This window comes from Streptomyces mutabilis, from assembly GCF_046628145.1.
In the GTDB taxonomy this organism is placed as follows: domain Bacteria; phylum Actinomycetota; class Actinomycetes; order Streptomycetales; family Streptomycetaceae; genus Streptomyces; species Streptomyces mutabilis.
In genome coordinates this window covers 7360368-7418038 of the sequence record NZ_CP176874.1, presented here as the reverse complement: position 1 = coordinate 7418038, position 57671 = coordinate 7360368, and the positions used below count along the sequence as shown (strand labels likewise).

Sequence of the window (57671 nt, the reverse complement as noted above, 5' to 3'; positions counted from 1 at the left end):
GTAAGCGGTATGTGACGAGCGCTCGGTTCCATCATCGAAGACTCAACGCCCCTTCCAAGGAATGAAGGCAGGCTAACCTAACTTAGGAAGACCTAACTAGGCCGCCTGGCTGCCCTCCCGCCAGGCCCGCCACAGCCGTGCGTACCGCCCGCCCAGGGCGACCAGTTCCTCGTGCGTGCCTTCCTCCACGACCCGTCCCGCGTCCAGCACGGCGATCCGGTCGGCCGCCATCGCCTGGGTCAGCCGGTGTGCGACGAAGAGGGTGGTGCGGCCCGCGCAGGCGGCCAGCACGGCTCGTTCCAGCTCGGCGGCGCCCTCGCTGCCCGCCTCCGCCGTCGATTCGTCCAGCACCACCACCGGCGACCGGCTCAGCACCAGCCGGGCCAGGGCGATCTGGGCGACCTTGGTGACGTCGAGGCGTTCGCCGCCCTCGCCGACCACGGTGCGCAGCCCCTCGGGCAGGTCGTCGACCCACGCGTCGGCGCCCACGGTGCGCAGGGCGGCCGTGAGTTCCGCGTCGGTCGCCTCCGGCGCGGCCAGCCGCAGGTCGTCGGCGAGCGGACCGGAGAACACGTGCGTCTCCTGGGTCAGGATGCTCACCAGGGCACGCGCCCCGGCCTCGTCGAGCGAGGCCAGGTCGGTCGTCCCGACCCGCACCGACCCCGTCTCGGGAGTCCCGATGCCCGCGATCAGCGCGGCCAGCGTGGTCTTGCCCGCGCCCGTCGCCCCGACCAGGGCGAGGGAGCCGCCGGCCGGGATGGTCAGGGAGACGTCCCGCAGGACGGGTTCCTCGGTGCCGGGGTAGCGGAACGTCAGCCCCTTCACCGTCACCGGGTGCGGCCCGGTGTCCGCCGCGGTGACCGACGTGTCGCCCACCAGCCGGTCCGCCGCCTCCTCCCCCAGCACGCCGACCAGTCGGGTCAGGCTCGCGCCCGACTTCTGCGCCTCGTCGAAGGTGAACATGATGGCGCCCAGCGGGGTGAAGAGCCGGTGGAACAGCAGCGGGGCCGCCGACACCTCGCCCAGGGTCGCGGCATCTGCCTCCAGCAGGGCGTAGCCCACCACGATGATCAGGGACAGACCGATGAACTCGGCGCGGTTCTCCCGGCCGACGAACCGGCCGAAGAAGCGGAACACCTCGATACCGAGGTCGCGCACCCGCCACGACTCACGGGTGACCTGCTCGCGGAACGCCTCCTCGAGCCGGTACGCGCGGACCGTGTCGATGCCGTTGAGCCCGCTGATCAGGGCCTGCGCGCGGTCGGCCTGCGCCCTGCGCTGCTTGCGGTAGAGCGGCGCGGACCTGGGCAGGTACCAGCGCAGGGCCAGCGCGTACGCGGGCAGCGCGCCGGCGCCCGCGAGACCGAGCCGCCAGTCCAGCCCGAACATGCCGGCCGTGGCGATGGCGACGAGGACTCCCGCCGAGAACACCGTGGGGACGGCGGTGCGGATGCCCTTGGAGATGACGGCCACGTCGTCGCCGACCCGGGACAGCACGTCGCCCCGGCCGACCTGCTCGATCCGTGCGCTGGGCATGCCCAGCACCGCCCGCACGGCGCCTTCCCGCAGCCGGGCGAGCAGGTCGGCGCCGAGCCGTCCGATCAGGTACGTCGACGCCGCGGTGGCCGCCGCGCCGAGCAGCGCGGCGGCCACCAGCAAGGCCCCGATCGTGACCAGGACGGACTGCGACTCGCCCTCGACCACGGCGTCCACCACCCGGCCGAGCAGCAGCACCGGGAGCACCTGGAGCGCCGCCCCCGCCACCGTGGTGAGCACGGTGGCGGTCGTCAGCCACGGCGCCTCGCGGCAGTGCGTCCCGACCCATCGGGCGGCCTCGCGTCCGGTCGCCGTACGGAGGATCGCCGGGGCGACGCGTGTGTCGGTGCGGCTCACCCCTGCCCGGCCGCCTTGACGAGTTCGTCGATGGCGTACGGCATCGACAGCAGGGTGCCCTGGGAGATGGCCGCGCCGACCGCCGGGCCCTCGCTGTCCAGCAGGTACGACACCTTGCCGTTCTTCACCGCGTCCAGGTTGGCGAACAGCTCGAACTCCTTCAACGCGTCCTGGTCCGCCTGGTCGTTGATGACGAAGACGCGGTCGACGTCGACCAGGTCGACCCGCTCCGGGGAGAGCGTCGTGTAGAAGTCGCCGCCCGCCACCTTGTCGATCTCCGTCTGGTACTTGAACCCGAGCCCCGTCACGAGGCGTCCGCGCACGTCGGTGGAGGTGAAGGGCGCCACCGACTTCTCGTACCAGGACAGCACCACCGCGGTCCGGTCCGCGAACTCGGGGTGCTCCTTCTTGGCGGTGTCGAGCTTGGCCTGGATGTCGGCCACCATCTTCTCGCCCTCCTCGGCCTTGCCGAGTGCCTTGGCGATGTGGAGCGCGTTGTCCTGCCAGGGCGCGCTGAAGGGCTCCTTCTCGGTCTTGGTGCGGGCGACCGTCGGGGCGATCTTGGACAGCTTGTCGTAGCCGGCCTGGTCGATCTCGGAGTAGACCGCGACGATCAGGTCGGGGCGCAGGGCGGCGATCTTCTCGTAGTTGGGGCCGTCGTCGCCGTTCTTCATGACGACCTCGGGCTCGGTGTCGCCCCACTTGTCCTTCACCCAGGGCCACTGGGTGTTGATGTCGGGGCTCTGACCCGCCGGGTTCGGGTACTGGTCGACCATGCCGACCGGCTTGATGCCGAAGGCCAGGACGGTCTGGTCGTCCGTGTAGCCGACGGAGACGACCCTCTTGGGAGCCTCGGTGACCTTCGTGGTGCCGAACGCGTGCTCCACGGTGACCGGGAAGGTGCCGCCGGCGCCGGCGGGGGCGTCGCCGCCCGCCTTGTCCGCCGGGTCGTCGGAGTCGGAACCGCATCCTGCGAGGAGGCCGACGCCGAGAGCGGCGGCCGACAGTGCCGCCGCCAGTCGTCGCCAGGGCCTCATACGCGTCGTTCTCTGGAAGAGCATCCGGGGATCCCTTGCTGTCGCGCTGTCCACTGCGCCCCCGTCTAAGGGCAGCAAACCTTATCGCGCCTGAGTGAGGTTAGCCTACCCTCACTACCGCAACTCCGGCTCGAGACGGTCGAGTTCGACGTGGGCCCGCCCTATCGGCACGATGAGCGGCCGGTCGCCGACCGGGTCGTCGATCACCTTGGCGCGCAGCCCGAAGGCCTCGTGCAGCAGTTCGGCGGTGATCACGTCACGGGGGTGCCCCTGCGCGAGGATCGCCCCGTCCCGCATCACGACCAGGTTGTCGCTGTAGCGCGTGGCCAGGTTGAGGTCGTGCAGCACCATGACCACCGTGCACCCGGACTCGTGCAGGTCGTCCACCAGGTCCAGGACGTCGATCGCGTGCGCGAGGTCCAGGTAGGTGGTCGGCTCGTCGAGCAGCAGCAGGTCGGTGCCCTGGGCCAGGGTCATCGAGATCCAGACGCGCTGCCGCTGACCGCCGGAGAGGGAGTCGACCGGGCGGTCGGCGAGGTCGGACACGCCGGTCATGGCCAGCGCGCGCGCCACGACGTCGGCATCGTCCGACGACCACTGGCGCAGCCAGCTCTGGTGCGGATGGCGGCCCCTGGCGACCAGGTCGGACACCGTCAGCCCTTCCGGCGCCACCGGTGCCTGCGGCAGCAGGCCGAGCTTCTTCGCCACGTCCCTGGTGCGGAGGGTGGCGATGTCCTCGCCGTCCAGTACGACCCTTCCGCCGGCCGGCTTCAGCAGCCGCGACAGGGTGCGCAACAGGGTGGACTTCCCGCAGCCGTTGGGACCGATGATCGTGGTGACGACGCCGGGCGGGACGGTCACGTCGAGCTCGTCGATGACGGTCCGGGCGCCGTACCCGACCGTGACGCCCCTGGCTGCCAGCCGCGAGGCGCCGTCGACGCCGGGTTTCACTCCCGAGATGGACTGAACGACCACAAGGCCCCCTTGTTTAGGCTCGCCTTACTTTGTACCAGCTGTCGGCGTACCAGCGATCCGCGTACGGCTATCGGCGGTTCGCCCGCACCAGCAGATAGACGAGGAAGGGGCCACCGATCGCTGCGGTGACGACACCGACCGGCAGGGAGACCGGCAGCACCGCGCGGGCGACCAGGTCCGAGCCGGTCAGCAGCAGCGCCCCCACCATGCCGGAGGCCGCCATGGGCGGCGTGGGATGCCTGCCGAGGCGCATCGCCACCTGCGGCGCGACCAGCGCGACGAACGGGACCGGTCCCGCCGCGCTCACCGCCGCGCCGGCCAGCAGCACCGCGCACAGCAGCAGCACGGCCCGCACCCTCGCGTACCGCACGCCGAGGCCGGCGGCGATGTCGTCGCCGAAGTGCAGGGGCTTGAACTGGAAGGCGACGCACGACACGACGGCCAGCAGGACGAGCGTGCACCACAGGGCGAGCGAGACCTCGTCCCAGGACCGGTTGTCCAGCGAGCCGACCAGCCACGCCTGGGCCCGGGCCACGTCCCTGATGTCGGCGGTGACGAGCAGCCAGGTCGTGACCGCCTGCATCATGGCGGTCACCGAGATGCCGATGAGGATCAGCCGGAAGCCGTCGATGCCCCTGCGCCAGGCCAGGAAGTACACCAGCAGACCGGTGCCGAGACCGCCCGCGAGCGCCGCGGCCGACAGTCCCACGGAGTCGGTGATCGCCGCGGCGGTGCCGCCCGACACGGTCACCAGGAACACGGCGACCGCGCTCGCGCCGCTGGTGATGCCGAGTACGTCGGGGCTGGCCAGCGGATTGCGCGCGATGGACTGGGTGATCGCCCCGGACACCCCGAGCGCGGTCCCGACGACGAGGCCCGCCAGGGCACGCGGCATCCGCAGGTCCATGATGACGAACTCGTCGACCTGTTCGCCGCCGCCGAAGATCGTGGCGACCACGCGGGGCAGGGCGATCGGGAAGTCACCCACACCGATCGACACGCAGAACAGCAGGAAGGCCCCCGCCGCCAGCAGGAGCGTGACGCAGGCCAGCCAGGGCCGCCAGACGAACGACACACTGCCGAGCCGCACGCCCGGTGTCAGGGACGGCCTCGCGTCCGTCTGCTGCGTCTTCACGTCCGCCCCGTTCACGCGCTCTTGAACTTTCCACGCCACACCAGGACCGCGAAGAACGGTGCGCCCAGGAGAGAGACGACGATTCCCGCGTCCAGCTCGCCCGGCCGCACCACCAGGCGTCCCGCGATGTCGCAGACCAGCAGCACCACGGCCCCGAGCAGCCCCGCGTACGGCACCAGCCAGCGGTAGTCCGGCCCCGTCAGGTACCGGGCCACGTGGGCCACCATCAGCCCGAGGAAGGCGATGGGGCCGCAGGCCGCCGTCGCCGCGCCCGCCAGCAGGGTGACGGCGACGATGCCGACGGTCCGGCTCCGTGCGATGTTCAGCCCCAGGCCCCGGGCCACGTCGTCGCCCAGGTTCAGCAGGTTGATCGCGGGCAGCGTGGACAGGGCCAGCAGCAGGCCGACCCCGATGAACGCGGCCACGGGCCAGATGACGTCGAACCGTACACCGGCCACCGAGCCCGCGTTCCAGAACCGCAGGGCGTTCAGCGACTCCTTGTCGGACAGGGCGACCGCCGTGGTCATCGCCGCGAGGAACACGGTGACGCCCTGCCCGGCCAGGGCGAGCGTCAGCGGATTGCCGGCGCCCCGGCCGATGCTCGCCAGTCCGAACACCACGACACCGGCGACCGCCGCGCCCAGGAAGCCGAACCAGACGTACTGCAACGGGCTGGTGAACCCGAACAGGGCGATCCCCGACACCACGGCGAACGACGCTCCGGCGTTGACGCCCAGCAGACCGGTGTCGGCGATCGGGTTGCGCGTGTACCCCTGGATCAGCGCGCCGCCGACGCCCAGCGCGATGCCCGCCACGACCGCGAGCACCGTGCGGGGCACCCGCACGGTCTGCACGATGAGCCGGATCTCGGTGAGCCGCTGGTCGGAGCCGGGCTCCGCGAGCAGCCCGTGCCACACGTCGGCCGGACTCAACGCGCGCGCGCCGACGGCCAGGGACGCCGCCGCCGCGACCACGACGAGCACCCCGAGCACGCCCAGTCCCGCAACCCGCTTTCGGCGGGCCTGAGTTGTCTCCCCGGGGGGCGCGGGGCGCCGGGCCGCAGTCGTGGTCATGGCGACGTACACTAACGCGCCGTACTGCCGGTCCCGTCGGCGACCGTTCGGGCAGCGCCGGAAGCGGGCTCGACGCCGCGGTCGAGGAGCGACTGCAGGATCTCCCCGACCCTGATGGCGGTGTTGGACAGCAGGGACGACGTGATGCCGTGGGTGTGTTCGGTGCCGCCCTGGAGGTAGATCCCGCAGCGCAGGCCGGGATCCGTCGCGATGCGGTAGTCGCGCTCGACCCGGACCAGGCCCTCGTCGTCCCGCAGGCAGCGGTCCGCGACCTCGCCGAGCAGGCCGAGGGGGTCGGCGGGGCTGTAGCCGGTGGCGAACACCACGACGTCCGCGTCCAGCGGGGTCTCCTCCCCGGTGACGAGCGAGGTCACGGTGGCACGTACCTTCTCCGGGGTCTCCTTGACGTCGGTCAGCCGGGAGACGTTGAGGAACCGCAGCCGCTCGGTGCCGAGCACCTTCTCCCGGTACATCTGCCGGTACAGGTCGTCGATCAGGTCGATGTCCACGACGGAGTAGTTGGTGTTGCCGTGGTAGTCCATCAGCCGGCGTTTGACGCCGGCGGGCGCGGTGAAGTACTCGTCGACCGCCGCGGGGTCGAAGATCCGGTTGGCGAAGCCGCTGTCGTCGGCGGGGCTGTAGCCGTAGCGGGCGAAGACCGCGCACACCTCGGCATCGGGGAAGCGGCGGTGCAGGTAGGCGACGTTCTCCGCGGCGCTCTGCCCGGCGCCGACGACGACGAACCGGGAGGGCGAGGTGCCCTCCAACGCGTCGACTTTGGCGAGCAGTTCGGAGTTGTGCCAGACGCGGTCGCCGCGCTCGACGCCCTCGGGCACGAGGGGGCGCAGCCCGGTGCCGATGACGAGGTTGCGGGCCCGGTGGACCTCCAGCCCCTCCCCCGAACGGACCGTCACCTCCAGGTGCCGCACGGTCCCGTCCCGCTCGACGGGCGCCACGCCGACGACCTCGTGGCCGTAGGAGACCAGGTCGTCGACCTTGGCGGCGGCCCACTCGAAGTAGTCGTGGAACTCCACCCGCAGCGGGAAGAGGTTCTTGTGGTTGATGAAGTCGATCAGCCGTCCCCTGCTCTGGAGGTAGCAGAGGAAGCTGAACTCGCTCGCCGGGTTCCGGAGCGTCACCAGGTCCTTGAGGAAGGACACCTGCATGGTCGCGTCGTCGATCAGCATGCCGCGGTGCCAGCCGAAGCGCGGCTGCTGCTCGAAGAAGCGGGCGGTGATCGTCTCCTGCCCGTCGGCCCGTGCGTTGTGCTCGGTCAGTGCGATCGCCATGGCGACATTGGACGGCCCGAAGCCGATGCCAATGAGGTCGTGGACCAGTGTTGCGTCATCAGGAAGAACCTGTGACATGTCACTCCCATCCTGCGGCCGCCGAAAACTTAGGTGAGCCTAAGCTAATTCAACCGAGGCTGTCGATAGGGCGAACCTCAAGCTTCTGTATCCAACTGGGGTGCCACACAAGGTCGTTCTGGACTAAGGTAAGCCTTGCTTTACTGCCCGGGCCGTCCCCTGTCTGAAGGAGGAACCCCATGCGGGTCGTCATGTTCGGCTACCAGACCTGGGGGCACCGCACCCTGCGAGCGCTCCTGGACTCCGAACACGACGTGGTGCTGGTCGTGACGCATCCCAGGAGCGAGCACGCGTACGAGAAGATCTGGAGCGACTCCGTCGCCGATCTCGCCGAGGAACACGGCGTCCCGGTGCTGATCCGCAACCGCCCTGACGACGACGAGCTGTTCGAGCGCCTCAAGGAGGCCGATCCCGACATCATCGTGGCGAACAACTGGCGGACGTGGATCCCCCCGCGCATCTTCGGCCTGCCGCGCCACGGGACGCTGAACGTGCACGACTCGCTGCTGCCGAAGTACGCCGGCTTCTCCCCGCTGATCTGGGCGCTGATCAACGGGGAGTCCGAAGTGGGCGTCACCGCGCACATGATGAACGACGAGCTCGACGCCGGGGACATCGTCCGGCAGGAGGCGGTGCCGGTCGGCCCGAGGGACACGGCGACCGACCTCTTCCACAAGACCGTCGACCTCATCGCCCCGGTCACCATCGGCGCACTGGATCTCATCGCCGCCGGGCAGACCGAGTTCACCAAGCAGGACCGGTCCCTGGCGAGCTTCTTCCACAAACGGTCCGCCGAGGACATCCGCATCGACTGGGGCTGGCCGGCCGAGGACCTGGAGCGCCTCGTCCGCGCCCAGTCCGAGCCCTACCCCAGCGCCTTCACCTTTCACCGGGGCAGGCGACTTGAAGTACTCGCCGCGGTGGTGTCCCAGGGCCGCTACGGCGGTACTCCCGGCCGCATCTTCTACCGCGAGGGCGACGGCGTGGTGATCGTCGCCGGCGCCGACGCGCGGACCGGCCGCAACCACGGTCTGGCCATCACGCGGGTCCGGACGGAGGACGGGCGCGAGCTGTCCGCGACGGAGTACTTCACCTCCATGGGCGGCTACCTGACCAGCCGTCCCTGAGACGCAGCAGCATCTCCAGGGTGGTGCCGTGATCACGTCGGCCTCCACCCTGCTCCCGGCGAACCCCCTCCTCGGCGCCGCACTCGCCCTGCTCCTCGTGGTCGGCGCGGCCGTCGCCGCGCTGGCCCGGCTCGGGCACACCCGGGCGATCGTCACCGCCGGGCTCCGGGCCACCGTCCAGCTGGCCGCCGTCGCGGTCGTCGTCCGCTGGGCGTTCGGTTCCCGCGCACTGCTCCTCGCGTTCGTCGGCGTGATGTTCGCGGTGGCGACCTGGACGGCCGGACGCCGCATCACCGGCAACGGCGCCTGGTGGTGGGCCGCCGTGCCGATCGGCGTCGCGGTGTTCCCGGTCGTCCTGCTGCTGGTGGCCATCGGACTGCTGCCGGTCGAGGGCATCGCGCTGATCCCCGTCACCGGCATCTTCATCGGCGGTGCGCTCACCGCGACGGTGCTCGCGGGGCGGCGCGCCCTGGAGGAGCTGGAGACACGCCACGGTGAGGTGGAGGCTGCGCTGTCGCTGGGGTTCCCGGAGCGGGAGGCCCGGCTGGAGATCGCCCGGCAGGCCGCTGCGGGCGCGCTGATCCCGGCGCTCGACCAGACCAGGACGGTCGGACTGGTCACCCTCCCCGGCGCGTTCATCGGCATGCTCCTCGGCGGCGCCTCTCCGCTGCAGGCCGGCGCGGTGCAACTGTTCGTTCTGGTCGCACTGTTGGCGGTCGAGGCCGTCGCGATCGCCGTCGTGCTGGAGCTGATGGCCCGCGGCCGGATGCGCAGGCCGGCACGCGGCGCGTGACGCGCCGGAGGGCGGGCCCCACTGATGCGTCACGCGCCGTCCGTCCCGGCGGCGCGGACGACGGTCGCCGGGAGCGGGGCCGGACCGGGCCGCCGCGACGGTCACGGCGGCCCGGCTGCGCGCTTCCCCGGACTACCCGGGTCCGGAGCCGGTCACAGGCGACCGCCCGGGACCACGGTGAACGTCCCCGGGCCGGCCGGCAGTTCCACCGTGTACTGGCGCAGGTACGTGTCGAGGAACGGGGAACGGTCGCCGGGGGTGGCGATGTCGTCGGCCGGGTCGTCCAGGGCCAGCCGGAGCCTGGCGCCCCGGACCTCGACGGTCTCGCCGGAGGGCGTGTCCCGCCAGGAGCCGGTCTGGATCGAGCCGATCTCCACGGCGAGGACGTGTCCCGCCGCCAGCGTCCAGTCGGTCGCCTTCAGGTCGACGGTCAGCCGGCCCGAGTGCAGCAGGGAGACCTGCTCGTCGAACATGACGGCGGTGCCGTCCGGGGCGACGTCGTACAGCTTGAGCATGACGTTGCCCTCGCCCTTGGCGGTCAGGGAGACCTGCGGGGTGCCGGTGACGCGCACCGGCTTCTCGAGCGGCTTCGACCACACGAAGAAGCTGGAGCCGACCTCACCGTCCCGCTGCCGCTTCGCCGACTCCTCGGCGAGTCCCCGGGGGGCGACGTGCTCGGTCGCCGGTGCGTTCTCCATGTCCCACCGGCCGGCCGGCGGCGCGGGGGGCCGCGGTGCCGGCCGGCCGGACGCGGTCAGCGCCGCCCGGGCGGACGCGCCGCCGTCGTCCACGTACGAGCCGCCGCCGAGCGGCAGGGTGACCGACCGCTCGGTGACCGGCCAGGTGCGCTGGGCGCGCCAGGCGCCGGTGGAGTCCTCGACGGCGTAGGCCGGGTAGCGGACGTCCGGCCTGATGCCCTTGAGGTACCGGTCGTAGAAGGACAGGGTCTCCTCGTACCAGCCCTCGCGGCCCATCGCGAGGCGTCCGTCGGGGGTGCGGTCACCGCCGCGGACGTGGTCCCACTGCCCCAGCCAGCCGCGCTCGGGGCCCTCGTGGTTGTCGAGGTACTCCTGCATCTCCTCGGGTTTGGTGTTGTTCTCGATGAAGCCCTGTGTGACGAACAGGGGGGTGTCGCTGCCCTTGGCCATCCGGGCCAGGTCGCGGGAGGTCCAGTGGTCGTCCCGCTGGTCGGATATTCGGTACCCGGCGGAGTTCTCCGTCAGGCACTCCGGGTGGTCCTCCTCGTAGCGGGCGTTCGCCCGGTAGCGCGGGTCGTCGTCCGCCATCGGGGGCATGGTGGCGATGGAGTTGTACGCGCCGGCGGTGCCGGTCACGTTCGGGCGGGGAACGCCGTTGGAGTAGATGTACTGGTACATGTCCCACAGGGGTTCCTGGGCGACGACGGCCTTGAGCGCGCGCTGGTCCAGGTTGTTGCCGATCAGGCCGGTGACGGCGTCGTAGGACTTGCCGTACATGCCCACCGCTCCGGTGGACCACGGCTGCTTCGCGGCCCAGTCGATCGCGGCCCTGACGTCGGCCTGTTCGCCGGGTCCTCCCCAGTCGAGGCAGCCGGTGGAGCCGCCGAAACCGCGCAGGTCCACCATGACGAAGGCGTAGCGCTCGTCGAACAGGTCGGTGCCCTCGATGAAGTCGTTGAAGCGGGCCGAGGGGCCGGTGTGGGCCCAGCCCTCGGGGCCCGTCTGCCCCGCGTGGGCGAAGTACGGGCCGACCGAGAGGATGACCGGCACCTTCTCCTTCCGGGACAGTCCCTCGGGAAGCAGGACGTCGGCGTGCAGTTGAGTGCCGGAGCGGTCGGAGGACGGGAAGTAGTGCTGCGTCCAGACCGAGCCCTCCGGCACGCGGTCGTTCTCCTCGTGCGTCACGGGGTCGGTCGCGGTGGCGACCGGCGGGGCCTCGGCCTCCCGCGCCGCGACGGCGGGGCCGGCCAGGCCGGCGGTCAGGGCGAGGGTGGCGATGAGCGCGGAGGCGCTTCGGACGGCCGCGCGACGTGCTCTCACATGCTCCTCCTTGGGCGGTGGGTGGAGGTGGTGCATGTGACGCAGGTGTATCAGCGTTGCCCTCGTACGTCGACGGGGCGTACAAGTTCCCTGCCCGGGCGGGGGGCCTTGGGGTGCGGTCGCCGGCTCCTCGTGCGGTCGTGGTGAACAGGCGTCAGCCGCGCAGCTCCTCGAGGCGTTCGAGGTCCTCGCGGACCGACTCCCGTTCCCCGGCGGTGAGACGGACGGCGTCCGCGTCGGCGAGCGCGGACGCCCTGGTCCGCTCGTCGCCGAGTCGCCCCGCGACGTCCGCGCGCAGCACGAGGAGCCGCAGGAGTTGCACGGGCGTGGGCCGCTCGTCGTCGAGGTGCAGCACCCGGTCGACGACCTTCGCGGCGCCCGCCGGGTCCTCCTTGGAGTCCGCGAGGAGAGCGGCGTGGTGCAGGGCGCGGGCGAAGGTCTCCTCGGGGGCGCGTCGGTGGTGCCGGTCGTCGCTCGTGGGCTGTCCGACCCGGACGCAGTTGCCGCCCGGATCGGACATGAGGAACTGCCGCACCCCGTACGACATGTCCCTGAGCGGGCCGATGCGCGGCAGTCCGCGCGTGGGGATCCTGCCGTACGCCTGCTTGAGCCCGGCCCGGAAGGCGGCGTGCAGTCCGTCCACGTCGTCGGTCAGGACGTAGCAGGTACTCAGCGACGCGGCCGGCTCGTAGTCCTTCACTCCGAAGAACTGCAGCTCGATGCCGCCGCGCTCCACGACGGCGTACGGGTTGGGACTCTTCTGCCGGTACGTCACCTCGAATCCGAGGGCGGTGTAGAAGTCGAGAACGGGCTGGAGGGTCCGGCACGGCAGGATCGGGATCGTCTTCTCGGCCATGCGCCCCCAGTCTAGTCAAATTTGACCAGCATGGGTCACCCGCCCACCGTCCAGCCCGTCACGGCCACCACCTCGCGGGCGATGTCCACAACGCGGCGCCCGTCGGTGGCCACCCGCATCGTGTCCGCCGGCGACCGCTCGTCCAGGAGCCGCGCCTTGCGGGCGCTTCCGGCCACTTCCCGCTCCAGTTCCGAGCCGAGTTCCCGTCCCGTCAGGCGCGCGAGCGCGGTGTCGTCGGAAGCGGTGAGCAGGACCCGGACGATCCGCACCTGCGCCCCCATGGCGCGCCGGAACATGTCCGCCGCCTCGGGCAGCACGCTCAGGGTGTTGGTGTAGATCAGGCGGCGATGGCCGAGGCGGGCGTAGTTCGCCCATACGGCCGTCAGGTTGCTCTCGGTGATCCCCGACCGGTGAGGATCGCCCTCCGGGGCAGGATGCACCTGGCCCATGAAGTCCCCTTCGACGACCGCGTGGGGGACGGACGCGGCCCGCAGCAGCACCGAAACCTCCCACGCCACCGTCGTCTTGCCGACACCCGCGCGCCCTCCGATGAGCAGCACTTCCGCATTGTCCATGAGGGCACCCTGCCAGCCGGGCGGAATCGCCCGCGCCCGGATCCGTGCCTAAGGTTGACCGGACCCGGGAATCGGAACTCCTGCCGCACGCGGGGAGGTGCGCGAGATGGCTCGCAGCGTCGAGACGATCCGGCGAGCCGCCCTCGGCACCCTGGGTGCCGTACTGGTGGCCGTCGGGGTCGCCCTGCTGGTACTGCCCGGGCCGGGCCTGCTGCTCGTGTTCGCCGGGATGGTGCTGCTGTCGCGCGCCGTCCCGGCGCTGGACCGGTTCGTCGGCCCCGTCCGCAGACAGGCGATGCGCGCGGCCGAGGAGAGCGTCTCCTCCCCCTGGCGCATCGCCGGCTCGGTCACGGCGGGGCTGCTCCTCCTCGGCGCGGGCGTGGCCTGGGGGCTCCTGCCCCAGGTGCCGTACTCCGGATGGACCACCGGCGTGAGCCTGATCGTCTCCGGTCTCATCCTCTTCGCCCTGCTGGCCTGGAGCCACCGCCGCGTCCGCGCGGGCCGTCGCGGCTGAGCGCCGGCGCCGGGGGCCGCCGAGCCGTACGGCCCGCCCCCCGGACACATCACCGTTGACCAAACGGAACACCGTTCCGTATATTTAAACGGAACAGTGTCCCGCTTCGAGGGCGGAGACACCGCGATCACCGACCCCTTCTCCCTCCGCCGCCCGGACGATTCCGTCCGACAGCGGCCGTCGAACGGACAGACACCCCATGAGCACACCGCTGCCCACCGGCGACCTCGCCGCCTCCCCCACACCCGTCGTCTCCGTCGCCCCGGTCGTCCTGCCCGCGCCCGGCCGGGCCGTGGACCTGGAGGTCCGGGTCTCCGCACCCGTGACCGGGAGCGACCTGCCGGTCGTCCTCCTCTCGCACGGCCAGGGCTACTCGAACCACCTCTCCTCACTGAACGGCTACGCTCCCCTCGCCGACCACTGGGCGGCGCGCGGCTTCGTCGTCATCCAGCCCACCCACCTGAGTTCCAGGTCCCTGCGGCCGGCCCCGGACATTCCGGGGGCGCCGCTGCACTGGCGGTCGCGGGCCGAGGACATGACGCGCATCCTCGACGGGCTCGACGTACTGGAAGCCGCCGTCCCCCAGCTTGCCGGGCGGCTGGACCGCGGCAGGGTCGCCGTCGCCGGGCACTCCATGGGCGGACACACGGCGAGCCTCCTGCTGGGCGCCCGGCTCACCGATCCCCAGGACGGAGCGGAGGTGGACCTGTCCGACCCCCGGATCAAGGCGGGCGTCCTGCTCGCCGCGCCCGGCCGGGGCGGTGACGCCCTCAGCGAGGCCGCGGCGGAAATGCTCTCGTTCCTCGACACCATGGACTTCTCCGGCATGACGACGCCCACGCTCGTGGTCGCCGGGGACAAGGACGACTCCGCGCACCTGACGGTCCGCGGGCCGGGATGGCACGCCGATCCCTACTCCCTGTCACCGGGCCCCAAGTCGCTGCTCACCCTGTTCGACGCGGAACACGGACTCGGCGGGGTCGCCGGATACGACGTCGCGGAGACCACGGACGAGAACCCCGAGCGCGTGTCCGCGGTCCAACGGCTCACCTGGGCCTATCTGCGCAGCGCGCTGTACCCCGGGGACGGCGCCTGGCAGGCGGCGTGCGACGAGCTGACGGCCGGGCCGAACCCGTTCGGACGCGTCGAGAACAAGTAGGTCCGCCGGGAGTCGCCGCCTCCGGTGAGGCATGCGAAGAGGCGGCGACTTTGAACACGTCGATGACAAAGTATGGACATGTCAAGCAGAAGTCTCCTACCTTGGCGGCGGAACCGCAGTCGTACCGCACGAAGACCGGAGCGATTTCCGGCACGGTCCGGTCCCCACACCCCGGAGGACCAATGCGCCCACGCCTGTTCCGGCGTGCCCGAAGACACCTCACACTCCTGCTGGCGTCGGCCGTCTCGGCAGGCGGCCTGCTGGCCGTCCCGGCGACCGCCGCGTCCGCCGCCGCGGACGTCCCGCCGCAGGAGCCCGGAGTCACCCTGCGCGTGTTCGACGTGCAGACACCCCTGAGCAAGATCTGCACCCTCAAACCCGGCCAGACCCCCAACCACGACAAGCTGATGCCGACCGTCGACTGGTCGAGCACCGCCGACTTCGGCGGCATCGCCGACAACTTCGTCTCGGAGGCGACCGGTTACCTGGTCGCTCCGCGCGACGGCACCTACGCCTTCCGCCTCACCAGCGACGACGGCTCACGGCTGACCCTCGACGGCACCACGGTGATCGACCACGACGGACTGCACGGCGCCGAGCCGAAGGACGGCGCGCTGGACCTCACCGCGGGATCCCACCCGTTGCGCATCGAGCACTTCGACCGGGGCGGCGGGCAGCAGCTCACGCTCTCCTGGCGCCCCCCGGGCGAGACCGAGTTCACCGTCGTACCCAACTCGGCACTGACCACCGACGCCGGGGTCGTCCGCGTGACGGCGCCGGGCCGCAAGGAGTGCGAGGCCGGCACCGACACGCCCGGCGACGGGCTGCCGCTGACCTCGGTACGCCCCGACCTCACCCTCACCGACCTGCGCCCCGAAGGATTCGAACCGCAGGTCACCGGCATGGACTGGCTGCCCGACGGACGCCTCGCGCTCAGCACCTGGGGCGGCTCCGACAACGTTGCCGGTGAGGTGTACCTGCTCGACAACGTCACTGGCGCGACCAGCCGGGACAAGGTCACCGTGAAGAAGGTGGCCGAAGGGCTCCGCGAGCCCATGGGCATCAAGTACGTCGACGGGTCGCTCTACGTCTCCCAGAAGCACGAACTGACCCGGCTGGTCGACGAGAACGACGACGACGTGACCGACGACTACCGCACGGTCGCCACCTGGCCCTACGGAGGCAACTTCCACGAGTTCGCGTTCGGCCTGCTCTACCGCGACGGCCACTTCTACGTGAACCTGTCCGTCGCCATCGACCTCGGCGGCGCGACCACCACCCCGCAGCCCGCGCCGAACCGCGGAACGACGTACAAGATCAGCAAGAAGACGGGGAAGATCACGCCGATCGCGGGCGGGCTGCGCACCCCCAACGGCATCGGCTGGGGCCCCGGCGGCGGTCTCTTCGTCACCGACAACCAGGGCGGATGGCTGCCGTCCTCGAAGCTCGTCCAGATCAAGCAGGACCGCTTCTTCAACCACTACACCGAGCCCGCCGGCCCCTTCGAGGACTCCCCCGTCACCGAGCCGGTGCTGTGGCTGCCGCAGAACGAGATCGGCAACTCGCCCTCGACCCCGCTGTATCTGAACAAGGGCACCTTCGCCGGCCAGATGCTGATCGGTGACGTCACCTACGGCGGTCTGCAACGCGCCTACCTGGAGAAGGTGAAGGGCCAGTACCAGGGCGCCGTCTTCCGCTACACGCAGGGCCTGGAGGCCGGCGTCAACCGCATCACCATGGGCCCCGACGGAGCGATCTACGCCGGCGGCCTGGGCGCCGACGGCAACTGGGGCCAGGCGGGCAAGCTGAAGTTCGGTCTGCAGAAGCTGACGCCCAACGGCGGCGACACCTTCGACATCCAGAAGATGCGGGCCGTGCCCGGCGGCTTCGACCTGACGTACACCCAGCCGGTGTCCGACGCGACCGCCGCGGAGCTGGCCGCCCGCTACGACGTCCAGCAGTGGCACTACACCCCGACCGCCGACTACGGCGGCCCGAAGATCGCCGAGGAGGAGCTGTCCGTACGCTCGGCGACCCTCTCGGAGGACGGCCGGACCGTGCGGCTGCGGCTGGACGGGCTGAAGCCGGACCGCGTGGTGCACGTACGCTCGCCGCGGCCCTTCACCTCGGCGTCCGGTGAGTCGCTGTGGAGCACCGAGGCCTGGTACACGCTCAACGAGATGCCCGGCAAGCAGCCGCCGCCCGCCACCCTCTACGAGGCCGAGGAGGCGCGGCTCACCGGCAAGGCCGGCATCAACACCGACCACGTCGGCTACTCCGGCAGCGGCTTCGTCGACCGCTACGCCACCGAGGGCAAGGTCGCCACGACCTTCGACGTGAAGGTCCCCAAGTCCGGCACGTACGACGTGGGCCTGCGCTACTCCAACGGCCCGAACCCATTCGAGGGCACCAAGTCCCTCTCCCTGTACGCCAACGGGAAGAAGGTGCGGCAGACACATCTCCCGTCCACCGGGGACTGGGACACCTGGTCCACACGGACCGAGCCCCTGCGCCTGCGGGCCGGCCACAACACCGTGTCCTACCGCTACGACCCCGGTGACACCGGTCATGTCAACCTCGACCTGATCACCGTGCACCCGCGGGGCGCACGCGTCGACCTCTTCGACGGCACGGCCGCCTCGCAGGCCCAGTGGCAGCACACGGACGGGCGGCCCGTGGCATGGCCGCTGGCCGAGGAGGAGTCGATGGAGGTGTGCTGCGGCGACATCCGCACCAAGGACGCCTACCAGGACTTCAAGCTGCACGTGGAGTTCCGCGTCCCGCAGCTGCCGCCCGACGTGACCGGACAGGACCGCGGCAACAGCGGCATCTACCTCCAGGACCGCTACGAGCTGCAGATCCTCGACTCGTACGGGGACACCACCCCGGCGACCAATGAGGCCGGTGCCTTCTACCTGAAGAAGGCACCCGACATCAACGCCGCGACCGCGCCGGAGACGTGGCAGACGTACGACATCGTCTTCCGCGCGGCCCGCTACGACGACAGCGGCCGCAAGACCGCCGACGCGCGGGTGACGGTGGTGTGGAACGGCGAGAAGGTCCACGACGACGTGGTCCTCGACGGTCCGACCGCGGGCGGACGGACCGAGACACCGGCGGCCGGGGCGATCCGGTTGCAGGACCACGGGAACAAGGTGCGGTTCCGCGACATCCGGGTGCAGCCGCTGAGCTGACCCCGGCGGTCCGCGGGGGTGGGGGGGGGGGGCGCCGGCCCCCCCGCACGTCGTACCGCGCCCACCACTCGGCCCGTATCCCCCGGACGCCACTGGGTACGCTGAGTGAGGAGTCCCCGCACATCGAACAAGGAGCGGAATTGAGCGAGCCGGCGTCCATCGCCCTGCAACTGGAGATCGCCCGGGAGCTGGAGGTCGCGGAGACCTTCGACGCCGAGCGGGAGATCGAGCGCCGGGTGGCCTTCCTGGCCGAGCGGCTGACCTCCACCGGCCTGCGCTGCCTGGTCCTCGGAATCAGCGGCGGTGTCGACTCGACCACCGCCGGGCGGCTGTGCCAGCTCGCCGTGGAGCGGGCACGGGCCGAGGGGCACGAGGCGACCTTCTACGCGATGCGGCTGCCGCACGGGGTCCAGGCCGACGAGCACGACGCCCAGCTCGCGCTCTCCTTCATCAAGCCCGACCAGGTACTGACGGTGGACGTCAAGCCCGCGAGCGACGCCATGCTCGACGCGCTGCTCGCCGCCGACGTGGCCTTCCGCGACGCCCACCACCAGGACTTCGTGCACGGCAACATCAAGGCCAGGCAGCGCATGATCGCCCAGTACGCGGTGGCCGGCGCCCACAACGGGCTGGTCGTGGGCACCGACCACGCCGCCGAGGCGGTCTCCGGCTTCTTCACCAAGTTCGGCGACGGCGCCGCCGACCTGGTCCCGCTGACCGGCCTCACCAAGCGCCGGGTGCGTGCCGTCGCCGAGGCGCTCGGCGCGCCCGACGAGCTGGTGGGGAAGGTCCCGACGGCCGACCTGGAGTCCCTCGCCCCCGGCAAGGCCGACGAGGAAGCCCTCGGCGTCACCTACGACGACATCGACGACTTCCTGGAGGGCAAGCCGGTGAAGGAGGACGCCTTCGAGAAGATCGTCACCCGTTACCGGGCGACGGACCACAAGCGCCGCATGCCCATCGGCCCCTGACGCTCCACCCGCGCCCGTCAAGCCGCACTCTATGTGCGGCTTGTCGCATATCGCCTTAATGTGTCGACTGAGAGACGCGGACAGTCGACGCCGGTCCAGCCGGCGGAAGGTGAGCTTCCATGGCTGAACGGCTCAAGAGGTCAGGTCTGCTCGGTGAACTGTCGGCGGAATTCGCCGGCACGATGATCCTCATCCTCTTCGGGTGCGGAGTGGTGGCGCAGGTGGCCGCGGGCGGGGCCCTCACCGATCCCGAGGGCGGGCTCGGGGACCACGACAGCATCTCGTGGGCGTGGGGACTCGGTGTCACCCTCGGCGTCTACGTGGCCGCGCGACTGAGCGGCGCCCACCTCAACCCCGCGGTCACCCTCGCCCTCGCGTCGTTCAAGGGCTTCCCGTGGCGGAAGGTGGCTCCCTACGCACTCGCCCAGACGGCCGGCGCCTTCGTGGCCGCGCTCCTGGTCCGCTGGAACTACACCGAGGCACTGGCGAAGGCCGACCCCGGCCACACCGTCAAGACGCAGACCGTGTTCTCCACCCTCCCCGCCAACGGGAACACCGCGCTGCCGGTCCACGAGTGGGGCGCCTTCCGGGACCAGGTCATCGGCACCGCCATCCTGCTGCTGCTGATCATGGCCATCACGGACATGCTCAACACACCGCCGGGCGCCAACCTCGCCCCGTTCGTCATCGGCCTGGTGGTGGTCGCCATCGGCATGGCCTTCGGCACCAACGCCGGTTACGCCATCAACCCGGCCCGTGACTTCGGCCCGCGGCTGGCCAGCTTCCTCACCGGATACGGCGGGGCCTGGCGGGATCAGTACGGGAATCTCTACTTCTGGGTGCCGATCCTCGGGCCGCTGATCGGCGGCGTCCTCGGAGCGGGACTGTACAAGGTCTTCGTCGGCCGGTTCCTGCCGACCGCGGAGCCCGAGCCGACAGGGCGCGTACCGGCGCCGGAGGACTGACACCGGCCGGAGAGGCGGCACATCATGGCGGACTTCATCGGCGCGGTGGACCAGGGGACCACCAGCACCCGATTCATGATCTTCGACCACGGCGGCAACGAGGTGGCGAAGCACCAGCTGGAACACGAACAGATCCTCCCCCGCTCGGGGTGGGTGGAACACGATCCCGTGGAGATCTGGGAGCGCACCAACTCGGTGATGCAGAACGGGCTGCGTCACAGTGGCCTGTCCGGGGCCGACCTGGCGGCGATCGGCATCACCAACCAGCGCGAGACCACGGTCGTCTGGGACCCGCGCACCGGCCGCCCCTACTACAACGCCATCGTCTGGCAGGACACCCGCACCGACACCATCGCGGCCGAACTCGAGCGTTCGGGCCGGGGCGACGTCATCCGCCGCAAGGCCGGACTGCCCCCGGCGACCTACTTCTCGGCCGGCAAGATCCAGTGGATCCTCGAGAACGTCGACGGCGTCCGCGAAGCGGCGGAAGCGGGGCACGCCGTGTTCGGCAACACGGACGCCTGGGTGCTGTGGAACCTGACCGGCGGCCCCGACGGCGGCATCCACGCCACCGACGTGACCAACGCGAGCCGCACCATGCTCATGGACCTGGAGACGCTCGACTGGGACGACGAACTGCTGGGCTTCTTCGGCATCCCCCGGTCGATGCTCCCCACCATCAACCCCTCCTCCCATCCGGAGGCCTACGGCACGACCCGCACCTCCCGGCCGCTGCGCGCCGCCGTCCCCATCGGCGGGGTGCTGGGCGACCAGCAGGCGGCCACCGTCGGCCAGGTCTGCTTCGCGCCCGGCGAGGCCAAGAACACGTACGGCACCGGGAACTTCCTGCTGCTCAACACCGGTACGGAACTGGTCCGTTCCCGGCACGGGCTCCTGACCACCGTGGCCTACCGGTTCGGCGACAGCCCGGCGGTCTACGCGCTGGAGGGCTCCATCGCGGTGACGGGGTCCGCCGTGCAGTGGCTGCGCGACCAGATGAGGATCATCAAGACCGCGGCCGAGAGCGAGGAACTCGCCCGCGGCGTCGAGGACAACGGCGGCATGTACTTCGTCCCCGCCTTCTCGGGCCTGTTCGCCCCGTACTGGCGCTCCGACGCCAGGGGCGCGATCGTCGGCCTCGCCCGCTACAACGACAACGCCCATCTGGCGCGGGCGACCCTGGAAGCCATCTGCTACCAGAGCCGTGACGTCGTCGAGGCCATGGAACAGGACTCCGGAGTCCACCTGGACGTGCTCAAGGTCGACGGCGGTGTGACCGCCAACGACCTCTGCATGCAGATCCAGGCCGATGTCCTCGGCGTCCCGGTCAGCCGTCCCGTCGTCGCGGAGACCACCGCGCTCGGTGCGGCCTACGCGGCGGGACTGGCCACGGGATTCTGGCGGGACACCGACGAACTGCGCACGCACTGGCACGAGTCCAGGCGCTGGGAGCCACAGTGGTCCGAGGACCGGCGGGCACAGGGTTACGCCGGCTGGAAGGCTGCGGTCCAGCGCACGCTCGACTGGGTCAAGGTCGAGTGACACCGGCCTGAGGGACGCGGGCCCGCCTGGCGTCCCTTTCGCCGACGCGGGTACCGCGCCGGGCGGGCAACGGGCGTCCCCATAAGGTGATCCCCATGTCTGCCAGATTGAGTTCCGCGAGGACGCGCGCCGCGATGCGCACCACCGCCCGCGTCTCTGCCGAGTTGCTGCTGATACTCGCCATGCTCGCGGTTGCCCTGTGGGTCCTCGGCCGCATGTGGCCCATCGTGTGGCCGCTGATAGTCGGTCTGCTCCTGACCACGCTGACCTGGCCCGCGGCCCGCTTCCTGCGGCGTCACGGATGGCCTCCCGCGCTCGCCGCCGCCGTGGTGACCGTGGCGTTCCTGCTGGCCGTCACGGGCATCGTGGCGCTGATCGCGGTGCCGATGTCCTCGCAGACCGACGAGTTGACCGACGGCGTGGTGGAGGGCATCGAGCGGCTGCGCGAGTGGGCCGCGGGTCCGCCGCTGAACATCGACGACGCCCAGGTCACCGGAGCCCTCGACTCGGCGATGGCCCGCATCCAGGACAGCGTCGGCAGCATGGTCACCGCGGTGGCCTCCGGAGTGGGCACGGTGGTCAACGGTGTCGTCACCGCGGTCCTGGGCGTCTTCCTGATGTTCTTCTTCCTCAAGGACGGGCCGCGTTTCCTGCCGTGGCTCGGCCGCCAGCTGCCCGGCCGCCTCGCCACGGACGTCCCGACCGTCGCCCTGCGCAGCTGGGAGACGCTGGGCTCCTTCGTCCGCTCGCAGGCGCTCGTCGGACTGCTCGACGCGGTCTTCATCGGCCTCGGGCTGTGGATTCTGGACGTGCCCCTGGTGCTGCCGCTGGCGGTGCTGACGTTCGTGTCCGCGTTCGTGCCCATCGTGGGCGCCCTGTTCGCGGGCTTCGTCGCCGTCCTCATCGCCCTGGTGTCGAACGGCCTGACGGACGCGCTGATCGTGCTGGCGATCATCGTCGTGGTGCAGCAACTGGAGGGCAACGTGTTCCAGCCCATCATCCAGAGCCGAGGCCTCGGACTGCACGCGGCGGTGATCCTGCTGGCGGTGACGCTGGGCGGCAGCCTGGCCGGGATCGTGGGCAGCCTGCTCGCCGTACCGGTCGCCGCGCTGATCGCGGTGGTCTGGAACTACGTCCGCGAGCAGCTCGTCGACCCGCCGGAGGAACCGGCCCCGGCGGAGGTGTGAGGTCGGGCGGTGCGGTGCCGGTCGGTGGCCGGGGTCCGTGAACCGCCCTCGTGGCACGGCCGCTTGCTGCTAGCTTGCGGCCGTGGATCTCTTCTCCAGCTCCTGGTCGGCGCTGCTCGACGCGGTCGCCGGCCTGCGTGACGAGGACTTCGCCCGGCCGTCCGGGTGCGCCGGCTGGCTCGTACGGGACCTGGTGTGCCACCTCGTCATCGACGCCCAGGACGTCCTGATCACACTGGCCACCCCCGCCACCGGGGAGCCGACTCGGGACGAGGTGACGTACTGGAACGTCGTCGACGCTCCGACCGGCGACGACCCGCTCGACGCGCTGATCGTCCGTCTGGCCGCCGCTTACCGGGAGCCCTGGCTGCTCAAGTTCCATCTGGACGACGTCGGTTCCGCCGCCGGCCGGGCCGCCGGGCTCGCGGACCCCGAGGCCCGGGTCAGCACGCGGGACGAGGTGCTCACGGCGGGCGACTACCTCCGCGCGTACGTCCTGGAGTGGACACTGCACCACCTCGACCTGGTCGCGCACCTGCCGGACGTGCCCGGCCCGTCCGCCGAAGGCCTCGCCCGGTCGCGCAGGACGCTGGAGCGGATCGCCGGGACGGCGTTCCCGCCGTCGTTCACCGACCGGGACGCCCTCCTGGTCGGCACCGGCCGACGGGCGCCGACCGAGGCGGAGCGGGCCGCACTGGGCGAGAAGGCCGCGAGGCTTCCCTTCCCGGTCGGCTGACCGGGACGGCCGCACCGGCCGGGCCGGGCTCCTGAGCGACCTGCACGCGCGTCGGGGCAGACCGCTGGAGCGAGACGTCGGCCGGGGTTACGTTGAGTCCCATCCTGATCATCTCGCTGAGAGGACACCATGTCCGCCGACGGCCCGTACGAGACCCTGGACGACCGCTTCCGCACCGGACACTGCGCGAACGGAGACAGCAGGCTGGAGGTCCTGCACGACGGCTGCCGCTGGGCCGAGGGCCCGCTCTACGTACCCGCCTGGCGTCAGCTCGTCTGGAGCGACATCCCCAACGACCGCATCATGCGCTGGGACGAGGCCACCGGCACGGTCGGCGTCTTCCGCACCCCGGCCGGCCACAGCAACGGCAACACCCTCGACCGGCAGGGCCGCCTGGTCACCTGTGAGCAGGGCAACCGGAGGGTCACCCGCACGGAGCCCGACGGGACCGTGACCGTCCTCGCCGAGCGCTACGACGGCAAGCGCCTCAACAGCCCCAACGACTCCGTCGTGCGTTCGGACGGCACCGTCTGGTTCTCCGACCCCGACTTCGGCATCATCAGCGACTACGAGGGCCACCGCGCGGAGTCCGAGATCGGCGCGTGCAACGTCTACCGGATCGACCCGGTGTCGGGTCGGGTGCACCTCGCCGCCGACGGCTTCGACGGCCCCAACGGTGTCATCCTCTCCCCCGACGAGAAGCGGCTGTACGTCTCGGACTCCCGGGCCGCCCGGATCCACGTCTACGACGTCCACGACGACGGCACACTGTCCGGCGGCAAGGTCTTCGCCGAGGCCCGGGGCGACGTGCGCTTCGACAACATCCGTTTCGACGACGAGGGCCGCCTGTGGGCCGCCGCGCTGGCCGACGGCGTCCACTGCTACGACCCGGACGGCACCCTCATCGGACGGCTGCGGGTCCCCGAACCCGTGTCCAACATCGCCTTCGGCGGCCCCAGGAACAACCGCCTGTTCATCACGGCCACCACCTCCCTGTACTCGCTGGTGATGTCGGTGACGGGCGCACCGCGCCTCTAGAGGGCCGGCAGAGGCCGAACCGGTGTGCGAGGCAAGGCCGTTGCGGCGTAGGTTGTGACGAAGCACCCATGACTCGGCGGAAAGACGGACCGTACCCATGAGCGATCCCGTGACGAACCCCGGCCCCGCAGCACACCAGAAGATCGACACCTCGGTGCCGCACTCGGCCCGGATCTGGAACTACTGGCTGGGCGGGAAGGACAACTACCCGGTCGACGAGGAGGCCGGTGACGCGTACACCGCCGTCTTCCCCGGCATCGTCACCATCGCCCGCGGCAGCCGCGCCTTCCTGCGCCGCAACATCACGTACCTGGTCGCCGAGGCGGGGGTCCGGCAGTTCCTCGACATCGGGACCGGTCTGCCGACCGCCGACAACACCCACGAGGTCGCCCAGCGCATCGCCCCCGAGTCCCGGATCGTGTACGTGGACAACGACCCGATGGTCCTCGCGCACGCCCGGGCGCTGCTCTACTCCACCCCTGAGGGGGCGACCGCGTACATCGACTCCGATGTGCTCGACCCGGACAGCGTCCTGCGGGACGCCGCCAGGACGCTGGACTTCGATCGGCCGATCGCCCTCATCCTCAGCAACATCCTGGGCCACGTCGCCGACTACGACCAGGCGCGTTCCATAGTCACCCGGTTGATGGACGCACTGCCGTCCGGCAGCTACCTCTCCGTCAACGACGGCTCGCGGGGCGTCGACCCGGGCTTCGAGGAGGCCCAGGACGCCTACAACGAGAGCGGCGCCGTTCCGTACAACCTGCGTACCGTCGACGAGATCACGGCGTACTTCGACGGGCTCGAGCTGGTGGAGCCCGGAGTCGTCTCCGTCCCCCTCTGGCGTCCGGACGCCGACTCCCCGGCCCCGGAGCCCGTCGCCGAGCACGGCGGCCTCGCCCGCAAGCCGTAAGGACCCCACCGCAGTACAGAGGTGCCCCCCGCCCCGCCCCGTGAGGAGCGCACGCAGATGGCCGACTGGACGTTGCCCGAAACCTTCGCCGGCAGCACCGGAACCGTCCGGTGGAACCGGCTGGGCGGGGCGGACCGGCCGCCGCTGGTCCTGTTGCACGGCACGCCGTTCTCCTCGTACGTCTGGCGCGCGGTGGCCGGTTCGCTGGCGCGGGACCACCAGGTGTTCGTGTGGGACATGCCGGGCTACGGGATGTCGGAGAAGTGCGCCGGCCAGGACGTATCCCTGGCCGCGCAGGGCCGGGTCTTCACCGAGCTGCTGGCCCACTGGGGTCTGGCGGAGCCCGTCGTGGTCGCCCACGACTTCGGCGGCGCGGTGGCGCTGCGCGCCCATCTGCTGCACGGCGCCGACTACCGGGCCCTGGCCCTGGTCGACCCGGTGGCACTGGCTCCTTGGGGGTCGCCGTTCTTCCGGCTGGTACGCGACCACGCCGACGTCTTCGAGAAGCTGCCGTCGGCGCTGCACGGCGCTCTGGTCCGCGAGTACGTGGGGTCCGCCAGCAGCCCGGGGCTGCATCCGGCGGTGCTGGACCGGCTGGTGCGGCCGTGGCTCGGCGAACCGGGCCAGTCCGCCTTCTACCGGCAGATCGCCCAGGCCGACCAGCGCCACACCGACGAGATCCAGGACCGCTACCCGGCCATCCGTGTACCGACGCTGGTCTGCTGGGGCGAGGACGATGCCTGGATCCCGGTGGACAAGGGACGCGAACTCGCGACCGCCGTCCCCGGCGCCCGGTGGGAGCCGGTCGCCGGTGCGGGCCACCTCGTCCAGGAGGACGCGCCCGCGCAGCTCACCGCAGCACTGATCGCGTTCCTGCGAGGCCTTCGCTGACGGCGGTGTGACCGCGTTCGTGTGACCGCGTGTCGGCATGGGTGCGCCGACGGCACGGTGCCCGGGAACCGAGCGGTTCCCGGGCACCGTGTTTCGTACTCCGGTCTCCCGGTCAGGCGGGGGTGATGTTCTCCGCCTGCGGGCCCTTCTGGCCCTGGGTGATGTCGAAGGTGACGGCCTGGCCTTCCTGCAGCTCGCGGTAGCCCTGGGCGTTGATGTTGGAGTAGTGCGCGAAGACGTCGGGGCCGCCGCCGTCCTGCGCGATGAAGCCGAAGCCCTTTTCAGAGTTGAACCACTTGACAGTTCCGCTGGCCATGCCTTTTGCCTTTCAGCCGTTATCGAGTTCGCACCGCGCGAACCCGGAGGTGGTCGTCCTGGTCCTCCGGCATTGCACAGCAAACCGCCCGCACTCCTGGGCGGGCGGTCTGGGCGAACCACGACATCTGCTGCTGACGCTACACGGCATGTCCGGGCCCCACCAGTGAGTAAGGGGTCCGAGCGGGAACGATGTTGCGCCAAGGAGGCGGTGACGGCGTGGCGGACCGGTGTCTCCGGGGCTTTCTGCGGGCGGTCGCGCGGGGGGGGGCTCCTGCGCCATACGGGGGAGAGGGCGAAGCGGCCGCACAACCCGGTTCCGTTAGTGGTGAAGCAATGAGTAGTCCACTCACGGAGTCGGAGAACGATATGACCGTCAGAAGAGCGCCGGCCCTGTTGATCGGTGCCGTCGTGTGCGCCGGCGTGCTGGGGAGCGGGTGCGCCCAGCAGCCGTCGGGGGGCTCCTCCCGGGACTCGCAGCCGCCCGGCGCGTCCGCCTCGCCTCCGGCGTCGGCGCAGGCCGGTGCCCCGCGCTCGTTCCCCCGCCCGCTGCCCGGGGTCGGACCGGCAGTGCGCGCCCGGCTCCCCGACGCCTCACGGCAGGCGCTGGTGGTCACCGGGGCGACGGAGAGCTCGAACCGGGCGAAGGCGGTCGTGTACGAGCGGTACCCCGCGCGGGGCTGGCGTGCCGTCGCGGGTCCGTGGCCCGCGCACAACGGACTGCGCGGCTGGACCGAGGACCACGAGGCGGGCGACCTGCGCACTCCCGTCGGCGTGTTCCGCCTGAGCGACGCCGGGGGCAGGCTGCCCGACCCGGGGACCCGGCTCCCCTACGACCAGGACCCGGAGTTCGCCGTGTCGGGCACGGGACATCTCGGCGAGCCGCTGGAGGGTTCGTTCGACTATGTGATCGCCATCGACTACAACCGGGTGCCCGGCACCACCCCGCTGGACAAGACCCGCCCGCTGGGTGAGGACAAGGGCGGCGGTGTCTGGATCCACGTGGATCACCAGGGGCCGACCAACGCGTGCGTGTCGCTGAGCGAGGAGCACATGCGCGCGCTGCTCAACGTCCTGGACCCGGACAAGGAGCCGGTCGTCGTGATGGGACCGGCGTCGGTCCTGGCTCGGTAGGGCGCCCCACGGCGGGCGTCCACGCGCACTGGACACCCGGTGCGAGACCGAACCGGAGCACTGCGTCCGTCGGGGCGAGCCCCGCGTACCGGTTCGTGTCACCCGGGCTTGACGGGGCTGGTCGCCCCCGGCCTACTGGAAGAAGGACTGGGTGTATTCGGGGGACTGGTCCGGTGTCGGCCAGTATGTCAGCCCCCGCCGGATCGGCAGTCAGGAGCCCGACTGTGCGGCGTCGATGGGCAGCGGCCGCGGTTCTGCTGGCACTGGCACTGCTCCACCTCGTCGCCCCGCAGCCAGCGGGGTCCGTGGAGCCGCTGCCGGACCGGGGCACGGCGGCGTCGTCCTCGGTGGCCGAGCGGGCCGGGGCACCGGGCCCGTGGGAAGAGGACCCCGTGCTCCGGCCGGCCGCCGCCCGGTCGCCGAGGAGCACGGGAACGGCCGGTCCAGGGGGACGACGTCCCGGCGGGCGCCCCCGCGCGGGCCCGATCAGCGGGGCAGGACGGCACGACCGACCGACCGCCGGGGCGGGCCCGCGCCGCGGGAGCCGACGAAGCCGTCCGGGGCGTGCCCGCGTTGCAGACGTTCCGCTGCTGAGCAACGGCAGTACCGACGAGGCCTGTGCCGCGCGGGCCGGGTACTGCCCCGTGCCGCGGTGTCCAGCAGGCCTTCGCGTGTCCGCAGTCAGACGACGCAGGAGGCAGGCGAGTGTCCAGCAAGCGCATAGACGTGGTCGCGCCGGGAGAGCTCGGCGCGGACGACCGGAAGATCTGGCGGGAGATCAGGGCGGCCTCGGGAGCCCCGGCGAATCCCTTCATGGATGCCGCGTTCACCGCGGCCGTCGGGGCGGTCAGGGCACAGGCCCGCGTGGCGGTGCTGCGGGAGGACGGGTTACCGGTCGGGTACTTCCCGCACGAGCGGGGCCTGGCGGGGCGCGGGCGGGCCATCGGGCTGGGGGTGTCGGACAGCCAGGGTGCCGTGCTGGGCCCGGGCATCCGTCTCGACGCCCGCGCGCTGCTGCGGGCCTGCGGCCTGTCGTCCTTCGAGTTCGACAATCTGGAAGCGGGCCAGGACCTGTTCTCGGCGCACTCGGCCGAGGAGCTGGCCTCCCCCGTCGTCGACCTCGGCGGCGGCTTCGAACGGTACGCGCAGGAACTGCGGCGCCGCTCACCGGGCTTCTGCAAACAGACCCTGGCCAAGGAGCGGAGGCTGTCCCGTCAGGTCGGCCCGGTCCGCTTCGTGTACGACGACCCGGATCCCGGTGCGTTGCGGACGCTCATGGGATGGAAGTCCGCGCAGTACCGGCGGACGGGCCGGCGGGACCGGTTCGCGCAGGCGTGGATCATCCGGCTGGTGGACCTGCTGGCGAGAGGCGAGGATCCCGAGTGCCGCGGTGTGCTGTCCGTGCTCTACGCCGCCGACCGGCCGGTGGCGGCCCACTTCGGGCTGCGTTCGTCCACGTTCCTGTCCTGGTGGTTCCCGGCGTACGACCCGGCGTTCGGCAAGTACTCCCCCGGGGTCCTGCTCCAGTGGCGGATGCTGGAGGCGGCGGCCGCCGAGGGGATCGGGACGGTGGACCTGGGCAGCGGGCCGGCGCGCTACAAGGAGTCGTTCAAGACGGGTGAACTCAGGGTGTACGAGGGCGCCGTGGTACGCCCGGGTCCGGGCGGTGCCCTCCAGCGGCTGGGGCGGGAGCCGGTGCGTGCCGCTCGCCGTTTCGTACGGGACCGGCCGCGTCTGGCCCGTACCGCCGCGCGCACGCTGGAAGGGCTGGGCCGGTTGCGCGAACGCTGAGGCGGCGTCCGGTGCGACGGAGCACAGCTCCCGTGGGGCAGCCGTGGCGGGAGCTGTGCTCCGTCCCGGGGTCAGCCGACGGGCGGCATGTCGGTGGGCTCCGAGTCGAGGCCGGGCCTGCGCTCACGCCAGGCGCCCCTGGTGAAATCGGGGATCTCCACCGGACGGCCGCCCCTGGCCAGCGACTTCACGCTCAGGGGGACGGGCGAGCACCAGGCCGCCGAGTCGTAGACGTCGATGTCCGGCACCAGCCCCGCGCGCATCGACTGGACGATGCGCCACTGCAGCACGTAGTCCATGCCGCCGTGGCCGCCGTTGTTGGCCGCGTCGTCGCCGACCTTCTGCCAGAGCCAGTGGTCGTACTCCTTGCGGTATCCCTCGAAATCGCGCCAGGTGTGGCCGCTGTGGTCCGGTTCGACGTAGATCCGGGCGCCGGTCGGGGCGGGTCCGGCGTAGTCCTCGACGATGCCGCGGCTGCCGGCGAGGGTGTTGATCCGGCTGTAGGGGCGGGGCGAGCTCACGTCGTGCTCGGCGCGGATCGTCCTGCCCTTCGCCGTTTCGATCATGCAGGTGACCAGGTCGCCGTTGATGTACTTCTCCTTCCAGGACGGGTGGTCCCTCGGGACGAAGCGTGCGCGGTAGTCGGCCAGGCCCTTCGGGGCGGTCGAGGTGGCGCTCAGGGTGGTCATGCGGTCGCCGCGGTTGACGTCCATGGCGGCCGCGATGGGGGCCAGGCCGTGCATGGGGTAGAAGGACGCGGTGCTGCGGGTGTGCCACAGGCGTCGCCAGGAGTCGGTGTAGTAGGTGTCGGAGAAGAGGAGTCCGCGCAGGTCGTGCAGGTAGCCGCCGTGGCCGTTGGTGATGTCCCCGAACAGGCCGTCGTGCGCGGCCTTGAGCATGGCCAGTTCGTTGCGGCCGTAGTTGCAGTTCTCGGACAGGATCAGGTGCCTGCGGGTGCGCTCCGAGGTGTCGACCAGGTCCCACAGTTCGCGCAGTTCCGTCGCGACGGGGAGTTCCACGACGGCGTGCCTGCCGCTGAGCAGCGCAGCCCTGCCCTGCTCGTAGTGGAACTCCCAGGGCGTGGCGATGTAGACGAGGTCGATGTCGTCGCGCCCGAGCATCCGGGCGTAGGAGTCCGCGGAGCCGCCGTACTCGGCGGGGCGCGGGTGGCCCTTGCTCTCCAGGCGGTCGGCGGCGCGCTTGGCCCGGTCGGCGCGGATGTCGCAGACGGCGGTCACGGTGCAGCCGGGTACGGCCGCCCAGCCGGTGATCATGCCGCTGCCCCGGTTGCCGAGGCCGATGACGCCGACGCGGACGGTTCTGTGGGCGGCGAACGGGACGCCGATCATCGATTTCTGGCCGTGTCCGCGGCGGGGGGCGGGCTCTGCCGCGGCCACGGACGGGGCCGAAGCGGTCATCCCGGCCGCGAGTGCGCCGGTGGCGACGGCACCGCCCAGGAGGAGTCGGCGTGAGACAGCGGGCGTTTCGGACATGACGGCAACACTCCTCGTGGGCGGTCGGCATCACGGTCGGGGCACTGTCGGGCGTTGTCGAGCGCGGTCGAGCACGGACGGACGGTCGCGGCACCGGGTCGTCGCGGACCGTCGAACGCTTTCGGGGCATGACTCTGCGGCCTCAGCCGTTACATGTCAATACGTGCTCGATGCAAAGCCGTTCCGAGCAGTTCCGCGCACCGAGGGGCGCTACATTCCGTCCTGGACGACACCGCGCGTCGAGAGCGTGACGGGGTCCCCGTTCGTGAAGTCGCCCGGCGGAATGCCCGGATGGTGACCGTCACCCGGAGGCGGGGCCTGGTCCCGCGGCCCCAGGGTGAGCCGGGAGACGATGCGGTAGCGGTCGCCGCGGTAGAGGGAGTGCACGTACTCGACCGGACGCCCGCGGGTGTCCGAGGTCAGGCGCTCGAAGAGCAGAGCCGGGGACAGCTCCGGCACGTCGAGCAGGTCGGCCTCGGCACGGGTGACCACGGTGGGCTCGATCGACTGCACGGCCTCGCTGACCCGGACGCCGTGCCGCCCGCTCAGGTGTTCGTACAGGTCCCCCTCCTCCAGTTCCTCACTGGTCAGGTCGGCCACCAGGTCGGCCGGCACGTGCAGGTACTCGATGGCCATGGGCGAGCCGTCGACCAGTCGCAACCGCGCCACGTAGTGGATCCGGGCGGCCGGTGACATGCGCAGCTTGCGGCCCACCCGGGCGCCCGCGGGCAGCGTCCGGACCTCCAGGAGTCTGCTGGTCCAGGCGCCCGCGGCCTGCGGGAGGCTGAAGGCCCGCCGGTCCGAGACCAGTTCCTGGGTGATCTTCTCGGCGGCGACGAACATGCCCCGGCCGTGCTCGCGCACGAGCAGCCCGGCGACCACCAGTTCGTCCACCGCGGCGCGCAGGGTGGGGCGCGACACCCCGAGCCGGGCGCACAGGGTGCGCTCGGAGGGGATCGCGTCCCCCGGGTTCCGTTCCTCGATGAGCTCCCGGATCGCGTCGCGTACGCGTTCGCGCTTGAGCACCGCACCGGAGGCGGCGGCGTCGATCTCCATGCAGTACTCCCGTAACTGGTCTGCTGGTCAACTGAGTTTACCTGTGCACTTCGGTCACGAACCAGCCACACCGACCACAGTTCGGCCGAAACCCCGCCCGTACGCGAGGGGTTGACGGCCTCATTGGTCCATGCCACCTTCGACCAACACCGACTGGTCAACCACTGGTACCTCTACTGGTCAAGCGCGGGTACGTCGTTCCTCCCAGCTCGTCCCTCCAGCCCTCCCAGAGGTGAACCGTGAAGTACCGCTCGCTCGCCCTGCTCTCCGCGCTGGTGCTCAGCGCCTCGCTCGCCGCCTGCTCGTCGTCAAACGACTCGGACGACGCCGGCGGCGGCGGGACCGTGCTCGACGTGTGGCTCATGCGCGACAGCGTCTCGGCCGAATTCCAGAAGGAGTTCGAGACCGGTTTCGAGAAGTCCCATCCCGGGATCGACCTCGAGATACAGATCCAGGAGTGGGAGGGCATCGGCGAGAAGGTCACCGCCGCCCTGGCCAGCAACGACGCCCCCGACGTCATCGAGGTCGGCAACACCCAGGTCGCCCAGTACGCGCAGAGCGGCGGCCTCACCGACTTCTCGGACCGGGTGGACGAGCTCGGCGGGAGCGACTGGCTCGAGGGGCTCGCGGAGCCCGGTTCGTACGACGGCAAGCAGTACGGCATCCCGTACTACGCCGCGAACCGGGTGGTCATCCACCGCACCGACCTGTTCGAGAAGGCCGGCGTGGACCCGGCCGATATCAAAACCCGTGAGCAGTGGATCGCCGCCACCCGCAAGCTCGACCGGGGCGGCACGCAGGGCATCTACCTCCCCGGGCAGAACTGGTACGTCCTCGCCGGCTTCGTCTGGGACGAGGGCGGTGACCTCGCGGTGGAGTCCGGCGGCAAGTGGAAGGGCGGCCTCGACAGTCCCGAGGCGCTGCGGGCGATGGACTTCTACCGGCGCCTCCAGGCGCTCGGCAAGGGTCCCAAGGACTCGGACGAGGCCCGGCCGCCGCAGGCCGAGGTGATGGCGAAGGGGCAGGTCGCCCAGCTCATCGCCGTCCCCGGCGGAGCCGAGGTCATCGAGGAGCAGAACCCGGAACTCAAGGGGAAGCTGGGCTTCTTCCCGATCCCCGGCAAGACCGCCGGGGAACCGGGCGCCGTCTTCACCGGCGGCAGCGACCTGGTCGTCCCGGCCGTCGCCGCGCACCAGGAGGAGGCGTTCACCTTCATCCGGGAACTGACCGGGGACGCCTGGCAGAAGAGGCTCGCCGTCGCCATGAGCTACGTACCGAACAAGACCACCCTAGCGGGTGCCGTCTCCGCCGACCCCGGCACCGCGGCCATGGCGGGCGGCGCCGCGAACGGGCACGCCACGCCCAACACCCCGCAGTGGGCGGCCGTCGAGGCGAAGAATCCGATCAAGGAGTACATGACGGCGGTACTGACCGGCGGGGACGCCGAGTCGGAGGCGGCCGAGGCGTCCCGCGCGATCACCGACACCCTCAACAGCGGCTCCTGACCGCGACCGGCCCCGACACACCGAGGAGGTGACATCGTGTCGACCGTCCGCGACAGGAGCGTGCCGCGCAACGGCCGGCGCCAGGCACCGGCCGCCCCCGGGCGCGCCGTTCGGCGCGGCGGGACCGGGCGGGGAGCCCTCTGGCCCTACCTGCTGATCGCGCCCGCCGTGCTGGGCATGCTCTACCTGCTGCTCTACCCGCTGGCCCGTGCCGTGCTCATCTCCTTCCAGGACTTCCGGCTGCGCCAACTGATCCTGGGCGACGCGGAGTTCGTGGGCTTGCGCAACTACCGCACCCTGCTGGGCGACCCGCAGTTCTGGGAGGTGGTGCGCCGCACCTTCGTGTTCATGGCCGTCAACGTGGTCGCGATCATGGTGCTGTCCACGCTGGTCGCGCTGATGACCGAGCGATTGGGCAGGGTGGCCAGGACCGTGGTCCTCAGCTCGCTGGTGCTGGTCTGGGCGGTGCCCGTGGTGGCGGCCACGACCGTCTTCCAGTGGCTGTTCCACTCCGAGTTCGGCATCGTCAACGAGACGCTGACCGGCCTCGGCCTCGACTCCTACGAGAGCTACCCGTGGCTGGCGCACGGCGGGACCGCGTTCGCCATCATCGTGGTCCTGATCGTCTGGCAGTCCGTGCCCTTCGCCGCGATCACGCTGTACTCGGCCCTGGTCACGGTGCCGGCCGAACTCTACGAGTCGGCACGGATCGACGGGGCGGGCGGCGTGCGCGTCTTCCGCTCGGTGACGTTCCCGCTGATCCGGCCGATCTTCATGCTGGTGCTGTCGCTGGAGGTGATCTGGACGTTCAAGGCGTTCGTGCAGATCTGGGTGATGACCCGCGGCGGACCGGGCGAGGCCACCACGATCCTGCCGGTGTACGCCGTGCAGACGGCGCTCGCGGGGCAGCGCTACGACCTGGGATCGGCCGCCTCGATGCTGACGGTGCTGCTGATGAGCGGCGTCCTCGTCCTCTACTTCCGCCAACTGTTCCGCCAGGAGGGTGAGCAGCTGTGAGGACCTCGCGCACCACGACGCGCCGCGCCGTCCGACGCCTCCCGCTCAACGCCGCCGCCGCGCTCACCGTACTGATCTGCCTGTTCCCCGTGTACTGGATGGTCACGACGGCGTTCAAACCGTCCCCCGACATCCAGTCGTACGACCCCCGGCTGCTCCCCCGCGCCTGGACGCTCGACCACTTCAGGACGGCGGTCGCCGCCGACGGCTTCGTGCTGTTCTGGCGCAACAGCATCCTGGTCACCCTCAGCGCGGTGCTGCTCGCCCTGCTGGTCGCCCTCGGCGCCGCCTACGCCGTGGCCCGGATGCGGTGGCGCGGGCGCCGGCAGTTCGTGCTGGCGGTGTTCATCGCCCAGACGGCGCCCTGGGAGTCCCTGATCATCCCGGTCTACATCATCTCCCGGGACACCGGCATGCTCGACCGGCTGCCGACGCTGACGCTGATCTACTTCATGATCACGCTGCCGTTCACGGTCGTGGTGCTGCGCGGTTTCATCGCCGGCATCCCTCCCGAACTGGAGGAGGCCGCGCAGGTCGACGGCTGCACCCGGGCCGGCGCCTTCCGCAGGGTCGCCTTCCCGCTGCTGGCGCCCGGTCTCATGGCGACCTCGCTGTTCGGCTTCATCACCGCCTGGAACGAGTTCACCTACGCCAACTTCCTCATCATCAAGCAGCAGGACAGCCGCACACTCCCGGTCTGGCTCTCGTCCTTCCAGTCGACGTTCGGCACCGACTGGGGAGCCACCATGGCGGCCTCCACCCTCTTCGCCCTGCCCGCGCTGGTCGTCTTCCTCGTGCTGCAGCGCCAGGTGACCGCCGGGCTCGCCTCGGGAGGCGTCAAGGGCTGACCGCGTACGCCGCTCCCCCGCCCGCCGTGCACCGCCCCGACCAACGGAGCCGTCCCGTGGACCTGCCACGCCCCGAACTCACCCTGGTTCCCCGTCCCCGCCGCCTCTCCACCCGTGCCGGACGCTTCCGGCTGGACGACACGACCCGCCTGCGGGTGACCCCGGGAGCCGAACCGGCCGCGGCCCTGCTGCGCACGCTCCTCGCCCCCGCGACAGGGCTGCGGCTGGACACCGCACCGGACGGCGCCTTCGTCCTCGCCCTCGACCCCGCCCTGACCGGCCTCGGCGACGAGGGCTACGGCCTGACCGTCAGCCCGCGGGGCGCCCTGCTGCGCGCCGCCCGCCCCGCCGGGCTGCTGCGCGGCGTGCAGACACTGCGGCAACTGCTGCCCTACGAGGCCCTGTCCGGGCGTCCGGTGCGCGGCGTGCCGTGGGACCTGCCCGCCGTGGAGATCACCGACGTTCCCCGCCACCCCTGGCGCGGCTCCATGCTCGACGTGGCCCGGCACTTCCAGCCGGTGTCCTACCTGCGGCGCTACGTCGACCTGCTGGCGCTGCACAAGCTGAACGTCTTCCACCTCCACCTCACGGACGACCAGGGCTGGCGGATGCCGGTGGCCGCCCACCCGCGGCTCACCGAGGTCGGCGGACGGCGGGCGCAGTCGATGGCCGGCCCGGCCGGCAGCGACCGGTTCGACGGTGTGCCGCACGGCGGGGCGTACACCCGTGCCGAGCTGCGGGAGCTGGTCGCGTACGCGGCCGAACGCGGGGTGACGGTCCTTCCGGAGACCGGCGTGCCCGGGCACGTGCGCGCGGCCCTCGCGGCCCATCCCGAGCTGGGCACGGACCCCACGCGCCGGCTGGACGTGTGGACGCACTGGGGCGTGTGCGAGAACGTCCTCGGCACCGACGACCACGTCCTGGACTTCTTCCGCACCGTGCTGGACGAGGTGATGGACGTCTTCCCCTCACCGTACGTCCACCTCGGGGGCGACGAGTGCCCCACCGTCGAGTGGGAGCGGAGCCCGGCGGCACGGGCCCGCGCCGCCCGCGAAGGGCTGCCCGGCCCGCGTGCGCTGCACCCCTGGTTCATCGCGCGCATGGCCGAGCACGTGGTGCGTGCGGGCCGCCGGCCGGTCGTGTGGGCCGAGGACGGCGTCACCCTTCCCCTGGAGTGCACGGTGATGAGCTGGCGCGAACCGGGGCACGCCCGCGCGGCGGCGGAGCGCGGTCACCGGGTCGTCCAGGCCGACCACCGGGCCACCTACTTCGACTACGCGCGCGGCGACGGACCGGAGGAACCGCCCGCCCAGCCCGGTGGGATCGTCGATCTGCGCGCGGTGTACGACGTGGACCTCGCGCCGCCGACGCCGGACCCGGAGGTCGCGGCGCGGGTGCTGGGCGCGCAGGGCCAGCTGTGGACGGAGTTCGTGCCGACGTCCGAGCACATCGAGTACCTGACCTATCCCCGGCTGTGCGCGCTGGCCGAGCGGGTCTGGGACGGCACGTCCGGCTGGGGGGACTTCAGCTCCCGGCTGGCCGGCCACCGGGCCCGGCTGGACGCGCTGGAGGTCCCGCACGCCCGCCCGCCGGCCGGCCTCCCCGTGCCGCCGCGGGTGGGCGGCATCCGATGAGCACCGGCCTCCCTCCCCCGACGCCCCCGTACGAACGGGAGCCCGACCGAAAGGACCCCGCATGAGTATCCGACCCCCCACCGGCCGCGCCCGCCCGGCGCTCGCCCTCGCGGCTCTCCTGGGCGGCGGTGCCCTGGCCGCCCTCCCCGCCCAGGCCGCTCCCACGGCCGACGGCCTCACCGTCCAGTACCGCACCAGCGCGGGCGGCGCCACCGCCGACCAGACGGAGCCCTGGCTCAAGGTCCGCAACTCCGGCTCCTCCGCGGTGCGGCTCAGTCAGGTGAAGATCCGCTACTACTTCAAGTCGGACTCACCGAACGCCTCCTACCGCTTCGCCTGTTCCTGGGCGGTGCGTGGCTGTTCCGTCGTCACCGGCACATTCGGCACCCTGAGCAGCCCCACCGCGAACGCCGACCGCTACCTGGAGATCGGATTCACTCCGGCGGCCGGAACACTGGCGCCCGGCGCCGACACGGGTGACATGCAACTGCGCTTCCACCAGAGCAGCTGGCAACCGGTCCGGCAGAGCGACGACTACTCGTTCGACGGCACGCGGACCTCGTACGCCGACTGGGACAAGGTCACCGCCCGGCTCGCCGGCACCACGGTGTGGGGGACGGCACCGGAAGGCAACGACCCGACCGATCCGCCCGACCCGACGGACCCGCCCGGCGAGGGGCAGGCCCTCTTCGACGACTTCGACTACGGCTCGCACACCGACCCCGACATCGCCGCGCACGGCTGGAGCGTCCGCGCCAACTCCGGCGGGCCGGGTGTCCCCGGGGCCACCTGGGACCCGTCCAAGGTCACCTTCGTCTCCGACGGGGGCAACTCGGTGATGAACCTGGAGACCTCCACCGCGGGCACCGGCGCGTCCACGACCCACACCGAGGTCCTCACCAAGGCCGTGAAGTTCAAGAACGGCACCTACGCGGCCCGCGTGAGGTTCTCCGACGCGCCGAAGTCGGGGCCCGACGGGGACCACCTGGTGCAGACGTTCTTCACCATCAACGACCTCAAGGCGCCGATGGCCGACGACTACGCCGAGTACGACTTCGAGTACCTGCCGAACGGCGGGTGGGGCGAGCCGTCGAACATCCTGTACACGACCTCCTGGGAGACCTACGCCCCCGACCCCTGGCAGGCCGTCAACCAGCACTCGGAGCAGCGCCGGAGCTACGCGGGCTGGCACGACCTCGTGGTCACCGTCGACGACAGCGCCATCACGTACCACGTGGACGGGCAGCACTTCGGCACCCACGACGCGCGGTACCTGCCCGAGCGGCCGATGTCGATCAACTTCAACCAGTGGCTGATCGACCTGAACGGCCAGGCGTCGACCACTCCGCGCGCCTACGACCAGCAGGTCGACTACGTCCTGCACGTCAAGGACCAGGTGCTCACCCCGGCCCAGGTCGCGGCGAAGGTCGCCGGGTACCGCGGTGCCGGTACGTCGTTCGTCGACGAGGTCCCCGCGCCGTGATCCCCCGCTGATCCCCGGCGGGGACGGTCAGAACAGCCGCTCCTGGGCGGGTGCGGGCCGTCCCCGCCGGTTCCGGCGCGGGGCGGGCCGTACGGGTGCCGTCTCGCCGAACAGGGGCGCGGTGCCGTACTCGTCCGGCTCGGCGGGCACGGTTGCGGGTCCGGTGCCCACGTTGAGGACCAGTGGCGCTTCCCGGTCGAAGTCGCCGGGTGTCATGGCCACCCACTCACGCTCCTGCCGCTCTCCCACGCACCGACACCTCCCTCGCTCCGCCCGCCGCGACCACGCGACGCTACCAGCACCCGGCCGGCCCCGTGATCACGGCTCCCGCCCGGCCCGCCCACCGCGGCCGTGGTCCGGCCGTCCTGTCGGTCGGTCACCCGACCGGCGGACGGCGGCGGCCCGAGGTCGCGGCCCGCCGGGACGGCGCGCTGCGCGGCGACCCGTGCGGGGCACACACTGAGGGCATGGGTTCCCTCGATCCGGCGACGGTTTCACGACGATTCCCGGACGGGCCGGTGAGCGTGGCCTCGGCCCGCCGCTTCGTGCGCGCCGCGCTGGACGACGTCGCCTCCGATCTGGTGGACACGGCTCAGCTCCTGGTCAGCGAGCTGGTCACCAACGCGGTGCTGCACGCGCGCACCGAGGCCGAGGTGACGGTGTCCCGTCTCGACGGCCGGGTGCGGGTGCGCGTCGCCGACCGGCGGCCGGGCCGCGGACTGGTGCCGCAGAACTGCCCGCCGTACGCCGGTACGGGGCAGGGGCTGGCCCTGGTGGAGCATTGGCGTCGCGGTACGGGGTCGACGTGGGCGACGAGGGCAAGGTGGTGTGGTTCGAACTGTGGCCGGACGGTCCGCCCCCGCCGTCGTCCGGGTGGGAGACCGCGGTGGCGCCGTGCCCCGCCGAGCGGACGGTGACGCTCATCGACGTACCGAGTGCCCTCGAGTCGACGTGCCGGCAGCACCGGCACGCCCTCCTGCGGGAACTGACCCTGGTGGCGTCCGGGGGCGCTCCCCCGGGTGTGCCGCCCGAGGACCTCGCCGCGGCCAACGACGTCAACAACGTGATCAGCGCCTGTGTGACGGCCGCGCCCCGGGAGCCGCTTCCCGACTCCGGCCTGCGTTCCCTGCTCCTGTCGCTGCCGGCCGACGCGGCAGCCGCCGTCCGGGCGCTGCGCCGGACACTCGGCCTGGCCGAGGAGGCGGCGCGCGGGGAGCGGCTGCTCACGCTGCCCGCCCTGCCGCGTTGCCGGGCGTTCCAGGACTGGTTCTTCGACCAGATCGTCGACCAGTTGGACGGGGGCGGGCCCACCGCGTGGACCGTGATGCCCCGCGATCCGGAGGTCAGCTCCGACGAACTGGTCCCGTGGGACCCCGATCAGGTGCGGACCAGCCGTATCCCGACCATCGCGGCCGACGACGGCAACCGGATCATCGCGGCGAACGGGCCGGCGGCGGATCTGCTGGGCTGGGGTCCGGACGACCTGGTCGGGCGCCGTCTCACCACGCTGATTCCCGAGCATCTGCGCCGTCGGCACACGGCGGCGTTCAGCTCGATGCTGCTGACGGGCCGTACCCGCATCGTGGGCCGCTCCGTGCCGCTCCCGGCACGCCACCGTGACGGCGGGGTGGTTCCGGTGCGGCTGTTCATCCAGACGCAGGAGACGGCCGACGGCCGCACCGTCTTCGTCGCCCAGCTCGCGCCGCGGGCCACCACGTCCCTCGACGGGCCGAGGACGGTCGGCAGCGCCCGCGAGGCGGCCCGGTCGACCGCCGGGGACGTTCCGGCGCACGTGTGGCCGGGCGGCCCGGGGACGGAGGGCGACGAAGGCGCCGCCATGTCGGCACTGGACCGGCTCTCTCTCCTGGCCGAGCTGGGGTCCCGGTTCAGCGACGCCCTGGACCTGGACGAGGGCCTGCAGCGCGCCGGGCGGCTGCTGACGCGGCGGCTGGCCGACTGGTGCGTGCTGGACCTGTTCACCGAGCACGCCCAGGTGGAGCGGGCCTGTGTCGTCCATCGTGATCCCCGAGGTCTGCGCCCCACCGCGTACGAGGGCATGCTCCCGGCCGTCTCCGAGGAGTCGCGCGGTCCGCTCGCCCGGGTGCTGCGCGGCGCGGGTCCGCTGCTGCTCTCCGAGGCACCGCCGGCCGGCCAGGCCGACAACGCGCTGGACCGTGACTACCGCGAACTCTTCCACGGGCTGGGTGCGGGCAGCGCCGTGGTCGCTCCGCTGCGGGCCCGGCGCAAGATCTTCGGGGCCCTGACCCTCGCCCGTACACCCGGTCGGCAGCCCTTCACCGAGGAGGACCTGCCCCTCGTCGACGACCTGGTGCACAGCCTCGCGCTCGGGGTGGACAACGCACGTCTGTACCAGGACACCCGCTCCATCGCCGAGCGGCTGCAACGCTCCCTGCTGCCGGTGCTGCCGCGGGTCGAGGGACTGGAGCTGGCCGCCCGCTACGCCGCCTCGTCGACCACGGCGCAGGTCGGCGGGGACTGGTACGACAGTTTCGTCGTGCCCGGCGGGGGCACCGCCCTGGTCATCGGCGACGTCACGGGGCACAACCTCGACGCGGCCATCGCCATGAGCCAGTTGCGCAGCATGCTCCGCGGCATCGCGGTGGACCGTGAGGAGCCTCCCGCGGAGGTCCTGCGCCGCCTGGACCTGGCGAACCACAGTCTGCACCGGGAGGCCACCGCCACGTGCGTCTACGGCCTGCTCAAGGGCAGCGCGCCGGGCCCCTGGGAGCTGCTGCACTCCTCGGCCGGTCATCTGCCGCCGCTGCTGACCACGGCCGAGGGCGAGACCCGCTTCCTGGACGAGGGAGCGGGCCTGCTCCTCGGCATGGACCCGGACATGCCCCGCCGCACGGCCCGCCACCCGCTGCCGGCCCGCTCGACGCTCCTGCTGTACACGGACGGTCTCGTCGAACGCCGGAACGAACCGCTGGACGAGGCCCTGGGCCGGCTGCGACGGCACGCCGCCGACCTGGCATGCGAGTCCCTCGACACGTTCTGCGACGAGCTGATGATCGGTCTGGGGGCGGACAGCACCGACGACATCGCCCTGCTCGCCGTCCGCCCCTCGTGACCGCGCCTGCCGGGCGTCAGCCCGTACGGTGCCCCGCGAGCAGGTCCGCGATCCGCTCGTGCAGTTCCTCCGGCACCCGGACGGCCCAGCGGCCGGCGGCCTCGGCGCTCAGCTCCCGGCTCCACTCCCAGCTGTCGCGGGCCGCCGTGCGCAGCTCGCCCTCGCGGGCGGCGGCGGTGGTGGCGGTGTAACGGTCGACGTCGGCGGCGGGCAGGTCCTTCTCCAGGGCCCGGCTGGGGGTCAGCCAGTGGGCGGTGGAGCCGCGCAGGAGCCGGCACAGCTTGAGCTGGAACGGCGCTACGACGGCGTGCAACAGGGCGTGGGCGCGGGCCACTTCGCCCCGGGCCAGGACGTGGGCCAGCATCAGCGTCCAGTTGGCCAGTTCGTCGCAGAGCTGCTGCGCGGTGGCGGCGGGCTCCGGCGGGCGGAACTCGGCCAGGCGGCGGGCGGCCCGGGTGAGGCGGCCGGTGCGGTCCAGGAGGACGGCGGCCTCGGGGCGGGGCAGGTGGACCATGCCCTCCCAGGTCGGGACCTCCTCGATGCCCTGGCCGGCCGGCGTGATGTGGAACTCGCCGCGCATCAGGTCGTCGAAGACGACCGCGAGGATGCCGTACATGTTGGTGTACGCCAGCTCGAGCGGTGCGAGCTGTTCGAGGAACGCCCGGGCGTCGAAGTCGTCGAGGTACTTGTCCTCGACGTACAGGTACGCCTCGATGTCGGAGTGGGCGTCGGCCTCGCCGACCGTCCAGGATCCGTAGAGGAGGACGCCTTCGAGACGGGGTTCCGACTCGGCGAGCCGACGCAGGCGGACGATGCGGTCGTCGAGGGCGGGGGATGCGGAGCGAACGGACATGGGTGACTGTCTCCTGGTTGAGCGCGCGGGCGCGACGGATCGACGCCCGGCCTGTGCGGGGCGGATGGCTGCGGACCGTGCGGTCGGTTCAGGAGACGCCCATGGCGGGGAGTCTACGCGACGCCCGCGAATCACGGGGTCACGATCGGGAATCGGGGATCGGGGCGTTCCATGAGGCCGCCCAGGGTGGTGAGCGCGGTGAGGTCGCCGTCCGGGACCATCAGACCGGCCGCGACGGCGTCGGGGAACGTGGTCGTGCGGCCGACGACGGCGTCGAGCGTGGCGCGGGCCAGGCGCAGGGTCAGGTGCGGTTTCTCGCCGCGCGGGGCGTCGCCGGGCATCGGGGTGAGCGCGCCGTTGGACAGGAGCAATGTCCAGACGTCGGCGGCGGTGTCCGGGGTGCCGCCGGTGATCTCCCAGCGCAGGAGGAGTCGTCCGGCCGCGGCGGCGCGTGGGCCGTCGATCCGTACGGCCATGGATTGGAAGATCTGCTCCACGGTCAGCGCCGCGGCCATGCCGGACCCGCCGCGGCCCGGGGCGCCGAGGACTCCCCCGCGCAGTTCGGCTGCGCCGGTGAGGTAGAAGTTGCGCCAGGGGCCGCACTCGGCGCCGTGGCCTAGCCGTTCGAAGGTGTCGGCCTGGAGGGCGCGGGCCTCGGCGTGTCCGGGTTCGGCGAACAGGACGTGGTTCAGCACCTCGGCGACCCAGCGCAGGTCCCCGCGGTCGTAGCAGGCGCGTGCCTTGGCGACCACGGCGTCGGCGCCGCCCATGAACTCGGTGTAGCGGACGGCGGCTTCGCGGGGCGCGTGCTGCCACAGGTGCGCGGGGTTGCCGTCGAACCAGCCCATGTAGCGCTGGTAGACGGCCTTGGCGTTGTGGCTGAGGGAGCCGTAGTGACCGCCGATGTGGGTGCGTCGCTCCAGCGCGGGCGGGAAGCGCAGTTCCTCGGCGATCTCGGCGCCGGTGTGTCCGGCGTTGATGAGGCGTACGCACTGGTCGTGGAGGTAGGCGTAGGCGTCGCGCTGCTCCTCCAGGAAGCGCACGGCGCGGTCCTGGCCCCAGGTGGGCCAGTGGTGGGAGGCGAAGACCACGTCGGTGGTGTCGGCGAACAGGCGCAGGGTCTCGGTGAGGTAGCGGGCCCAGGCGCTGGGGTCTCGGACCAGGGCGCCGCGCAGGGTGAGGACGTTGTGCAGGGTGTGGCAGGCGTTCTCCGCCACGCACAGCAGCCGCAGGCCGGGGAAGTGGATGTTCATCTCCGCCGGGGCCTCGGTGCCCGGGGTGAGCTGGAAGACCATCCGGACGCCGTCGACGGTCTCGGTCTGGCCGGTGGCGCGGACGTCGAGGTTGGGCGCGATGAGGCCGACGCTGCCCAGGGACGTGGTCTGGCCGAGGCCGCAGCCGATCTGTCCCGCGGGTCCCTTGGGCAGGGCGGCGCCGTACATGTAGACGGAGCGGCGTGCCATCGCGGGGCCGGTGATGACGTTCTCGCCGGCGGCGTGTTCGAGGAAGCCGGCGGGAGCGATGACCGGGAGCCGTCCGGCGGCGGCGTCCTCGGGGGCGGCGACGCCGTGGACGCCGCCGAAGTGGTCGACGTGCGAGTGGGTGTAGAGGACGCCGGTGACGGGGCGGTCGCCGCGGTGTTCCCGGTAGAGGGCGAGTGCGGCGGCGGCCACCTCGGCGCTGATGAGGGGGTCGATGACGAGGACGCCGCGGTCGCCCTCGACGAAGGTGACGTTGGACAGGTCCAGGCCCCGCACCTGGTACACGCCCGGCACCACCTCGTACAGGCCCTGCCTGGCGGTCAGGCGGCTCTGCCGCCACAGGGACGGGTGCGCGGTGGGCGGGCAGTCGCCGTCCAGGAACGCGTAGGCGTCGGCGTCCCAGACGGTGCGGCCTTCGGCGTCGCACACCACGCCGGGGCTGAGCCGGGCGATGAGACCCCGGTCGGCGTCGGCGAAGTCCTGGTCGTCGTCGGGGAGGTGGGCGGGGGTGGTGCCGGGCATGTGTGCTTCCTCGGTGGGGGTGAGGGCGGGGTGCGGGGTGGTCAGGTCAGGGTGGCGAGGCCCTTGGCGATGCCGTTGCGCTGGATCTCGGACGTGCCGGTCAGGACGCGGAACATGCGCATCTTGCGGAACAGGTACTCGATCTCGTGGCCCTGGGTCAGTCCGTCCTTGCCGTGGATCTGCACCGCCTCGTCGAGCAGGCGGAAGGCCGACTCGGCGACGAAGAGCTTGCACATGAACGCTTCGGTGCGCACGTCCTCGCCCCGGTCGAGGGCGGCCAGCGCGGCGTAGGTCATCGAGCGGGCCGCGTAGAGGTCGGCGGCCATGTCGGCGAGCTTGTGCTGGATGGCCTGGAGGGCGAGCAGGGGCTTGCCGTTCACCGTGCGGGTGAGGGCGCGGTCGCGGGTGAGGTGCAGTGCGCGGCGGGCGGCGCCGATCGCCGACGGACAGTGCAGGAGGCGGTTGACGGTGACGCGGCCCAGGGCGATGCGCAGGCCCTTGCCCTCCTCGCCGAGGAGGTTGGTGGCGGGGACACGGCAGTCGTCGAGGACGATGTCGCTCTCGATGTGTTCCCCGGACATAGGGGTGGCGCCGTCGGTGACCCGGCATCCGGGGCTGTCGAGGTCGACGAGGAAGGCGGAGTAGGACTCCTCCTCCGTGCCGGCCATGCGCGCGACGACGATGGCGAAGTCGGCGAAGGGACCGGCCGAGCTGAACACCTTGTGGCCGGTGATCCGGTAACCGTCGCCGTCCCGGACGGCGGTGGTGCGCATGGCGCGCACGTCGGAGCCGGCGTCCGCCTCGGTGAGGGAGAAGCAGCACGCGCGTTCGCCGCGCACCAGCGGCAGCAGGTAGGTGTCGAGCTGGCGGGGGGTGGCGTGGCGCAGGATGTCGCCGGCGCGCAGCGGGCCGCCCATGTCGCCGAGCACGCTGTGGCCGAGGACTCGGCCGGAGGCGGCGATCTCCTCCTTCAGCACGGCGAGTTCCGAGTAGGTCAGGGCCTGGCCGCCGTACTCCTCGGGGAGGTGGATGCCGTAGAAGCCGAGTTCGCGGCAGCGTTTCCACACCGGTTCGAGGTCGGCGCGGGTGAGGCGGGAGGTGTGGGTGATGCCGTTGTCGTGTTCGTACTGGGCGAGTTCGCCGTCCAGGTATCCGCGCAGGCGCTCGACCAGGTCGGCCAGGCGCGGGTCGGCGGGGTCGGGGCGGAAGGAGAAGGTCATGGGGCGGGTCTCCGGGGAGGTCGTGGTGCGGGGCGCCGGGGTCTCGGTGGGGTGCCCGGGTCTGGGTGCGCGGGGGGCCGGTGTCGGGGGCTCGGCCCGGTTCAGTGCACGCGGCGGGTGGTGTGCGTCCAGTACGGTTCGCGGACGGCCTTGCGGTCGAGCTTGCCGTTGCGGTTGTGCGGGAGTTCGCCGACGAAGTCGACGGAGCGCGGCTTCTTGAAGCGGTCCAGGCGCAGGGCGCAGAAGTCGGCCAGTTCGTCGGCGGTGACCGGGGTGCCGGGGCGGGGGACGACGACGGCCTTGACCGCCTCGCCCCACTTCTCGTCCGGGACCCCGATCACGCAGGCCTCCTGGACGGCGGGGTGCTCGTACAGGACGGTCTCGACCTCGTTGCTGTAGATGTTGAAGCCACCCGAGATGATCATGTCCTTCTTGCGGTCGACGAGGAACAGGTAACCGTCCTCGCGCATCCAGGCGAGGTCGCCGGTGTGCACCCAGCCGTCGCGGAAGGTCTGGGCGGAGAGTTCGGGGGCCCGCCAGTACTGGCTGACGCAGTCGGGGCCGCGCACGATGATCTCTCCGACCTCGCGGGGCGGGAGCGTGTCGCCGTGCTCGTCGACGACCCGGACCTCGGTGTCGTAGGCTGCCCGGCCGCAGGACTGGAGGAGTTCGGGGTCGTCGGTGACGGCGCGGGCGATGTCGGCGCCCGACATGCCGGCCACCACGCTGGTGGTCTCGGCCAGGCCGTAGCCCTGGGCGACCACGGGGCCGAACAGGGCGACGGCGTCGCGCAGTCGCCGCGGTGAGACGGGGGCCCCGCCGACGCGGACGCTGGTGAGGCTGGACAGGTCGCGGTCGGCGGCCCCGGGGTGGGCGAGTACGGCGTTGAGCATCGCGGGTACGAGGAACGTGGCGGTGATGCGCTCGCGCTCCACGGCGTCCAGGAACGCCTGTGCGCTCCAGCTCGGCAGCACATGGGTGGTGGAGCCGCCGAAGACGCCGGCCAGCAGGACCATGCCGGTGGCGTGCGTGATGGGACCGCAGGCCAGGTAGCGGGTGTCCGGGCGGGGCCGTGACTCGTCGTTCATGAGGGTCTTGCGCATGTTGGCGAGCCGGTTGCCGACGGTCTGCACGGCCGCCTTGAGCGAACCCGTGGAGCCGGAGGTGAAGTTGAGGACGGCGGGCGCGTCCTCGTCCGTCTCCACGGCCACGGGCTCGGTGCCGCCCTCGGCGAGCAGGCCGCCGTAGGAGACGGCCGTGCCGTGCGGCCCGTCGTCGGACGCGGACGCGTCGAGGGCCACCGGGACGCAGTCGGTGCCGGCCGCCGCCACGGCCGCCAGGGCGTCCTCGCGGTGCGCCTCGTCGAAGACCAGGACGCGTACGGGGGCGTCGCGCAGGATGTGCTCGATCTCCGCGCGACCGAGCCGGGCGTTGACCGGCACCCGGATCAACCCGGCCTTGTACAGCGCGAATTCGACCTCCACCAGTTCGCCGCGGTTCCAGGCGAGGGAGGCCACGGCGTCGTCGGGGCCGAGTCCGCGCCGGACGAGCGCGGAGGCCAGCCGGTTGGCGCGCTCCTCCAGGCGGGCGTAGGTCCAGGTGCGGGCGCCGCAGACCAGTGCGGGGTGCTCGGGCCAGTGGCGGGCGCTGCGGGTGAGGTAGATGCCGAGGTTCAAGGACAGGCTCCCATACGCGAACGTGAACTAGATGAATGTTTCCAGACAGGTTGTTCGGTAACACATCGCCTGTCAAGAGTACGTAGACTGACTGCCGCTCGGACGGCGCGAACCAGCCGGGCCGACAGGGATCGGAACCGGACAGGGAGACGGACGACGGGGATGGCCGAGGACCGACGTATTCGCAAGACGCGCAGGGCGCTGCGCGACGCCCTGGTGGAACTCGTCCTCGAGCGGGGCTTCACGGCGCTGAGCGTCGAGGACATCACCCAGCGCGCGGACGTGGCGCGGGCGACGTTCTACAGCCACTTCCGGGACAAGGACGAACTGTTCGCCCGGGTCACCCGCGACCTGCTCGACGAGCTCGACGAACGCCTGCGCCCGGTGATGGCCGGGACCGCGGTCGGATTCACCGGCCGGCCGGTGCTGGAGATGCTGCGGCACGCCCGTCAGGAGCGCGACCTGTACCGGATCGTGCTGCGGGGCGAGGGGGACGGCAAGCCGCTGCGGATGTTCACCGAGGCGTGTGCCCGCGTCGCCGCCGAGGAGTTCCGCGGCCGGTCCGAGCGCAACGACGTGAAGCCGCGGATCGACGGCGATCTCCTGGCCCGGGTGTGGGTCGGGGAACAGGTGTCGGTGCTCCAGTGGTGGGTCGAGCACGAGACCCCGCCGATGCCCGCCGAGGAGGTCGTCCGCATGCTGCTCGACTTCGCCCTGCACGGCCGGTACTGGGCCACCGGGTTCGACCGGCCCGAGTGACCCCGGCCCGGCCGCTCCCGCTCAGCCCTCGCCGCCGAGGGCGCGGGCGTCACGCTCCGGACGGATCGCGAGCATCGCCACCGCGCCGCACACGGCCATGACGGCCGCGGACAGCAGGAAGGCCATCGAGTAGCCCGCGGCCTCGGAGGCCGCGCCGTCCACCAGCCGGCCGGTGAGGTACGGCACGAACATGCCCGGCAGCGTGCCGGTCGCCGCGACCACGCCGAAGACGGCGCCGCGCCGGGCCGCGGGCACGACCGCCGCCGTGGTCACGTAGTGCAGGGGAAGGGCGACCGAATGGGCGGCGAACGCCAGGGCCACCAGCACCAGTTGCAGCGGGCGCGGCTCGGTGAAGGGCAGCAGGGCGAGCGCCGCGCCGGACACCAGGACCGCGGCGCCCTGGGCGAGGCCGTCGGTGGCGCGGCCCGCCCGGCCGCTCCGCTTGCGCCGGTCGACGAGGGCCGGGACGGTCAGCAGCAGGACCAGACTGAGCACGGAGACGGCACTGATGGCGACCGACGCGCTCGTCGCCGCCATGTCGAGCCGGGTCTGCAGGTAGACAGGCAGCCAGGCGCTGGAGACCGCGAGCGCCCAGTGGGACCCGAAGGCGCTGAGGACGCCGCCCACGACGGTGCCGCTGAGCAGCAGCCGCGGCAGTGGAACCGGTGACGTCTTCCCCGCAGGACGGGCGGCGTCGCGCCCACCTGACCCACTGGGCTCACGGACCTCGGCCGCGGGTGCGTCCCCACCCGCCGCGCCGCCGTACGGGCCGTCCTTGCCGACGGCGTACCAGACCACGCACCACGCGGCACTGGTGATCGCCAGCGCGACGAAGGCCGAACGCCAGCCCAGGTTCACGATGAACCAGGTCAGCACCGGGGCCGCGACGGCTGTCCCCAGGGCCGCCCCGCCGATCTGGAGGGCCGAGGGCATTCCGCGCCGGCCCGGCGGGAACCAGGCGTAGAGGGTGTGCATGGACATCGAGGCGGCGGGTCCCTCCGCCGCCCCCAGCAGCAGCCGCCCGGCGATGAGCGCGGGGACGGACGCCGCCAGGGCGGGCAGTTGGGCCACGGCCCACAGGGCCGCCATCACCAGGAGCATGGTGCGCGTCGACCACCGGGCCGACAGGAGCCCGACGACCAGGCCGGAGACGCTGAACAGCACGTAGAAGGAGCTGGAGATCAGCCCGTAGGTGCTCTTGTCGATGCCGAGTTCGTCCATGAGCGGCACCGCGGCGAGGCCCAGCACGGACTTGTCCGCGTAGTTGATCATCATGAAGGCGACGACCATCACGAGGACCAGCCAGGCGCGCCGGCGGTCGTAGGCGGGTGGCTCCGGCGTCTCCGGGAGCCGGGGATGTCGGGACGGGAGGGGGCGAACGACCACAGCGGCTCCAGGGAGTTACTGAACTACTTGTTCATTAACTTTCTTCTAGTCCGGCAACGTAGTTCGCGTCTCGGCCGGGGTCAACGGTCGGGACGGGATCTTCGTGCGGGCGGGGCGGGCCGTCGGGTGCCGCCGGCTCTGCCCGTTCGGGCATCGCCTCCTGCCTCGGCGTCTCCTGACACCCGCGGGAGCGGGGGTGTTGAGTTCCGTCCGTGAGCATCACGTCCCGGCGGGCGGCCGGGTGAACGACGAACGGCCGAGCGTGGCGCAGGCCGCCGGGGAGACGGACGGCGAACGCCCGGAAGGGCGGCCCGAGCAGCAGGAACCGGCGGGGAAACGCCGACGCCGCGGCCCCGGGCCCTTCACGTTGCTGCTCCTGCCGGGTCTGGTGACCGTCACCGGCGTGGCCACGTTCCTGGCGCTGACGGGCGGCCTGCCGACGCCGTGGCCCGAGGACGCGGAGCCGGAGAAGGCGGCGGCGCTCGACATCGACCCGTCCTACGTGCCCTGGCTGCGCAAGGCGGCCTCGGCCTGCACGGTTCTGGAACCGTCCGTGCTCGCCGCGCAGATCGACCAGCTCTCCGGCTGGAGCGACGACACCGACGAGCTCTCCGGCCAGAAGGGAATCGCCGCCTTCACCGACAGCGAGTGGCGGACCTGGGGCCGGGACGACGACGGCAACGGACACTCCTCGCCCCGCGACCCGGCGGACGCCATCATGGCGCTCGGCCGACAGGACTGCTCCCTGGCCGAGAAGGTGACCGAGCTGCGCACCGAGGGCAGGGTCAACGGCGACCTCGTCGACCTGACCCTCGCCGCGTACGCGGAGGGCCCGGAGGCCGTGACGAAGGCGGGGCGCGTCCCGCCGACGGCCGAGACCTACCTCGCCGAGGTGGAGGCACTGGTCCCGCGCTACGAGGCCCTCGACCGGGCCGACGCCGCCGGCGGTGCGGGCGGCGCCGCCGGCGCGCTCCTCGCCGCCCCGGTGAGCCCGCTGACCATCACCTCGCCCTTCGGTTCGAGGGAGCACCCGCTGACGGGCGTGACCAAACTGCACACCGGCGTGGACTTCGCCGCGCCCCAGGGGGCACCGGTCGGCGCCGCCCGGGCGGGCCACGTGGTGTTCGCCGCCTCGACCGCCGCGTACGGCAACCGCGTGGTGATCGACCACGGGAGCATCCAGGGCAAACGGCTGGAGACGACCTACAGTCACCTGTCGTCCCTGGAAACCGTCGTGGGCCGGACCGTGGAGGCGGGGACGACGATCGGCCGGGTGGGCTCGACCGGCCTGTCCACCGGTCCCCACCTGCACTTCGAAGTCGTCCTCGACGGCTACTACACCGATCCGCGCCCCTGGCTGGCCCCCGGCGGTTAGGGCAGGTTTCGCCGCACCGGGCACCGCCGCGCGCGTTTGATCCGGCGGATACCGTCCAGGGTGACAGCATGACCCAGTCGAAGCGCGAGACAGAGCGAAAGTACGAGCCCTCCTGCCCCGGCGTCGACGGACTGCCGGACCTCAGCGGTGCCGGGCCCGTGGCCTCGGTCACCGCGGCCGGGGTCGAGGAGCTGGACGCGGTGTACCACGACACCGCCGACCTGCGGCTGGCCGGTTCCTCGGCGACGTTGCGCCGCCGCACGGGCGGGCCGGACGCCGGCTGGCACCTGAAGCTGCCGCTCACCGGGGACACCCGGGAGGAGATGCGGTCACCCTTGTCCGACGACGTGCCGGAGGCGCTGCGCGAGCTGCTCCTGTCCCGCACCCGGGGTGCGCGGCTGCGTCCGGTGGTGCGGATCCGGTCGACCCGTACGGTGCGCCACCTGCGGGACGCCGAGGGCGCGGTGCTGGCGGAGCTGAGCTTCGACGAGGTGCGCGCCGACTCACTGCTGCCCGGCGGCGGCCGTGCCGAGTGGCGGGAAGTGGAGGTCGAACTGGCCGACGGGGTGCGGGCCGAACTGCTCGACACCGTGGAGAAGAGGTTCCGCAAGAAGGGGATCACCCGGGCGGACAGTCCCTCGAAGTTCGTCCGGGCGCTGCGGGACACCGGGGCCGCGGCGGAGGGCGCACCGAAGTACGCGCATGCCGCCTCGACGGCTCCCGGTTCCCCCGGCCGGTACGTGCTCGCGTACCTGGAGCAGCAGGTCGCCACGCTGGTGGCCCTGGATCCGGCGGCCCGGCGTGACCTGCCCGACGGGGTGCACCGGATGCGTGTCACCTGTCGTCGTCTGCGCAGTTGCCTGCGCTCCTACCGCTCGGTGCTGGACCGGCGGGTCACCGACCCGGTGCGCGCGGAACTGAAGTGGCTGGCCGGTGAGCTGGGGGTGGCGCGGGATCAGGAGGTGCTGCGCGAGCGTCTGGGCGCCGAGCTCGCCGGGCTGCCCGGCGCCCTGGTGCTCGGTCCGGCCGCCGCCCGGCTGCGGGTGTGGGACGTGTCGCGGAGCGAGGAGAGCAGGGCGCACGTCCGCGAGGCCCTGGCCTCGGACCGCTATCTGCGTCTCCTGGACGCACTGGACGGCCTGCTCCGACAGCCGCCCCTGCGCGCCGGGGCCGCGGGCAAGCCCGCCCGGACGATGGCCGGGGCGGTGCTGAAGGAGTACGACCGCCTGGCCGGACACGTGGAACACGCGCTGGGACTGCCGCCGGGGCCGTCCCGGGACGCGGCGCTGCACCAGGCGCGCAAGGAGGCGAAGAAGGTGCGCTACGCCGCGGAGGTCGCGCGTCCGGTGCTCGGCAAGCCCGTCAAGCGCCTCGGCAAGCGCGCCAAGGCGGTGCAGCAACTACTGGGCGACCACCAGGACTCCGTCGTGGCCCAGGAGACGCTGCGGGAACTGGCCGTGACCGCGCACGCCGCGGGAGAGACCTCGTTCACCTGGGGAGTCCTGCTCGGCCAGGAACGGGCGGGGGCCCGCGCGCGCGAGGAGGAGCTGCCGTCGGTGTGGCGGACCGTGTCGGATCCCGCGCTCCGGTCCGCTCTACCGCAGTGATCGCAGCGCGGCACGGGCCGACCGCGCCACCGGGAGCCGGGCCGGACGGCGGCGCTCTCCCGCCCCGGCGCCGGTGGCGCTCCGGTCGGCGTCGAGGCGGTCGGCTCCTCCGGTACCGTCCGTCCGCTCAGGCCGCCCGCGCCCTGACCCGCGCCTCGCGTGCGGTCGCGGGTGCGGGTGCGGGCGCCGCCGTCCCGGCCCGGACGGCGGTGACGCGGTGGGTGGTCCGGGCCGGATCGGTCAGCGGCTCGCCCAGGGCGATCCGGCCGGCGGCGTACAGCCTGTCGCACTCGGCCGTGGGCAGCGCCGCGTAGCAGCCGCCCCGGCCGGTGGCCGAGTCCAGTGGCCGCCAGTAGCTGTATCTGCGCCGCCCGCCCTCGCGCACGGTCACGAACACGGGGGTACGCGCGTCGGCGACGATGCGCAGGACGTCGGCCTCGGCGGCGCTGAGCGGGCCGCACTGGCGGGGCCCGCGGCGACGGGTCGCCCGTGGGTCGGCGGTCTGCGCGTGAACGGCGGTAAGCGGCATCGGCTGCGGCCTTTCCGGGACAGGGGACTCGAGACCGCCTACCCGCTCCGGCCGGTGTTGATCTCGCTTGCCCGCATTGTTGTGCACGGCACTGACAATGGGGGCCCGCACCGCCGGAGAGCCACGGGTCAGGCCCTTGATGGGGCCACGTGGCGCAGTGGGTGGGGGTTGAGACGGGCGAAGCCCTCCTGTCGTTCGTACGGGAAGTACGGGTAGGGGGCCGTCGTGGCGCTCGCCGCGTCGAGCCTGGCCACCTGCTCCTCGGTCAGGCTCCAGCCGACGGCGCCGAGATTCTGCCGCAACTGCTCCTCGTTGCGGGCGCCGATGATGACCGAGGAGACGGTCGGGCGGCGCAGCAGCCAGTTGATCGCGATCTGCGGCACGGTGCGGCCGGTCTCCTCGGCGACGGCGTCCAGGGCGTCGACCACCTGGTACAGGAGTTCGTCCGGCACGGGCGGCCCGTAGTCGGCGGTGGCGTGCAGCCGGCTGCCGGCCGGGAGCGGGGTGCCGCGGCGGATACGGCCGGTGAGCCGGCCCCAGCCGAGCGGGCTCCAGACCACGGCACCGACGCCCTGGTCGAGACCGAGCGGCATCAGCTCCCACTCGTAGTCCCGGCCGACGAGGGAGTAGTAGACCTGATGTGCCGCGTAGCGCTGGTGTCCGTGGGTGTCGGCGTCGGCCAGTGACTTCATCAGCTGCCAGCCGCTGAAGTTGGAGACCCCGGTGTAGCGGAGCTTGCCGGCCCGCACGAGGTCGTCGAGGGTGGCGAGCACTTCCTCGACCGGTGTCCCCGCGTCGAAGGCGTGCAGTTGGAAGAGGTCGATGTGGTCCGTGCCGAGGCGGCGCAGGGCCCCGTCGACAGCGGTGATCAGGCGTGCGCGTGAGGTGCCCGCGTCGGCGGGTCCGTCGCCCGTGGGCAGTCCCGCCTTGGTGGAGATGATCACTTGGTCGCGCCGGCCCCGGATCGCGGCGCCGAGCACCTCCTCGGACGCTCCGCCGGAGTAGACGTCGGCGGTGTCGAACATGGTCACCCCCGCCTCCAGGCAGATGTCCACCAGCCGGCGGGCCTCCGCGGCGTCCGTGGTGCCCCAGGCTCCGAAGAGCTCACCCCGGCCGCCGAACGTGCCCGCGCCGAAGCTCAGCGCCGGGACCATGAGCCCGGAGGCCCCCAGTCTCCTGAATTCCATGACCGTTCCCCTTCGTCAGGCCGTCTCCGACGTGGCGACGGTGTGCGTCACGTGGCGGGCGGCGATCCTTAACGGGCTGATCGTCCCGTTAAGATACTGAGAGACTAACAGGGACGAGCAACTAATGGAACCGGAGTACCGTTATGACGCCTGAAGCCGTGAGCCCGGGCACCGTCCGCCCCGGAGGGCGGACCGCGCGCGTGCGCTCCGCCGTCCTGCGGGCCGCGGGCGACGCGCTGGCCGAGCACGGGCTGGCCGGCCTCGACCTGGCCGACGTGGCCCTGCGCGCGGAGGTCGGCAGGACCACGGTCTACCGCCGCTGGGGGACCCCGGTCGGCCTCGTCGCCGACCTGCTCGCCGACATGGCGGAGCAGTCACTCCCCCGCACGGAGACCGGCACCCTCCTCGGCGACCTGCGCGCGAACGCCCGTCTCGTGCAGCGCACCCTGGCCGACCCGCGCCAGGGCGCGCTCTTCAAGTCGGTGATCGCCGCCGCGACCTGCGACACCCAGGCGGCTGCCGCCCTCCACCGGTTCTACGAGATCCGGGTCTCGGAGTGGGAGCCCTGCGCCCGGCAGGCCGTCGAGCGGGGCGAACTGCCCGAGGGCACCGACACCCGCGAGGTGATCCGCGCCGTCTCCGCCCCCCTGTACTACCGCCTGCTCACCACCGCCGAGCCGCTCGACGAGGCGGCCGCGGACCGTGCCGCCGACGCCGCGGCCGCCGCGGCACGGGCGGGCGCCTTCGTCGGACCGGCGCGCTGAGGGGTAGCCGGGGCGGCCGACGGACACCGGGAATCCGCCATTGCCGCCGGGACGTCCGACCGGCGGTCCGGTGCGGGACGGCACGGGCCGGGCCCGTGTCCTGTCATGGGCGAACACCGACCGCCACACGTCGTGAAGGCGTCGTCACACGCCCTTCACCGCACGCACACTTCCGGCCGACCCGCGTTCTCCGCGATCCGTACGGTGCAGACGGTGCGCCGGGGCCGTGCCTAGTCTCCCGGGCCATGCGATCCACACGAACGAGACGCTTCGGTCTCGCCACGATCATCGCCCTCGCCCTCACCCTGTTCGGTCTGGCGCCCTCCGCGAGCGCGGCCGACCCCGCCCCGGCCGAGCTGACGTTCACCACCGACGCGGCGACCACCCAGCCGGGCGGCACGGTGAACCTGTCGATGACCGTCAAGAACAACAAGACGTACGACATCTGGTTCGTGTACCAGACGATCGACCCGACCTGGCTGACCACCCAGCGACCCGACCTCAAGTACGCGTTCACCGGATGCAGCCTGGCCTCGGAGACCGGCGCGGTCCCGTGCTCCGGCACCGGACCCGCCGACCTCGGCACAAACTACGGCGCCACCGTTCCGCCCGGCCAGAGCCGTACCGTCACCCTGACCCTCCAGGTCGCCGCGGACTCCGGCTGCAACGGCAACATCGGCTTCTACTCGTACTTCTACGCCGAGTTCAGCGACAGCACGAGTATCAACGGCGGCCCGGTCTACACGCCCGAGACCCGCGTCCTGTGCGCCTGACCCCACGCCTGACCGCACCCTGACCACCGACGGCGGCCGGCCCGGGCAGTCCGGCCGCCGTCGGCGCGACCGCGTCCACATTGACTTGATCTCGCTCCGCCCCCGGCCGACACACTGGCCGAGACCACTGACGGCCACACCCCACGGAGGCCGTCGTTCCGCCGCCACCGCTTTCGGGCACCCGGCAGCACACGGGCCCGACGGCACGATCCGCCTCGCCGCGCCCGGCGTTCACCGGACGCCCGCGACCCTGCCTGTTCCCGGCAAATGGACACATGCTCTTTTCCGTCAAGTTCCGCAGCAGGCACACAAAAACTCCACACACGCATCACTATGTGATCCGACGGAAACGTCGACGACCGGCGTCTCAGGGGGGCGGCGGCGTGGTCACGGGGTGGGGCGGGCTCCCGCAGGAGCCTGTTCACCCCTGCCCGGGGGAGGGAATCTCACCGCATGAAGCGGACCATACGCACCACGGCGCTCGCGGCGGGCGCGCTGATCGCGTCACTCGGTCTACCGGCCGGGCCGGTCCACGCCGACGCCCCGGCCCCGCGCGTCGACCTGCGGGTGCTGGTCGTGAGCGACGGCGGGCCGGCCACCGACGCAATCGCCGCCGAGCTGGAGACCGCGGGCACGCCGTACACCGAGGTCGACCTGCGGGACGCCGACCGGCCCGTGATCGACGCCGGGTTCCTCGCGGACGCCGTGGACGGTCGACCGCGCGCCAGGTACCAGGCCGTCGTCCTGCCCAACGACAACCCCTTCCCGGCGGGCTCCGCCGAGATGACCGCGCTCGCCGACTACGAGCGGACGTACGCGATCCCGCAGGTCGACGCCTACACCTACGCACGCCCCGAGGTCGGGCTCCAGCCCGCCGTCGGCACCGGGTACGCCGGGGGCGTCGACGGCGTCCGGGCCGAGGTGACTCAGGCGGGGCTGACCGGCCCCTTCGGCTACCTGGACGGAGCCGTTCCGTTCGAGGACAACTCCCCCACCGTGGACGAGTCCTACGCCTACCTCTCGACACCCGCGCCGGGTGCCGACTTCGTGCCCTACGTCCAGGCGGCGATCCCCGGCCGGGCGACGAAGGGCTCCCTGGTGGGCGAGTACCGGCACGACGGGCGGCGCGAACTCGTCGTCACCTTCGTCTACAACCGGCACCAGCAGCAGTTCCGGCTGCTCGCCCGGGGCATCGTGGAGTGGATGACCGGCGGGGTCCACCTCGGCGCCGACCGCAACTACTTCGCCGTGCACGTCGACGACGTCTTCGCGGCCGACGACCGCTGGGACACCGAGCTGAACTGCACGCCGGGAGACGTGGACTGCCCGCCGGGCGAGGGCACGCCCGACCCCATCCGCATGGTCCCGGCCGACGTCGACCACGCGGTCGCCTGGCAGGAGAGCCGGGACTTCACCCTCGACCTGGCCTACAACGGCTCCGGGAGCGTCGACCACCGCCAGGACAACGGCGGCGCGGACCCCCTCGCCGACGAGTTCATCGCCGACCGGAGCCGGTTCCGCTGGATCAACCACACCTACACGCACGCCTTCCTGGGCTGCCGGCAGGACACGGACGTCGTCCCGTGGAAGTGCGCGACCGACCCCGACGGCAGCACCCAGTGGATGAGCCGGAACGAGATCGTCGACGAGATCGCCACCAACCGGGTCTGGGGCGAGAACGCCGGACTGCCGCTGGAGAACGACGAGTTGGTGACCGGCGAGCACTCCGGTCTGAAGGTCGCCCCGCAGCAGCCCGAGGACAACCCCAACCTGGGCCCCGCCCTCACGGACACCGGCATCGCCTGGCTCGCCTCGGACAACTCCCGCGACCCCGTACAGCGGCAGGTCGGCAGCGCCACGACGGTCTCCCGCTACCCGATGAACGTCTTCTACAACGCGGGCCGGGCGGCCGAGCAGGTCGACGAGTACAACTGGATCTACACCGGCCGCGCCCAGGGCGGCAGCGGGATCTGCGAGGACAATCCCGCCACGTCCACCTGCCTGGCCGAACCGCTGGACCCGGCCACGGGCTACGCCGAGCACATCGTGCCGCTGGAGACGCGCATCGCGCTCGGACACGTCCTGTCCAACGACCCCAGACCGCACTTCATCCACCAGTCCAACCTCGCCGAGGACCGCATCGCCTACCCCGTTCTCGACGGCGTACTGGATAGCTACGACGGCCTGTTCGCCGACAGTGCCCCCGTGGTGAA

General features: G+C 72.0%; 46 protein-coding genes and 2 pseudogenes (2 of these 48 cut by a window edge). 27 read left to right on the top strand and 21 right to left on the bottom strand.

The window, feature by feature from the left end; translation table 11 throughout:
* The 7 genes from ACLIN4_RS33290 to ACLIN4_RS33260 all read right to left on the bottom strand — a co-directional run.
* On the bottom strand, positions 1 to 35 hold the 5' end (the start) of the coding sequence (locus ACLIN4_RS33290) for a non-ribosomal peptide synthetase (RefSeq protein WP_411576509.1). Its footprint begins 10975 nt before the window's first position; only the first 35 of its 11010 coding nucleotides appear in the window; the start codon lies at positions 33 to 35; its stop codon lies off the left edge, out of view.
* Between the two features lie 61 nt (positions 36 to 96).
* Positions 97 to 1893: an ABC transporter ATP-binding protein gene (locus ACLIN4_RS33285; protein WP_289912814.1), complete on the bottom strand. Its 1797-nt coding sequence runs from the start codon at positions 1891 to 1893 to the stop codon at positions 97 to 99.
* Positions 1890 to 2954, bottom strand: coding sequence for an iron-siderophore ABC transporter substrate-binding protein (locus ACLIN4_RS33280; protein WP_107478732.1), 1065 nt, complete (start codon positions 2952 to 2954; stop codon positions 1890 to 1892). Before ACLIN4_RS33280 ends, ACLIN4_RS33285 begins: the two co-directional genes overlap by 4 nt.
* 90 nt (positions 2955 to 3044) lie before the next feature.
* Positions 3045 to 3905: an ABC transporter ATP-binding protein gene (locus ACLIN4_RS33275; protein WP_100049731.1), complete on the bottom strand. Its 861-nt coding sequence runs from the start codon at positions 3903 to 3905 to the stop codon at positions 3045 to 3047.
* A gap of 67 nt (positions 3906 to 3972) precedes the next feature.
* Positions 3973 to 5040: a FecCD family ABC transporter permease gene (locus ACLIN4_RS33270; protein WP_289912820.1), complete on the bottom strand. Its 1068-nt coding sequence runs from the start codon at positions 5038 to 5040 to the stop codon at positions 3973 to 3975.
* An 11-nt stretch (positions 5041 to 5051) separates the two neighbouring features.
* Positions 5052 to 6113 carry a FecCD family ABC transporter permease gene (locus ACLIN4_RS33265; RefSeq protein WP_364910972.1) on the bottom strand — a complete coding sequence of 354 codons (1062 nt, stop codon included), beginning with the start codon at positions 6111 to 6113 and terminating at the stop codon, positions 5052 to 5054.
* A gap of 11 nt (positions 6114 to 6124) precedes the next feature.
* A complete protein-coding gene (locus tag ACLIN4_RS33260; RefSeq protein ID WP_107478734.1) occupies positions 6125 to 7480 on the bottom strand; it encodes a lysine N(6)-hydroxylase/L-ornithine N(5)-oxygenase family protein in 1356 nt (451 codons plus the stop codon).
* 179 nt (positions 7481 to 7659) lie between these two features.
* Here ACLIN4_RS33260 and ACLIN4_RS33255 point away from each other — a divergent pair, with 179 nt between their 5' ends.
* Together ACLIN4_RS33255 and ACLIN4_RS33250 are read left to right on the top strand one after the other, a co-directional pair.
* Positions 7660 to 8607, top strand: a complete 948-nt coding sequence (locus ACLIN4_RS33255; RefSeq protein ID WP_100047511.1) for a methionyl-tRNA formyltransferase — start codon at positions 7660 to 7662, stop codon at positions 8605 to 8607.
* Positions 8608 to 8635: 28 nt separating this feature from the next.
* Positions 8636 to 9400, top strand: coding sequence for an ABC transporter permease (locus ACLIN4_RS33250; RefSeq protein WP_382025217.1), 765 nt, complete (start codon positions 8636 to 8638; stop codon positions 9398 to 9400).
* A gap of 152 nt (positions 9401 to 9552) precedes the next feature.
* On the opposite strand, the gene ACLIN4_RS33245 is transcribed toward ACLIN4_RS33250, so the two are convergent.
* The 3 genes from ACLIN4_RS33245 to ACLIN4_RS33235 all read right to left on the bottom strand — a co-directional run bounded on the left by ACLIN4_RS33245 (position 9553) and on the right by ACLIN4_RS33235 (position 12849).
* On the bottom strand, positions 9553 to 11418 hold the full coding sequence (locus tag ACLIN4_RS33245) for a CocE/NonD family hydrolase (RefSeq protein ID WP_381914958.1): 1866 nt from the start codon (positions 11416 to 11418) through the stop codon (positions 9553 to 9555).
* Between the two features lie 154 nt (positions 11419 to 11572).
* Positions 11573 to 12274, bottom strand: coding sequence for a bleomycin resistance protein (locus ACLIN4_RS33240; protein WP_107480196.1), 702 nt, complete (start codon positions 12272 to 12274; stop codon positions 11573 to 11575).
* Between the two features lie 35 nt (positions 12275 to 12309).
* Positions 12310 to 12849 (bottom strand): hypothetical protein, encoded by a 540-nt coding sequence (locus ACLIN4_RS33235; RefSeq protein WP_179342766.1) that lies wholly within the window; start codon positions 12847 to 12849, stop codon positions 12310 to 12312.
* A 106-nt stretch (positions 12850 to 12955) separates the two neighbouring features.
* On the opposite strand from ACLIN4_RS33235, the gene ACLIN4_RS33230 reads away from it, so the two are divergent.
* The 11 genes from ACLIN4_RS33230 to ACLIN4_RS33180 all read left to right on the top strand — a co-directional run bounded on the left by ACLIN4_RS33230 (position 12956) and on the right by ACLIN4_RS33180 (position 25959).
* Positions 12956 to 13363: a PGPGW domain-containing protein gene (locus ACLIN4_RS33230; RefSeq protein ID WP_107480200.1), complete on the top strand. Its 408-nt coding sequence runs from the start codon at positions 12956 to 12958 to the stop codon at positions 13361 to 13363.
* Positions 13364 to 13562: 199 nt separating this feature from the next.
* Complete coding sequence (locus tag ACLIN4_RS33225) at positions 13563 to 14522, top strand: alpha/beta hydrolase family protein (protein WP_107480198.1); 960 nt, start codon at positions 13563 to 13565, stop codon at positions 14520 to 14522.
* A gap of 182 nt (positions 14523 to 14704) precedes the next feature.
* A complete protein-coding gene (locus ACLIN4_RS33220) occupies positions 14705 to 17716 on the top strand; it encodes a family 16 glycoside hydrolase (RefSeq protein ID WP_107480199.1) in 3012 nt (1003 codons plus the stop codon).
* 140 nt (positions 17717 to 17856) lie between these two features.
* Positions 17857 to 18687: an ammonia-dependent NAD(+) synthetase gene (gene nadE / locus ACLIN4_RS33215; protein WP_107478630.1), complete on the top strand. Its 831-nt coding sequence runs from the start codon at positions 17857 to 17859 to the stop codon at positions 18685 to 18687.
* A gap of 119 nt (positions 18688 to 18806) precedes the next feature.
* A complete protein-coding gene (locus ACLIN4_RS33210; RefSeq protein ID WP_107478631.1) occupies positions 18807 to 19652 on the top strand; it encodes an MIP/aquaporin family protein in 846 nt (281 codons plus the stop codon).
* A 24-nt stretch (positions 19653 to 19676) separates the two neighbouring features.
* Positions 19677 to 21194 carry a glycerol kinase GlpK gene (gene glpK / locus ACLIN4_RS33205; protein WP_289909866.1) on the top strand — a complete coding sequence of 506 codons (1518 nt, stop codon included), beginning with the start codon at positions 19677 to 19679 and terminating at the stop codon, positions 21192 to 21194.
* Between the two features lie 95 nt (positions 21195 to 21289).
* On the top strand, positions 21290 to 22381 hold the full coding sequence (locus ACLIN4_RS33200) for an AI-2E family transporter (protein WP_289909869.1): 1092 nt from the start codon (positions 21290 to 21292) through the stop codon (positions 22379 to 22381).
* 82 nt (positions 22382 to 22463) lie between these two features.
* A complete protein-coding gene (locus ACLIN4_RS33195; RefSeq protein ID WP_289909870.1) occupies positions 22464 to 23117 on the top strand; it encodes a maleylpyruvate isomerase N-terminal domain-containing protein in 654 nt (217 codons plus the stop codon).
* A 129-nt stretch (positions 23118 to 23246) separates the two neighbouring features.
* Complete coding sequence (locus ACLIN4_RS33190) at positions 23247 to 24155, top strand: SMP-30/gluconolactonase/LRE family protein (protein ID WP_107478632.1); 909 nt, start codon at positions 23247 to 23249, stop codon at positions 24153 to 24155.
* A 97-nt stretch (positions 24156 to 24252) separates the two neighbouring features.
* The gene (locus tag ACLIN4_RS33185; RefSeq protein ID WP_107478633.1) at positions 24253 to 25068 is read left to right on the top strand and encodes an SAM-dependent methyltransferase; all 816 of its coding nucleotides are present in this window, start codon (positions 24253 to 24255) and stop codon (positions 25066 to 25068) included.
* A gap of 57 nt (positions 25069 to 25125) precedes the next feature.
* Positions 25126 to 25959 (top strand): alpha/beta fold hydrolase, encoded by an 834-nt coding sequence (locus ACLIN4_RS33180; RefSeq protein WP_107478634.1) that lies wholly within the window; start codon positions 25126 to 25128, stop codon positions 25957 to 25959.
* Between the two features lie 112 nt (positions 25960 to 26071).
* Here the strand turns inward: ACLIN4_RS33180 and ACLIN4_RS33175 are convergent, their stop codons facing one another.
* On the bottom strand, positions 26072 to 26275 hold the full coding sequence (locus ACLIN4_RS33175; protein ID WP_003978336.1) for a cold-shock protein: 204 nt from the start codon (positions 26273 to 26275) through the stop codon (positions 26072 to 26074).
* A 368-nt stretch (positions 26276 to 26643) separates the two neighbouring features.
* Here ACLIN4_RS33175 and ACLIN4_RS33170 point away from each other — a divergent pair, with 368 nt between their 5' ends.
* Positions 26644 to 27408 carry a L,D-transpeptidase family protein gene (locus ACLIN4_RS33170; RefSeq protein WP_289909934.1) on the top strand — a complete coding sequence of 255 codons (765 nt, stop codon included), beginning with the start codon at positions 26644 to 26646 and terminating at the stop codon, positions 27406 to 27408.
* A 705-nt stretch (positions 27409 to 28113) separates the two neighbouring features.
* Positions 28114 to 29199 (top strand): GNAT family N-acetyltransferase, encoded by a 1086-nt coding sequence (locus ACLIN4_RS33165; protein WP_381914966.1) that lies wholly within the window; start codon positions 28114 to 28116, stop codon positions 29197 to 29199.
* 71 nt (positions 29200 to 29270) lie between these two features.
* Here ACLIN4_RS33165 and ACLIN4_RS33160 read toward each other — a convergent pair whose 3' ends face one another.
* Together ACLIN4_RS33160 and ACLIN4_RS33155 are read right to left on the bottom strand one after the other, a co-directional pair.
* Complete coding sequence (locus tag ACLIN4_RS33160) at positions 29271 to 30692, bottom strand: Gfo/Idh/MocA family protein (protein ID WP_411576508.1); 1422 nt, start codon at positions 30690 to 30692, stop codon at positions 29271 to 29273.
* Between the two features lie 210 nt (positions 30693 to 30902).
* Positions 30903 to 31748 (bottom strand): GntR family transcriptional regulator, encoded by an 846-nt coding sequence (locus ACLIN4_RS33155; protein WP_100047494.1) that lies wholly within the window; start codon positions 31746 to 31748, stop codon positions 30903 to 30905.
* 239 nt (positions 31749 to 31987) lie between these two features.
* On the opposite strand from ACLIN4_RS33155, the gene ACLIN4_RS33150 reads away from it, so the two are divergent.
* The 5 genes and pseudogenes from ACLIN4_RS33150 (at position 31988) to ACLIN4_RS33130 (ending at position 38235) form a co-directional block, all read left to right on the top strand.
* On the top strand, positions 31988 to 33253 hold the full coding sequence (locus tag ACLIN4_RS33150; RefSeq protein WP_411576507.1) for an extracellular solute-binding protein: 1266 nt from the start codon (positions 31988 to 31990) through the stop codon (positions 33251 to 33253).
* A 36-nt stretch (positions 33254 to 33289) separates the two neighbouring features.
* On the top strand, positions 33290 to 34270 hold the full coding sequence (locus ACLIN4_RS33145; protein WP_381914971.1) for a carbohydrate ABC transporter permease: 981 nt from the start codon (positions 33290 to 33292) through the stop codon (positions 34268 to 34270).
* Positions 34267 to 35118: a carbohydrate ABC transporter permease gene (locus ACLIN4_RS33140; RefSeq protein WP_107478638.1), complete on the top strand. Its 852-nt coding sequence runs from the start codon at positions 34267 to 34269 to the stop codon at positions 35116 to 35118. The genes ACLIN4_RS33145 and ACLIN4_RS33140 overlap by 4 nt, the downstream gene beginning before the upstream one ends.
* A gap of 56 nt (positions 35119 to 35174) precedes the next feature.
* Positions 35175 to 36817, top strand: a pseudogene (locus ACLIN4_RS33135) (beta-N-acetylhexosaminidase).
* Entirely contained in the window at positions 36814 to 38235 is a 1422-nt protein-coding gene (locus ACLIN4_RS33130) for a cellulose binding domain-containing protein (protein ID WP_411576506.1), read from the top strand. The pseudogene ACLIN4_RS33135 and the gene ACLIN4_RS33130 overlap by 4 nt, the downstream one beginning before the upstream one ends.
* Positions 38236 to 38262: 27 nt before the next feature.
* Here ACLIN4_RS33130 and ACLIN4_RS33125 read toward each other — a convergent pair whose 3' ends face one another.
* Entirely contained in the window at positions 38263 to 38484 is a 222-nt protein-coding gene (locus ACLIN4_RS33125; RefSeq protein WP_100048836.1) for a hypothetical protein, read from the bottom strand.
* 218 nt (positions 38485 to 38702) lie between these two features.
* On the opposite strand from ACLIN4_RS33125, the pseudogene ACLIN4_RS33120 reads away from it, so the two are divergent.
* Positions 38703 to 41326 (top strand): annotated as a pseudogene (locus tag ACLIN4_RS33120) (SpoIIE family protein phosphatase).
* A 16-nt stretch (positions 41327 to 41342) separates the two neighbouring features.
* Here ACLIN4_RS33120 and ACLIN4_RS33115 read toward each other — a convergent pair.
* From ACLIN4_RS33115 to ACLIN4_RS33100, 4 genes are all read right to left on the bottom strand, one after another.
* Positions 41343 to 42179 carry an aminoglycoside 6-adenylyltransferase gene (locus tag ACLIN4_RS33115; protein WP_289909953.1) on the bottom strand — a complete coding sequence of 279 codons (837 nt, stop codon included), beginning with the start codon at positions 42177 to 42179 and terminating at the stop codon, positions 41343 to 41345.
* Positions 42180 to 42310: 131 nt separating this feature from the next.
* Positions 42311 to 44182, bottom strand: a complete 1872-nt coding sequence (locus ACLIN4_RS33110) for an alkyl/aryl-sulfatase (protein ID WP_107479711.1) — start codon at positions 44180 to 44182, stop codon at positions 42311 to 42313.
* Positions 44183 to 44223: 41 nt separating this feature from the next.
* Positions 44224 to 45402 (bottom strand): acyl-CoA dehydrogenase family protein, encoded by a 1179-nt coding sequence (locus ACLIN4_RS33105; protein WP_107479710.1) that lies wholly within the window; start codon positions 45400 to 45402, stop codon positions 44224 to 44226.
* A gap of 101 nt (positions 45403 to 45503) precedes the next feature.
* A complete protein-coding gene (locus tag ACLIN4_RS33100) occupies positions 45504 to 47078 on the bottom strand; it encodes a class I adenylate-forming enzyme family protein (RefSeq protein ID WP_107479709.1) in 1575 nt (524 codons plus the stop codon).
* A gap of 162 nt (positions 47079 to 47240) precedes the next feature.
* Between ACLIN4_RS33100 and ACLIN4_RS33095 the strand changes: the two genes are divergently transcribed.
* Positions 47241 to 47837 carry a TetR/AcrR family transcriptional regulator gene (locus ACLIN4_RS33095; RefSeq protein ID WP_382087439.1) on the top strand — a complete coding sequence of 199 codons (597 nt, stop codon included), beginning with the start codon at positions 47241 to 47243 and terminating at the stop codon, positions 47835 to 47837.
* A gap of 21 nt (positions 47838 to 47858) precedes the next feature.
* Here ACLIN4_RS33095 and ACLIN4_RS33090 read toward each other — a convergent pair whose 3' ends face one another.
* Positions 47859 to 49223, bottom strand: a complete 1365-nt coding sequence (locus tag ACLIN4_RS33090) for an MFS transporter (RefSeq protein WP_289909960.1) — start codon at positions 49221 to 49223, stop codon at positions 47859 to 47861.
* A gap of 241 nt (positions 49224 to 49464) precedes the next feature.
* Here ACLIN4_RS33090 and ACLIN4_RS33085 point away from each other — a divergent pair, with 241 nt between their 5' ends.
* Both ACLIN4_RS33085 and ACLIN4_RS33080 read left to right on the top strand, forming a co-directional pair.
* Positions 49465 to 50598: a M23 family metallopeptidase gene (locus ACLIN4_RS33085; protein WP_289910127.1), complete on the top strand. Its 1134-nt coding sequence runs from the start codon at positions 49465 to 49467 to the stop codon at positions 50596 to 50598.
* A 68-nt stretch (positions 50599 to 50666) separates the two neighbouring features.
* Positions 50667 to 52205 carry a CYTH and CHAD domain-containing protein gene (locus ACLIN4_RS33080; RefSeq protein ID WP_307651654.1) on the top strand — a complete coding sequence of 513 codons (1539 nt, stop codon included), beginning with the start codon at positions 50667 to 50669 and terminating at the stop codon, positions 52203 to 52205.
* Positions 52206 to 52332: 127 nt separating this feature from the next.
* Here the strand turns inward: ACLIN4_RS33080 and ACLIN4_RS33075 are convergent, their stop codons facing one another.
* The gene (locus ACLIN4_RS33075) at positions 52333 to 52734 is read right to left on the bottom strand and encodes a hypothetical protein (protein ID WP_289909964.1); all 402 of its coding nucleotides are present in this window, start codon (positions 52732 to 52734) and stop codon (positions 52333 to 52335) included.
* 128 nt (positions 52735 to 52862) lie between these two features.
* Positions 52863 to 53921, bottom strand: coding sequence for an aldo/keto reductase (locus ACLIN4_RS33070; protein WP_290014032.1), 1059 nt, complete (start codon positions 53919 to 53921; stop codon positions 52863 to 52865).
* Positions 53922 to 54064: 143 nt separating this feature from the next.
* Here ACLIN4_RS33070 and ACLIN4_RS33065 point away from each other — a divergent pair, with 143 nt between their 5' ends.
* From ACLIN4_RS33065 to ACLIN4_RS33055, 3 genes are all read left to right on the top strand, one after another.
* Entirely contained in the window at positions 54065 to 54685 is a 621-nt protein-coding gene (locus ACLIN4_RS33065) for a TetR/AcrR family transcriptional regulator (protein ID WP_191885174.1), read from the top strand.
* A 245-nt stretch (positions 54686 to 54930) separates the two neighbouring features.
* Positions 54931 to 55458, top strand: a complete 528-nt coding sequence (locus ACLIN4_RS33060; RefSeq protein WP_289909970.1) for a hypothetical protein — start codon at positions 54931 to 54933, stop codon at positions 55456 to 55458.
* Positions 55459 to 55911: 453 nt separating this feature from the next.
* A protein-coding gene (locus tag ACLIN4_RS33055; protein ID WP_411576505.1) for a hypothetical protein crosses the window boundary here: on the top strand, positions 55912 to 57671 show its 5' portion. 379 nt of this gene lie beyond the right edge of the window; 1760 of the gene's 2139 nt are visible here — the first part of the coding sequence; it begins with the start codon at positions 55912 to 55914; the stop codon falls past the right edge of the window.

Coding starts and splice junctions, on each gene's coding strand:
- ACLIN4_RS33280 (WP_107478732.1), bottom strand. CDS start 2,954: ATGCTCTTCCAGAGAACGACGCGTATGAGGCCCTGGCGACGACTGGCG.
- ACLIN4_RS33265 (WP_364910972.1), bottom strand. CDS start 6,113: ATGACCACGACTGCGGCCCGGCGCCCCGCGCCCCCCGGGGAGACAACT.
- ACLIN4_RS33260 (WP_107478734.1), bottom strand. CDS start 7,480: ATGTCACAGGTTCTTCCTGATGACGCAACACTGGTCCACGACCTCATT.
- ACLIN4_RS33255 (WP_100047511.1), top strand. CDS start 7,660: ATGCGGGTCGTCATGTTCGGCTACCAGACCTGGGGGCACCGCACCCTG.
- ACLIN4_RS33240 (WP_107480196.1), bottom strand. CDS start 12,274: ATGGCCGAGAAGACGATCCCGATCCTGCCGTGCCGGACCCTCCAGCCC.
- ACLIN4_RS33235 (WP_179342766.1), bottom strand. CDS start 12,849: ATGGACAATGCGGAAGTGCTGCTCATCGGAGGGCGCGCGGGTGTCGGC.
- ACLIN4_RS33230 (WP_107480200.1), top strand. CDS start 12,956: ATGGCTCGCAGCGTCGAGACGATCCGGCGAGCCGCCCTCGGCACCCTG.
- ACLIN4_RS33225 (WP_107480198.1), top strand. CDS start 13,563: ATGAGCACACCGCTGCCCACCGGCGACCTCGCCGCCTCCCCCACACCC.
- ACLIN4_RS33220 (WP_107480199.1), top strand. CDS start 14,705: ATGCGCCCACGCCTGTTCCGGCGTGCCCGAAGACACCTCACACTCCTG.
- ACLIN4_RS33210 (WP_107478631.1), top strand. CDS start 18,807: ATGGCTGAACGGCTCAAGAGGTCAGGTCTGCTCGGTGAACTGTCGGCG.
- glpK (WP_289909866.1), top strand. CDS start 19,677: ATGGCGGACTTCATCGGCGCGGTGGACCAGGGGACCACCAGCACCCGA.
- ACLIN4_RS33200 (WP_289909869.1), top strand. CDS start 21,290: ATGTCTGCCAGATTGAGTTCCGCGAGGACGCGCGCCGCGATGCGCACC.
- ACLIN4_RS33190 (WP_107478632.1), top strand. CDS start 23,247: ATGTCCGCCGACGGCCCGTACGAGACCCTGGACGACCGCTTCCGCACC.
- ACLIN4_RS33185 (WP_107478633.1), top strand. CDS start 24,253: ATGAGCGATCCCGTGACGAACCCCGGCCCCGCAGCACACCAGAAGATC.
- ACLIN4_RS33180 (WP_107478634.1), top strand. CDS start 25,126: ATGGCCGACTGGACGTTGCCCGAAACCTTCGCCGGCAGCACCGGAACC.
- ACLIN4_RS33175 (WP_003978336.1), bottom strand. CDS start 26,275: ATGGCCAGCGGAACTGTCAAGTGGTTCAACTCTGAAAAGGGCTTCGGC.
- ACLIN4_RS33170 (WP_289909934.1), top strand. CDS start 26,644: ATGACCGTCAGAAGAGCGCCGGCCCTGTTGATCGGTGCCGTCGTGTGC.
- ACLIN4_RS33160 (WP_411576508.1), bottom strand. CDS start 30,692: ATGTCCGAAACGCCCGCTGTCTCACGCCGACTCCTCCTGGGCGGTGCC.
- ACLIN4_RS33155 (WP_100047494.1), bottom strand. CDS start 31,748: ATGGAGATCGACGCCGCCGCCTCCGGTGCGGTGCTCAAGCGCGAACGC.
- ACLIN4_RS33130 (WP_411576506.1), top strand. CDS start 36,814: ATGAGTATCCGACCCCCCACCGGCCGCGCCCGCCCGGCGCTCGCCCTC.
- ACLIN4_RS33115 (WP_289909953.1), bottom strand. CDS start 42,179: ATGTCCGTTCGCTCCGCATCCCCCGCCCTCGACGACCGCATCGTCCGC.
- ACLIN4_RS33110 (WP_107479711.1), bottom strand. CDS start 44,182: ATGCCCGGCACCACCCCCGCCCACCTCCCCGACGACGACCAGGACTTC.
- ACLIN4_RS33105 (WP_107479710.1), bottom strand. CDS start 45,402: ATGACCTTCTCCTTCCGCCCCGACCCCGCCGACCCGCGCCTGGCCGAC.
- ACLIN4_RS33095 (WP_382087439.1), top strand. CDS start 47,241: ATGGCCGAGGACCGACGTATTCGCAAGACGCGCAGGGCGCTGCGCGAC.
- ACLIN4_RS33080 (WP_307651654.1), top strand. CDS start 50,667: ATGACCCAGTCGAAGCGCGAGACAGAGCGAAAGTACGAGCCCTCCTGC.
- ACLIN4_RS33075 (WP_289909964.1), bottom strand. CDS start 52,734: ATGCCGCTTACCGCCGTTCACGCGCAGACCGCCGACCCACGGGCGACC.
- ACLIN4_RS33070 (WP_290014032.1), bottom strand. CDS start 53,921: ATGGAATTCAGGAGACTGGGGGCCTCCGGGCTCATGGTCCCGGCGCTG.
- ACLIN4_RS33065 (WP_191885174.1), top strand. CDS start 54,065: ATGACGCCTGAAGCCGTGAGCCCGGGCACCGTCCGCCCCGGAGGGCGG.
- ACLIN4_RS33060 (WP_289909970.1), top strand. CDS start 54,931: ATGCGATCCACACGAACGAGACGCTTCGGTCTCGCCACGATCATCGCC.